The organism is Dehalobacter sp. (assembly GCF_030063005.1).
Classification (GTDB): domain Bacteria; phylum Bacillota; class Desulfitobacteriia; order Desulfitobacteriales; family Syntrophobotulaceae; genus Dehalobacter; species Dehalobacter restrictus.
Map to the genome: position 1 here is coordinate 1 of NZ_JAPDHR010000020.1, position 55,521 is coordinate 55,521.

Annotated in this window: 71 protein-coding genes (1 of these 71 only partly in view); 2 read left to right on the forward strand and 69 right to left on the reverse strand. The window is 48.1% G+C overall.

Going from position 1 to position 55,521, the window contains the following annotated elements; translation table 11 throughout:
• Window positions 1–426: 426 nt before the first annotated feature.
• From OKX56_RS06750 to OKX56_RS06770, 5 genes are all read right to left on the reverse strand, one after another.
• Entirely contained in the window at window positions 427–696 is a 270-nt protein-coding gene (locus OKX56_RS06750; RefSeq protein WP_015043303.1) for a helix-turn-helix domain-containing protein, read from the reverse strand.
• A gap of 4 nt (window positions 697–700) precedes the next feature.
• Window positions 701–2,521, reverse strand: a complete 1,821-nt coding sequence (locus tag OKX56_RS06755; RefSeq protein ID WP_015043304.1) for a type IV secretory system conjugative DNA transfer family protein — start codon at window positions 2,519–2,521, stop codon at window positions 701–703.
• Window positions 2,522–2,534: 13 nt separating this feature from the next.
• Entirely contained in the window at window positions 2,535–3,968 is a 1,434-nt protein-coding gene (locus tag OKX56_RS06760) for a DUF3991 domain-containing protein (RefSeq protein ID WP_015043305.1), read from the reverse strand.
• Window positions 3,969–4,130: 162 nt separating this feature from the next.
• A complete protein-coding gene (gene mobP3, locus OKX56_RS06765) occupies window positions 4,131–6,809 on the reverse strand; it encodes a MobP3 family relaxase (protein WP_287895976.1) in 2,679 nt (892 codons plus the stop codon).
• 2 nt (window positions 6,810–6,811) lie between these two features.
• Window positions 6,812–7,225: a hypothetical protein gene (locus OKX56_RS06770; protein ID WP_015043307.1), complete on the reverse strand. Its 414-nt coding sequence runs from the start codon at window positions 7,223–7,225 to the stop codon at window positions 6,812–6,814.
• Window positions 7,226–7,803: 578 nt separating this feature from the next.
• On the opposite strand from OKX56_RS06770, the gene OKX56_RS06775 reads away from it, so the two are divergent.
• Window positions 7,804–9,066: a HipA domain-containing protein gene (locus OKX56_RS06775; RefSeq protein ID WP_015043308.1), complete on the forward strand. Its 1,263-nt coding sequence runs from the start codon at window positions 7,804–7,806 to the stop codon at window positions 9,064–9,066.
• Between the two features lie 21 nt (window positions 9,067–9,087).
• Here OKX56_RS06775 and OKX56_RS06780 read toward each other — a convergent pair whose 3' ends face one another.
• Genes OKX56_RS06780 through OKX56_RS06815 form a run of 8 tightly spaced genes read right to left on the reverse strand, consistent with a single transcriptional unit; the run spans window position 9,088 to window position 15,119 of the window.
• A complete protein-coding gene (locus OKX56_RS06780; protein ID WP_015043309.1) occupies window positions 9,088–9,336 on the reverse strand; it encodes a DUF6103 family protein in 249 nt (82 codons plus the stop codon).
• A gap of 12 nt (window positions 9,337–9,348) precedes the next feature.
• The gene (locus tag OKX56_RS06785) at window positions 9,349–9,894 is read right to left on the reverse strand and encodes a hypothetical protein (protein ID WP_287895978.1); all 546 of its coding nucleotides are present in this window, start codon (window positions 9,892–9,894) and stop codon (window positions 9,349–9,351) included.
• An 11-nt stretch (window positions 9,895–9,905) separates the two neighbouring features.
• A complete protein-coding gene (locus tag OKX56_RS06790; RefSeq protein ID WP_287895980.1) occupies window positions 9,906–10,520 on the reverse strand; it encodes a hypothetical protein in 615 nt (204 codons plus the stop codon).
• Window positions 10,521–10,528: 8 nt separating this feature from the next.
• Window positions 10,529–10,954 carry a DUF6103 family protein gene (locus OKX56_RS06795; protein ID WP_287895982.1) on the reverse strand — a complete coding sequence of 142 codons (426 nt, stop codon included), beginning with the start codon at window positions 10,952–10,954 and terminating at the stop codon, window positions 10,529–10,531.
• Window positions 10,955–10,968: 14 nt separating this feature from the next.
• A complete protein-coding gene (locus tag OKX56_RS06800) occupies window positions 10,969–12,018 on the reverse strand; it encodes a DUF3846 domain-containing protein (protein ID WP_287895984.1) in 1,050 nt (349 codons plus the stop codon).
• A gap of 16 nt (window positions 12,019–12,034) precedes the next feature.
• On the reverse strand, window positions 12,035–13,108 hold the full coding sequence (locus tag OKX56_RS06805) for a M23 family metallopeptidase (protein ID WP_287895986.1): 1,074 nt from the start codon (window positions 13,106–13,108) through the stop codon (window positions 12,035–12,037).
• Window positions 13,101–13,250 carry a hypothetical protein gene (locus tag OKX56_RS06810; protein ID WP_287895988.1) on the reverse strand — a complete coding sequence of 50 codons (150 nt, stop codon included), beginning with the start codon at window positions 13,248–13,250 and terminating at the stop codon, window positions 13,101–13,103. Before OKX56_RS06810 ends, OKX56_RS06805 begins: the two co-directional genes overlap by 8 nt.
• Before the next feature lie 39 nt (window positions 13,251–13,289).
• Window positions 13,290–15,119 (reverse strand): VirB4 family type IV secretion system protein, encoded by a 1,830-nt coding sequence (locus tag OKX56_RS06815; RefSeq protein ID WP_287895990.1) that lies wholly within the window; start codon window positions 15,117–15,119, stop codon window positions 13,290–13,292.
• A gap of 189 nt (window positions 15,120–15,308) precedes the next feature.
• On the opposite strand from OKX56_RS06815, the gene OKX56_RS06820 reads away from it, so the two are divergent.
• Window positions 15,309–15,776: a VOC family protein gene (locus tag OKX56_RS06820; protein WP_287895991.1), complete on the forward strand. Its 468-nt coding sequence runs from the start codon at window positions 15,309–15,311 to the stop codon at window positions 15,774–15,776.
• Window positions 15,777–16,288: 512 nt separating this feature from the next.
• On the opposite strand, the gene OKX56_RS06825 is transcribed toward OKX56_RS06820, so the two are convergent.
• The 56 genes from OKX56_RS06825 to rlmD form a co-directional block, all read right to left on the reverse strand.
• On the reverse strand, window positions 16,289–16,480 hold the full coding sequence (locus OKX56_RS06825; protein WP_287895993.1) for a hypothetical protein: 192 nt from the start codon (window positions 16,478–16,480) through the stop codon (window positions 16,289–16,291).
• Between the two features lie 176 nt (window positions 16,481–16,656).
• Window positions 16,657–17,109, reverse strand: a complete 453-nt coding sequence (locus OKX56_RS06830) for a HEPN domain-containing protein (RefSeq protein ID WP_287895995.1) — start codon at window positions 17,107–17,109, stop codon at window positions 16,657–16,659.
• 460 nt (window positions 17,110–17,569) lie between these two features.
• Window positions 17,570–18,160: a hypothetical protein gene (locus OKX56_RS06835; RefSeq protein ID WP_045574754.1), complete on the reverse strand. Its 591-nt coding sequence runs from the start codon at window positions 18,158–18,160 to the stop codon at window positions 17,570–17,572.
• Entirely contained in the window at window positions 18,157–18,423 is a 267-nt protein-coding gene (locus tag OKX56_RS06840) for a hypothetical protein (protein WP_075365278.1), read from the reverse strand. Before OKX56_RS06840 ends, OKX56_RS06835 begins: the two co-directional genes overlap by 4 nt.
• A gap of 13 nt (window positions 18,424–18,436) precedes the next feature.
• Complete coding sequence (locus tag OKX56_RS06845) at window positions 18,437–19,006, reverse strand: DUF7768 domain-containing protein (protein WP_287896000.1); 570 nt, start codon at window positions 19,004–19,006, stop codon at window positions 18,437–18,439.
• Window positions 19,003–19,863 carry a conjugal transfer protein TrbL family protein gene (locus OKX56_RS06850; RefSeq protein WP_287896002.1) on the reverse strand — a complete coding sequence of 287 codons (861 nt, stop codon included), beginning with the start codon at window positions 19,861–19,863 and terminating at the stop codon, window positions 19,003–19,005. The genes OKX56_RS06845 and OKX56_RS06850 overlap by 4 nt, the downstream gene beginning before the upstream one ends.
• 310 nt (window positions 19,864–20,173) lie before the next feature.
• Entirely contained in the window at window positions 20,174–20,599 is a 426-nt protein-coding gene (locus tag OKX56_RS06855) for a HEPN domain-containing protein (protein WP_015043329.1), read from the reverse strand.
• Window positions 20,565–20,912: a nucleotidyltransferase domain-containing protein gene (locus OKX56_RS06860; RefSeq protein WP_015043330.1), complete on the reverse strand. Its 348-nt coding sequence runs from the start codon at window positions 20,910–20,912 to the stop codon at window positions 20,565–20,567. Before OKX56_RS06860 ends, OKX56_RS06855 begins: the two co-directional genes overlap by 35 nt.
• Window positions 20,913–21,018: 106 nt before the next feature.
• Complete coding sequence (locus tag OKX56_RS06865) at window positions 21,019–21,360, reverse strand: DUF3852 domain-containing protein (RefSeq protein WP_287896004.1); 342 nt, start codon at window positions 21,358–21,360, stop codon at window positions 21,019–21,021.
• Window positions 21,361–21,443: 83 nt separating this feature from the next.
• Entirely contained in the window at window positions 21,444–23,174 is a 1,731-nt protein-coding gene (locus OKX56_RS06870; RefSeq protein ID WP_287896006.1) for a DUF8193 domain-containing protein, read from the reverse strand.
• Window positions 23,175–23,246: 72 nt separating this feature from the next.
• Entirely contained in the window at window positions 23,247–23,789 is a 543-nt protein-coding gene (locus OKX56_RS06875) for a DUF6550 family protein (protein ID WP_287896007.1), read from the reverse strand.
• Window positions 23,790–23,880: 91 nt separating this feature from the next.
• Complete coding sequence (locus tag OKX56_RS06880; RefSeq protein ID WP_287896009.1) at window positions 23,881–24,372, reverse strand: hypothetical protein; 492 nt, start codon at window positions 24,370–24,372, stop codon at window positions 23,881–23,883.
• Between the two features lie 50 nt (window positions 24,373–24,422).
• Complete coding sequence (locus tag OKX56_RS06885; RefSeq protein WP_287896011.1) at window positions 24,423–24,818, reverse strand: DUF4320 family protein; 396 nt, start codon at window positions 24,816–24,818, stop codon at window positions 24,423–24,425.
• Complete coding sequence (locus OKX56_RS06890; RefSeq protein ID WP_287896012.1) at window positions 24,812–25,189, reverse strand: DUF3848 domain-containing protein; 378 nt, start codon at window positions 25,187–25,189, stop codon at window positions 24,812–24,814. Before OKX56_RS06890 ends, OKX56_RS06885 begins: the two co-directional genes overlap by 7 nt.
• Window positions 25,190–25,313: 124 nt before the next feature.
• Complete coding sequence (locus OKX56_RS06895; protein ID WP_287896013.1) at window positions 25,314–26,186, reverse strand: type II secretion system F family protein; 873 nt, start codon at window positions 26,184–26,186, stop codon at window positions 25,314–25,316.
• Window positions 26,187–26,193: 7 nt separating this feature from the next.
• On the reverse strand, window positions 26,194–27,123 hold the full coding sequence (locus tag OKX56_RS06900; RefSeq protein ID WP_287896014.1) for a type II secretion system F family protein: 930 nt from the start codon (window positions 27,121–27,123) through the stop codon (window positions 26,194–26,196).
• The gene (locus OKX56_RS06905; protein ID WP_287896015.1) at window positions 27,120–28,484 is read right to left on the reverse strand and encodes a type II/IV secretion system ATPase subunit; all 1,365 of its coding nucleotides are present in this window, start codon (window positions 28,482–28,484) and stop codon (window positions 27,120–27,122) included. The genes OKX56_RS06900 and OKX56_RS06905 overlap by 4 nt, the downstream gene beginning before the upstream one ends.
• Window positions 28,481–29,296 carry a CpaE/TadZ family protein gene (locus tag OKX56_RS06910; protein ID WP_287896016.1) on the reverse strand — a complete coding sequence of 272 codons (816 nt, stop codon included), beginning with the start codon at window positions 29,294–29,296 and terminating at the stop codon, window positions 28,481–28,483. The genes OKX56_RS06905 and OKX56_RS06910 overlap by 4 nt, the downstream gene beginning before the upstream one ends.
• Window positions 29,289–30,122, reverse strand: a complete 834-nt coding sequence (gene cpaB / locus OKX56_RS06915) for a Flp pilus assembly protein CpaB (RefSeq protein WP_287896017.1) — start codon at window positions 30,120–30,122, stop codon at window positions 29,289–29,291. The genes OKX56_RS06910 and cpaB (OKX56_RS06915) overlap by 8 nt, the downstream gene beginning before the upstream one ends.
• A complete protein-coding gene (locus OKX56_RS06920) occupies window positions 30,119–30,562 on the reverse strand; it encodes a prepilin peptidase (protein WP_287896019.1) in 444 nt (147 codons plus the stop codon). The genes cpaB (OKX56_RS06915) and OKX56_RS06920 overlap by 4 nt, the downstream gene beginning before the upstream one ends.
• Window positions 30,552–30,785 (reverse strand): DUF6133 family protein, encoded by a 234-nt coding sequence (locus OKX56_RS06925; protein ID WP_502850935.1) that lies wholly within the window; start codon window positions 30,783–30,785, stop codon window positions 30,552–30,554. Before OKX56_RS06925 ends, OKX56_RS06920 begins: the two co-directional genes overlap by 11 nt.
• Window positions 30,786–30,899: 114 nt before the next feature.
• Window positions 30,900–31,541 (reverse strand): SpoVG family protein, encoded by a 642-nt coding sequence (locus tag OKX56_RS14925; protein ID WP_353737765.1) that lies wholly within the window; start codon window positions 31,539–31,541, stop codon window positions 30,900–30,902.
• Window positions 31,542–31,606: 65 nt separating this feature from the next.
• Window positions 31,607–31,825, reverse strand: a complete 219-nt coding sequence (locus tag OKX56_RS06935; RefSeq protein ID WP_287896020.1) for a hypothetical protein — start codon at window positions 31,823–31,825, stop codon at window positions 31,607–31,609.
• Window positions 31,822–32,082 carry a hypothetical protein gene (locus OKX56_RS06940; RefSeq protein WP_287896021.1) on the reverse strand — a complete coding sequence of 87 codons (261 nt, stop codon included), beginning with the start codon at window positions 32,080–32,082 and terminating at the stop codon, window positions 31,822–31,824. The genes OKX56_RS06935 and OKX56_RS06940 overlap by 4 nt, the downstream gene beginning before the upstream one ends.
• 51 nt (window positions 32,083–32,133) lie before the next feature.
• Window positions 32,134–32,529 (reverse strand): SpoVG family protein, encoded by a 396-nt coding sequence (locus OKX56_RS06945; RefSeq protein ID WP_287896023.1) that lies wholly within the window; start codon window positions 32,527–32,529, stop codon window positions 32,134–32,136.
• Window positions 32,530–32,591: 62 nt separating this feature from the next.
• A complete protein-coding gene (locus tag OKX56_RS06950; protein ID WP_287896025.1) occupies window positions 32,592–33,152 on the reverse strand; it encodes a YodL domain-containing protein in 561 nt (186 codons plus the stop codon).
• Between the two features lie 13 nt (window positions 33,153–33,165).
• Complete coding sequence (locus OKX56_RS06955; RefSeq protein WP_287896026.1) at window positions 33,166–33,492, reverse strand: hypothetical protein; 327 nt, start codon at window positions 33,490–33,492, stop codon at window positions 33,166–33,168.
• Window positions 33,485–33,757 (reverse strand): hypothetical protein, encoded by a 273-nt coding sequence (locus OKX56_RS06960; RefSeq protein WP_287896027.1) that lies wholly within the window; start codon window positions 33,755–33,757, stop codon window positions 33,485–33,487. The genes OKX56_RS06955 and OKX56_RS06960 overlap by 8 nt, the downstream gene beginning before the upstream one ends.
• 13 nt (window positions 33,758–33,770) lie before the next feature.
• Window positions 33,771–34,103, reverse strand: coding sequence for a hypothetical protein (locus OKX56_RS06965; RefSeq protein WP_287896028.1), 333 nt, complete (start codon window positions 34,101–34,103; stop codon window positions 33,771–33,773).
• A gap of 12 nt (window positions 34,104–34,115) precedes the next feature.
• A complete protein-coding gene (locus tag OKX56_RS06970) occupies window positions 34,116–34,406 on the reverse strand; it encodes an AbrB/MazE/SpoVT family DNA-binding domain-containing protein (RefSeq protein WP_287896030.1) in 291 nt (96 codons plus the stop codon).
• Entirely contained in the window at window positions 34,396–34,824 is a 429-nt protein-coding gene (locus tag OKX56_RS06975; protein ID WP_287896032.1) for an AbrB/MazE/SpoVT family DNA-binding domain-containing protein, read from the reverse strand. Before OKX56_RS06975 ends, OKX56_RS06970 begins: the two co-directional genes overlap by 11 nt.
• Window positions 34,825–34,872: 48 nt before the next feature.
• Window positions 34,873–35,811, reverse strand: a complete 939-nt coding sequence (locus tag OKX56_RS06980) for a DNA adenine methylase (protein ID WP_287896033.1) — start codon at window positions 35,809–35,811, stop codon at window positions 34,873–34,875.
• Between the two features lie 7 nt (window positions 35,812–35,818).
• Entirely contained in the window at window positions 35,819–36,016 is a 198-nt protein-coding gene (locus OKX56_RS06985) for a hypothetical protein (RefSeq protein ID WP_287896035.1), read from the reverse strand.
• Between the two features lie 82 nt (window positions 36,017–36,098).
• Window positions 36,099–37,268: an antirestriction protein ArdA gene (locus tag OKX56_RS06990; protein WP_287896037.1), complete on the reverse strand. Its 1,170-nt coding sequence runs from the start codon at window positions 37,266–37,268 to the stop codon at window positions 36,099–36,101.
• Between the two features lie 2 nt (window positions 37,269–37,270).
• The gene (locus OKX56_RS06995; protein WP_287896038.1) at window positions 37,271–38,455 is read right to left on the reverse strand and encodes an antirestriction protein ArdA; all 1,185 of its coding nucleotides are present in this window, start codon (window positions 38,453–38,455) and stop codon (window positions 37,271–37,273) included.
• A gap of 57 nt (window positions 38,456–38,512) precedes the next feature.
• Window positions 38,513–38,944, reverse strand: a complete 432-nt coding sequence (locus OKX56_RS07000) for a DUF6075 family protein (protein ID WP_287896039.1) — start codon at window positions 38,942–38,944, stop codon at window positions 38,513–38,515.
• Between the two features lie 26 nt (window positions 38,945–38,970).
• A complete protein-coding gene (locus OKX56_RS07005) occupies window positions 38,971–39,393 on the reverse strand; it encodes a prepilin peptidase (RefSeq protein WP_287896040.1) in 423 nt (140 codons plus the stop codon).
• Window positions 39,390–42,545 carry a DUF8195 domain-containing protein gene (locus tag OKX56_RS07010; protein WP_287896041.1) on the reverse strand — a complete coding sequence of 1,052 codons (3,156 nt, stop codon included), beginning with the start codon at window positions 42,543–42,545 and terminating at the stop codon, window positions 39,390–39,392. Before OKX56_RS07010 ends, OKX56_RS07005 begins: the two co-directional genes overlap by 4 nt.
• Window positions 42,542–43,027 (reverse strand): hypothetical protein, encoded by a 486-nt coding sequence (locus tag OKX56_RS07015; RefSeq protein ID WP_287896043.1) that lies wholly within the window; start codon window positions 43,025–43,027, stop codon window positions 42,542–42,544. The genes OKX56_RS07010 and OKX56_RS07015 overlap by 4 nt, the downstream gene beginning before the upstream one ends.
• Before the next feature lie 26 nt (window positions 43,028–43,053).
• Entirely contained in the window at window positions 43,054–43,542 is a 489-nt protein-coding gene (locus tag OKX56_RS07020) for a DUF4320 family protein (RefSeq protein ID WP_287896045.1), read from the reverse strand.
• Between the two features lie 50 nt (window positions 43,543–43,592).
• Window positions 43,593–43,802 carry a hypothetical protein gene (locus OKX56_RS07025; protein ID WP_021315750.1) on the reverse strand — a complete coding sequence of 70 codons (210 nt, stop codon included), beginning with the start codon at window positions 43,800–43,802 and terminating at the stop codon, window positions 43,593–43,595.
• Between the two features lie 176 nt (window positions 43,803–43,978).
• Window positions 43,979–44,188, reverse strand: a complete 210-nt coding sequence (locus tag OKX56_RS07030) for a hypothetical protein (protein ID WP_287896046.1) — start codon at window positions 44,186–44,188, stop codon at window positions 43,979–43,981.
• 169 nt (window positions 44,189–44,357) lie between these two features.
• Complete coding sequence (locus tag OKX56_RS07035) at window positions 44,358–44,555, reverse strand: hypothetical protein (RefSeq protein WP_021315751.1); 198 nt, start codon at window positions 44,553–44,555, stop codon at window positions 44,358–44,360.
• A gap of 112 nt (window positions 44,556–44,667) precedes the next feature.
• Window positions 44,668–45,573: a type II secretion system F family protein gene (locus OKX56_RS07040; RefSeq protein WP_021315759.1), complete on the reverse strand. Its 906-nt coding sequence runs from the start codon at window positions 45,571–45,573 to the stop codon at window positions 44,668–44,670.
• Between the two features lie 38 nt (window positions 45,574–45,611).
• Window positions 45,612–46,526: a hypothetical protein gene (locus tag OKX56_RS07045; protein ID WP_021315761.1), complete on the reverse strand. Its 915-nt coding sequence runs from the start codon at window positions 46,524–46,526 to the stop codon at window positions 45,612–45,614.
• 13 nt (window positions 46,527–46,539) lie between these two features.
• Complete coding sequence (locus tag OKX56_RS07050; RefSeq protein WP_021315758.1) at window positions 46,540–47,934, reverse strand: ATPase, T2SS/T4P/T4SS family; 1,395 nt, start codon at window positions 47,932–47,934, stop codon at window positions 46,540–46,542.
• Window positions 47,931–48,668, reverse strand: coding sequence for a CpaE/TadZ family protein (locus tag OKX56_RS07055; protein WP_021315748.1), 738 nt, complete (start codon window positions 48,666–48,668; stop codon window positions 47,931–47,933). The genes OKX56_RS07050 and OKX56_RS07055 overlap by 4 nt, the downstream gene beginning before the upstream one ends.
• Entirely contained in the window at window positions 48,658–49,377 is a 720-nt protein-coding gene (cpaB, locus tag OKX56_RS07060; protein WP_021315749.1) for a Flp pilus assembly protein CpaB, read from the reverse strand. The genes OKX56_RS07055 and cpaB (OKX56_RS07060) overlap by 11 nt, the downstream gene beginning before the upstream one ends.
• A gap of 26 nt (window positions 49,378–49,403) precedes the next feature.
• On the reverse strand, window positions 49,404–50,270 hold the full coding sequence (locus OKX56_RS07065) for an antirestriction protein ArdA (RefSeq protein WP_021315757.1): 867 nt from the start codon (window positions 50,268–50,270) through the stop codon (window positions 49,404–49,406).
• 194 nt (window positions 50,271–50,464) lie between these two features.
• On the reverse strand, window positions 50,465–50,788 hold the full coding sequence (locus tag OKX56_RS07070) for a hypothetical protein (RefSeq protein WP_015043373.1): 324 nt from the start codon (window positions 50,786–50,788) through the stop codon (window positions 50,465–50,467).
• Window positions 50,789–51,967 (reverse strand): antirestriction protein ArdA, encoded by a 1,179-nt coding sequence (locus tag OKX56_RS07075; protein WP_015043374.1) that lies wholly within the window; start codon window positions 51,965–51,967, stop codon window positions 50,789–50,791.
• Window positions 51,968–53,140, reverse strand: coding sequence for an antirestriction protein ArdA (locus OKX56_RS07080; RefSeq protein ID WP_015043375.1), 1,173 nt, complete (start codon window positions 53,138–53,140; stop codon window positions 51,968–51,970).
• A 115-nt stretch (window positions 53,141–53,255) separates the two neighbouring features.
• Window positions 53,256–53,588, reverse strand: coding sequence for a hypothetical protein (locus OKX56_RS07085; protein ID WP_015043376.1), 333 nt, complete (start codon window positions 53,586–53,588; stop codon window positions 53,256–53,258).
• A gap of 38 nt (window positions 53,589–53,626) precedes the next feature.
• Window positions 53,627–54,022, reverse strand: coding sequence for a hypothetical protein (locus OKX56_RS07090; RefSeq protein WP_015043377.1), 396 nt, complete (start codon window positions 54,020–54,022; stop codon window positions 53,627–53,629).
• A 294-nt stretch (window positions 54,023–54,316) separates the two neighbouring features.
• On the reverse strand, window positions 54,317–54,847 hold the full coding sequence (locus OKX56_RS07095) for a hypothetical protein (protein ID WP_242824987.1): 531 nt from the start codon (window positions 54,845–54,847) through the stop codon (window positions 54,317–54,319).
• A gap of 318 nt (window positions 54,848–55,165) precedes the next feature.
• On the reverse strand, window positions 55,166–55,521 hold the 3' end of the coding sequence (gene rlmD / locus OKX56_RS07100) for a 23S rRNA (uracil(1939)-C(5))-methyltransferase RlmD (protein ID WP_287896048.1). It continues 988 nt past the right edge of the window; the window shows 356 of its 1,344 coding nt (coding positions 989–1,344); the start codon falls outside the window, past its right edge; it ends in the stop codon at window positions 55,166–55,168.

Here is a 55,521-nt window from a genome sequence, read left to right on the forward strand (position 1 = left end):
ACCCGATATGCGTAATACGACTTAATACTTTAATTCAATATTCATTTTTAAAGTCCGCATTTGGTGGGCTTATTTTGGTGTACCCTTCTTTTTACGCAGTCTCATGTCTGAACTCTTTCAAACTATGCTTCTCCGCCTATACAAACCTGATACTCCGAAAATTCCGATCTTAACCACAGAGGATGCACCTCTTTGTTTTGTGCCTTTCTTGGCCGATCGACACATCACTATTTTATTGCCTGGCGTCTCATTTTTCAAAGTTCAGATATTTCCCTTACAGAAATGCTCCTAAATTATTATTATTTCTCTGGTGTTAGATATTTCCTTAAAATGAGAAGTTCACTTTGACGGCTCACCATGAACCCTTCCATGGTTCATAGAAAGTACAGACCTTCCCCTTGGCGGGGAAGGTCATTTTTTAGTCGTTCAGCTTGAATCCAGCTGCTGAATATAGTACAAATTACTGCTCTTGCCACCGTTTTCCCGCCACCGCTGCTCCTTGCGCAGACGGCCACTTTGCTCAAGGTCGGCTATGGCGCGCTTGACAGTACTGCGAGACAGCTTCAGCTCTCTGGCGATGGTACCAATCGCAGGGTAGCATTTGCCGTCCTTGTCGGCACGGTCATGCAGGTACATATAGACAGCCCTCGCCCGATGCGGCAGTTCCGAGGTATAAACAGATGTAAAGTAACCCACAGCTTCATCTCCTTTCAGGTTCCTGCTTTTGCACAAACTGTTCAAAGGTTATACCCTGAACAGGCGTATGCACCGGGCCGCCCGACGCAGCTGCTTCTGTTTCAGCTTCCTCCGGCACCTCCACACAGGCGGAATGGCGCAGGATGATTTCTTCCTCCACCTTGTGCCTGTCGGCATACTCTACCTGTCTGGCCGATTGTTCGGCGATCTCATACGGCTTGCCGAAGGTAATACCCCATTCCTTGAACAGCTTCAGCCGGGTGCGAATCGGATAGGCGCCGGTCTTGGTGACGATAAACCGGCCTTTGGGCATGGACTTAAGCTCATCGGGTGTCATCAGCGGACGTTCGATCATCTGCAGACTCTGGGACGGATCGTTTTTACCCCGGCTGACCGAGCCGCTCATGACCGTCTTGCTTCCCATGGCTTTCGACAAAATCTGCGCCGACTCGCTGTTAGGAGCAAAGCCGCCGAACACCGTGTCCTGGCAGTTGTCGATGATGATGGCCGAACCCTCTCTGCCATAGTTTTTCTCCAACTGAGCGAAGGATTGTATGATCGCTACTATTGACACCCGCCTCGAACGACTGGCGCTGAACATCATCTCAGCAGACTCAATTTTGGGTATGGTCCCGATCTCGTCGAGGAACATCATCACCCGGTTGGGGAGCTTGCCGCCATGCTCGTCGGCCACCGACAGGATCTCGCGGTAGAGCTGCTGGACGATCAGGCTGATGATGAAATATTTTGTGTTATCTTCCTCCGGCATGACAAGGAAGATGGCGCTTTTTTTGGTGCAGAACCTCTCCGCGTCGATTGCCGTGTCAAAGCACAGGATCTGCTCCAGCTCGGAATCCAGAAAGGCATTGAGCCGGGAGAGCGCGGTTGAGAGGACGCTCTGCATGGCCTGCTCCGCCGAGTTGAGCGCCGCACCCGCAAACCACTTGGTCTTATGCTCGTCCGGCAGGTGGGCAAGGAGCAGTTGGAACAAAGTCCTGCCCTTGACGCCGCTGGGCACCAGCAGATCCTGTATGAGTTTGAACACCGATACGATGTGCCTCTGCTTCGGCTCACAGTATTCGGCGATAAGCAGTATTACGGAGGTCAGCAGACCTTCCGCCGCGTCGTAGAAGAAGGCATTTTGTCCGGCCATCGCCGTATCGAAGCCTCCGGAGGAGATGATGGTCTTGGCGGTGATCTTGGCATATTTCTCCGCTCTAGCCTTGTATGCCAGGTTCTGAGGGTTTTTCAGATAGGCGTCCATATACCTGTTGACCAGATGGAGCAGATTGTTGCCGTCCGAGCGGGTGGGGTTTCTCAGGTCGATGACCGCCACCTCATAGCCGTAGCAGTCCTTGGCGATCCCGGCGTAGTTGCGGTAGAGGTCGCCCTTGGTGTCGGTGCAGAGCCAGCTCATGCCGCAGGCACAGGCGTATTCCAGATTCGGATAGAGGAAGTTTGCGGTCTTGCCGACGCCGGCCGCGCCGATCATCAGGCAGTGGATATCGTCATCGTCTACCAGCGCATACCCGTGTGGAGCGGTATCGTCAAACAAAGGCGCTTTCCTCCAGCCGACGATAAGGCCCTGCTCTTTCGGGAGGCTTTCGCCCTTCCGCCATTTTTCAGGCTCATAGGGAACCTCGGTATATGTCTTTTTGATCTCCCGCTTGGTTGCCCAGCGCGCTGTGCCGTGCTGACCGTCGCCGACCGTTTTGGACTTGATGCCGTTCAGGGTATAGTAATGCGCTATGAGCGATAACAGCCCGATCACGCCGAACATGGTCAGTCCGGCTGCGGTCAGGATTACGATTTGGGATGTCTGCAATGCGACCCCTCCTTTACATGGTCATAGAAAAATTTACTGCCTGCTCCTGCGACGGGAGCATCGACGGAAGCTCTTGCTCAGCAAACATAATAGTTTTGACGCTGTCCAGCGCAAGGCGCTGATAGGAGGACAGGAGCTTTTCCTTATCCGCCAGTGTCCGGATGCCCGGGGCCTGAAGCTGGCGGCATATTTCCGTTACATCCTGGCGCAGCTGTTCCGCCTTAGCGCGAAGCCAGCCTCTATCCTCATGGGGACGGTAGCTTTCCTGCAGCTTTTGGATGAGCTGCTCCATTGTCGCAGGCTGTTCCATCTGGTTAAGCTGCCTTTGCATGGCAGCCAGCGAGCCGGCAGCCATACACTGCAGGCATTCCCGAACAGCGTCCGTGTTTAGATCTACTGTTTTGCCGGAAGCAAGAAACGGCTCCACCGCCTCGGCGCACTCTGCGAGGAAGGAGTCAATGTCCTTATGCGTTGAGAGGGCTTTGCACAAATCATGCAGTTCACCGACAACCTTCGGCAGAAGCTCCAGCTTCGGATGCACCTGTGCCGGGATGGGACTGACACCGTTATTGGCTTTCAGATCCTCATTCCAGTCCTTGTGCTGCGATTGCATTACGAAAACATCCGTATATCCCTTCTCCAACAGGATATCCTTCAGGCGTCCGCTGGCTTCGATGCCTGCTTCGTCATGGTCCAGGCACAGCACGACGCTTTTCAGATGAGGATTCAGCTCCAGCTGACGGAGCATGGCGTGTTCCGACACGCCGTCCAGCGTGACATAGCTGTGCCGCCGCCAGTCCTTCCGGTTCAGTGTGATGAAGGACAGCATATCCACCGGCGCCTCGAACACATGGAGGACACCGCTCTCTCCGATCCAGTGGAAGCTGTATTTCGGATCGCTGCCCTCCACGTTTCCTTTATAAGGTTCGCCCTGGGTGTAAGTGCCGCGCTTGTGAGCGTGGCGGGGGACGCTGTTTTCACCCAGCCCGATAAACACCGCGTTGTGATATTCCTTGTCCTCATAGATCAGCTTTTCATGGGCGAAGCGGGACAGCACCTCACGGTCAATGAACCGCCGCTTTATCAGATAGGCAAATACCCGGCGCATATCGTGATTGGCTTCCGGAAGAGTGAATTTCTTACGGGGAGCAGGCGCGCTCTTGACCGTCTGGTTCCACTCCACGCCGCAGTCCTCTCCAAGCAGATAATTTACCGCTTCGGGAAAGCTCATATCATAGAACTGCTGGACGAAGTCAATGGCGTGACCGCCTTCTTTGCGGGAGTGACGGAACCATTGATTACCGCGCACGGTCACGCTGTCATGACGCTTCCAGCGCCACTCCCGGCCGGAACGCACAAGCTGCTCTCCCTGACGCTGAAGGAAATCTACCAGGTCGACTGAGTTGGCCTGCTGCTTCTGTTCGTCTGTAAAATGAATGTATGCCAAAGTGCATTCCTCCTTTGTCAGCGCTTGCGCTTACCGCATCGGCGAAAAAAAGCCACCCGCCGATAAGCGGATGGCCTGCGTGACGCCAGGCTGATTTTTTCGGGAAACGGTTCTTTTTTCTGAATATCTTGATTGAGGCTTTTGCATGAAAACCCTCCCTTGTTAATAGGTTGTATGCCTTAGCTCATGATCGTCCGGAGCGTGACCCTGGGCAATCTTCTTCTCGCGTATCCTGCGCCGGAGCTTGCTGTCGGTCTGCATGCCGGGACCGCCGGAGAACCTTTTCTGCTCATCGCGGAATATCCTGCTTAAGTGATGCAGGAGCCTTGTCGCCGCCAGGAAGAGAGGAGGATCACGGAAGACGTCCGGACGGTCGAGGAAAAACTGCGCATAAATGTTGCCCTGTGCTGCAGACAGCGTGAGCCAGCGCATGGCGGCTTCATGGTCGCGGGGAACATCCCTGCCCATGAGATACAGCTTGCCGAGCGCGTACTGGCTATACTGATTGCCCAGCTCTGCAGACATGGTCAGCCATCTGACGGCGGCTTCCACATCCTTGGGCATATCCTCTCCCAGCAGATAGAGCTTGCCGAGCTGATACTGAGCGAATGAATTGTTCTGTTCCGCTGCTTTCGTGAACAGCTCCACCGCTTTAGCGATGTCTTTCTCCACATAGAGACCGTCACTGTAGAGCTTGCCCAGGGCAAACTGAGCCAGGCCGTTGCCGTTATCCGCAGCCTTGGTTAACCACAGGACAGCCTTTTCCGGATTTCTGTGTCCGCCGTCCTCGTCGAGATAAACCTTGCCCAGCATATACTGCGCATGGACGTTGCCGAGGCGGGCAGCCTTTTCAAAGTACGCGATTGCCGCTTCCACATCCTTATCCGTTCCGGTTCCGGTAAAGAGCATCTGCCCAAGGCGGTATTGGAGCTTATCGTCATGGCTTTGTTCCTCCAAACGCTTAAAGCCGTAAAAGGCTTCCTCAAAATTCAGCTCCGCTTCCTTGGCGTCCTTCTCTGTGCCGATACCGTCCCGGTACATTTTCGCCAGCTCGTAATTGGCGTAGGGAACATGCTGGGCGGCGGATTTACCGTAGAGCCGGAACGCTTTTTCGTAGTCCTGTTCCACGCCTTGCCCCCGGTAGTACAGACCGGCGAGAGAATATTGGGCATACTTGTGATTGCGGGAAGCCGCCATTTCAAACCATCCGGCCACTTCCTCATAGTCCCGCTCCGTGCCAAGTCCCGCCGCGTGCATTTTGCCGATGCGGTATTCCACATAGCGGCTATTCCTGTTCGCTTCGATGTCCATGAACGCGGAGAGCGCTTTTTCGTACCAGCCAAATGCGATATCGACGTCCATATCGACGCCAAGCCCGTCGGCGTACATCCTGCCGAGGTCGTGCATGGCGAGAGCGTTCCCGGCTTCAGCTTCCTCCAGAAACAAACAGAGAGCCTTCTCAAAGTCAGGCTCCAGTTCATCGCTGCCATAGAGAAAAACACGGGCTTCCTTGTAGCGGGCACTCCATTTGATATGCGGTCTGCCGAATTCACCTTCATTGGAATCCGGACGGGAGGAACCCTCGGGAGCAGAGCACGGTATATTTCCATTGTCCTCTGGCGCTTCATCTATGCCCGTTTGGTATTCATCCTCCGGCGACAGGGCTTCGGATTCTACCGCCGCTTCATGTATATCCTCCGCCGACTCATCGCCCTCCAAGGTGAAATGCTGACCGCCGATATTCACGGCTTCCGCAATCACCATATTTTTTATGTGTTTGAATTCCTTTTGCCGTGAGAGCGGAACGGGATCGGGGAGCTTATTCATATATGTCCGCAAAACTTCATTGCGAAGCTCTTGCCATTTCGCGTAGGCTTCCGCCACCCGAGTGTCCTTCGCCAGTTCATCCACAATCTGATCCACGACGGCTTTTAGAGGCGCCTTGAGATAGCCGCACTGCTTTTTGCCGGAGGTATGCTTCAGACGCTCCGCCAGATGAAAGAGCAGGGACTCAATAGTTTCGTTATCATAAACACTACCGCTCATTCTGCTGATGATTTCTCTTAGGACTTCGCGGCTGTGCTCGGCAAGCGTATTTCTCTGTTCGGTCTGTCCTGAATATATTTGAATGAGATCCTGCTGAAGGATTTCCCTTGCCAGGCTACTCCGCATCTTTTCGATGGCTGGTTTGGTGACATACCCCTCGCGGGGATTCACCGAATAAACCAGCATGTGACAGTGGGGATGATGCCCTTCGTTGTGAAAGGCGGCGTACCAGCGCAGGTTTTCCGGAGCGATCTTCATCTGCTCGGCGAAGATATTCCGCTGCTTGCGGATGAGCGCCATCCACGCGGCGGCATCGTCATACCCCAGCCGTGCAGCGTCCTCCCGCCGCAGAGATATGATGGGCGTCCATACATTGCCAGTGTGTTCACCGACCTCCCTCATCACCCTTGACAGCACCAGCAGATCATCCGTATCGGAGAACAGCCCATGTGTTCCCAGCTTTTCAGCACGGGGACGGGTAGCGATGTAGCTGACATAGGTTTCCTGATGTGACAACTGATCCATATTCTGATCCAACGCCGCGGTGATAAACTCCGAGGCGTTTTCTACGGTTGGCTGCTTGATATAGTCCTCATATTCAAACAAATCTGCTGTATCCGGAAACTGTGAGAGGATGTCTGCGATGAGCTGCTCCTGTTTTTCTGTGGCAGGGCGTTCGCGGAGGGCGGGAGAGATTATCTCCGCGCCATCCCGCGTCGCGACGTATTCCACAAGGTTTTCAAGATGTACCGCGGCGTTTTTAATGTATCTGCATTTAAAGACAATTCTCGGCATGGCTATTTCCTGTCTATAGATTTTGCGACATCTTCAAAGGTCACCGCGCCAATGGACTTCTTCACGTCCTCGACGCATTTGCCGCGCAGCGTGTGAAGGGAGGCGGGGTTGTAGTCCGCGTTGAACGCTATGACATTCATTATCATGGACATCTCCACCGCCAGCTTGAAGATGAGGCGCGCCATACGGTTTTCGAGGCTGTCCATCATGCCAGTCATGGCCGAGGTGATAGCCGCCGGCAGGAAGCGCATGCCCTCCTCCGCCGAGATATATCCGGTGTAAAACTTGATGGCCTTTTCAATGAATTCGCTCTGGCTCTGGCAGTTGTCTTTTTTGTACCAGTCCTTCACCAGCTTTCGGGTTTCCGGATAGATCCACAGGGCAAATTTATTCTTTAGCTTGTTTTCTTCTGTCATGCTGCTGCCTCCAATCGTAATAAAAGGAGCCGCAACCCCTGTCGCAGCCCCTATGTAAATCCTTTATTTACGGCGTTTTTCGAACTCACCTTCGTTTTACAACCCCGCAAGCGACTCCAAGGGGTAAAATCTGACCCCGGAGAAAAACGTCCTTCGACCCGCGTTGCGGGGCGATGTGAGCCGGAGCGGGGAAGCTCTGCGACCCCGCTCCTTTAACCCGCACCGTTTTCGACCCCATGGTTCCCCTCTGCAAATGGAAGGTGATTTCCATGCTCAAGCCTGTCTTTTTGCTCTCCCCCTCACAAAGCCCCAAAACGCGGCTTGAAACTGCCCATTGGTATTGGGGTGCCACCCTTGCCCGGAAAATCGCACACAGGGCGACATACCCTCCGACAAAGGGCCGTCCTTCCTCGTCCATAAGTATACGTCAAGCCGATATGGAAAGGTCAATATTTCTTTTGCATAGTCCCTTTCTCTGTGATGCTTTAGGTTCAAATTTTCAGGGCATCTCTTGTAACATAACGCAATAAATGGTAAATTAACGTATTAACAAAGTTGTTTTAAAGGTGGGGTGAACGATGATATGCACCTTAATGAACAAACGCACTCCTTTGGTGGAACTGGATATAGACGATGATACTGCCTCTATCCTGAAGGTCTTTGAGGTAATTCATCCGGAGCACCTTCCGGTTGGCATCACCATTACCAAGGGGCTTCCGGATAGAATAAGTCTGAACGATTGGTGGCTGGGACGTTCCATTCCTTCCAACCGTTCCGGTATCCGTGAGGCTCTTGACATCATGAATATATCTTACACGGAGCAGCTACTTACAAAATGTTATGGCCTGAGTCTTACCGATCAGTATTGGATCAGTTCAAAAGCTCATCCCCTTGATTGGGATCGCCTTAACTTTTTTCAGAACCAATTTTCAGATGATGTGGGCAATGCACTCTTTGGAAAGGCTTCCCCTCATGAGGAGCTTGACTTGATGTCTCCCTGCAATACTTGCGATGGGTGGCTCCGAAAAAAGTGGAAAATCATTGACGGAAAACGTTGCCTGATCAAGTCCGGAAGCAATCCATTCCAACAGGAACCGCTCAATGAGTTGCTGGCAACTTCTTTGCATCAGCGCTTAAGCCATGCCGCTTATGTACCATACAGCCTCATTTGGGAAAATGAAATCCCCTACAGCGTATGTGAAAATTTCATTACGCCTGAGACAGAACTGGTCAGTGCTTACAGCATTTTTAAGAGTGAAAAGAAGCACAATCATCACTCCTTGTACGAGCATTTTCTGCTTTGCTGTGAACACCTTGGCATCCCCGGCATGAAGGAATTTCTGAATTATCTGCTGGCTTTTGACTTTCTCATGGCCAACACAGACCGCCATTTTGGAAACTTTGGTGCTGTCCGGAATGTGGATACCCTTACATGGCTGGGAGCAGCGCCTGTCTTTGACAGCGGCACAAGCCTCTGGCATGATCAGGTCTCAAGGGTAATTCATCCGAATGGTGATGTGCCAAGCCATCCGTTTAAACCGATGCATGCCGAGCAGATCGTTTTGGCCGGCAGCCTTGACTGGATTGATTTTTCCGCGCTCCGGGATATCGACGAGGAGTTTCGAATCCTTCTTTCCGCTTCGCCGTATATTGATGAGCCGCGTACAGATAAGTTGTGCAATGGTTTGAAAGGGCGTGTGCGGCAACTCGAACAACTTGCTTTGGAGCAGAAACATCAAGTAACCGTCAGCCATCCGAAGGAGACAACAGAGGTTCATCCGGAATCACAGGACTTTGAAAAAAACTATAATGCATATTATGTGACTGCCCTAAAAGGATAGGACAGTCACTTTTTTCTGCGCTTATTGCTCGTCCTCTGCAGCATTTTTTTGTGCTGCAGCCAAGCTGGATGGTCTTGCTGGCTTCGGTTGATCGTCTGCCTCGCGGCTTTCGATGTACTCACGGACGGGAGCCGGAACATATTTTTCATAGAACTTCTGCATCACTTCGTCCAGTTCCGTTTCGATGGACGCTTCCTTTTTTGCCATGTATTGCTTTAAAGCTCCGAGCTTTTCGCTATCGAAGCTGATTTGTAGGGTTGCTTTCTTCATTGTACTTTCCTCCTATAAACTTATTTTTTGCACCTGTGGTGCTTCGCCATTTGCTTCCTCCTGGGGAGAAAGCTCTAGCTGCGCATCACACGTTTTTTCAATTTGCTTTGCAAAATCGTTTGTATTCACATAGCTCTGGTTGCTGTTTTTTTTGCGGAGCGATCCGGAGTAGGCATCAACAATAGCCGTGATCGGCAATGTGAGTCGAGCAGTTTCTCCATGATTGTCAGAGAGAAAACCAAGACTGCTTGTGTCGAAGTCTACTTCGATATGGGCATCTTGGCTTTCTCCGTCCTCAATTTTTTTAGCGGCTTCTGCAAATTCTCCGTCATCCAGAGCATGAAACAGATTATAGCTTTTGCCTTTGAGTGCTACAAAGTTATAGTCTTTATCCAATGCTTCAAGCACAGATGTCCTGCTTCCTTTCGGAAGGTTTCTCTTTACCTTCTCCAAGGTATGGAGAAGTTTTGCTGCCGAGAGCAGGCTATTGGTATTTTGGGCAATGTAATTGCGGTTTTGCCCATTCTCCGTAATGGTATAGATTCCATGCTGCAACATGTCGCCACCCCCTATAAACGTATATTCATGCCTTGATCTTCTTCCTCGCCTTCATCAGCTTCCTCGGAAAATCCCTCCGGCCATACATCAAAAAGTGATAGTTGTTCATTTTCCCTCGGTTTTAAGGATTTGACACGCTCTGCACATTCGAGGAAGGATTCAATATAGCCCTTCGGATTTTCATGTCGCCGCATGGCTATTAAATCATCCGAAGCGATTGCTTGCTCCAGCCCTTTCTCATAATTGATCACATTTCGAATGCTAGTCGTTTTGATATCCTTTGGATCAAGCCGTTCTACACGGGATAATAAGAATTGATAGTTCTCATCTTTTTTATAGAGCTGTACCGCCTTTTTTGCATTCGACCGGATTTCCTCGCTCCTTGCCATGTAATCCTGGGGGACTTCAGGCGGTGCCTCTCGATAGTAGATCGCCGGATAATTTTGCGGCTCATAGGTTTCCTCAATCTTTTGTTTGTAGTGGCTGATGTGATTGCGCACAAGGTTTAAATTGCAGCCGTCCGACCAGAAGGGATCATACCCTCCAAATTTATAGAGCGCATCCCATCGGTCGAACGCCTGCTGTAGTTCTGCTTCAAGATTCTGCGGATGCTTTTCCTTCTTCATTGGACTGCCTACATGCTCATACTCATGCCCTGGTTTTCTTCCTCGGCTTCTTCCGGCCCGGCAGTCTGTTCCTGTTGCGGTTCGAGCTGTGGGGCAGCAGCCAGCTCCTTTTCACGCTGGCGCTTGCTTTGTCTTGGCTGCTTTTCCGAGGATTTTTCCTCGTCAGCTTTGACTTCCTGCTCGGGAGCATTCCCCTCTGCTTTGATCTCCTGCTTGACAGCATCCGCTTCTACTTCGACCTCCTGTTTGGGAGCCTCGCTCCCGGACTGGCTTTCCACATACTCTCTTACTTGCACGGGAACCATTTTTTCATAGAGCTTGTCGAGGTGGGCCAGCAGTTCATCTTCTACGTTCAATTCTTTCTTTGCCATATAAAACCGCAGTGCATTGAGCTTGTCGGTATCAAAGGATACCTGTAAATTTGTTTTTTCCATGGGTTCATTCCTCCTTAAAATGATATAGAGATAAATCCAGTAGCTTCCTCGATTTGCTCTTTGGTGAAGCTCTCTGGAGTAAGATATTCTTGCGTATATTCTTCAATTTGTTCCTCAGTTAATGAGATAAACTCACCTTCATCGTTATAACCCGCAATAAAAAAGTTGCCGACGAGGATGTCATTGCCCAGGGAGCGGTTGCCCTCCATTTCCAACAGCTTGCCTTCCTCATTGCAGACAAGGGAAACATAGGACGCTAAATCTACAGCCTGAATGTTCCCGCCAACCGCTTTCTGCATGGAGGCAAGATCATTGCCGATCTCCGCAACATAAGGAGTCTCATGCGGTTCAACCATTACCACTTTCATTTTTTGATGTTCCGGTTGTGGTTCACTATTAGTTTCATCTAATGTTACTTCCGGCTTCTGAGTTACCCATTTTTCATAGTCCTGCACGGAGCAATATCCGGCAAGCATGTATGAAAAATCCGATAGCCTTTGAGGTTTTACACCGCTGACCTCAATTTGCAGGCCATATTCACCAGTAAATATCCGGTGCACATCAGCCTCCAGAATGTCAGCCCATTCCTTCTTACCGGCATCGGTCAGGGTATCATTTTCCAACTCGCATAGGGTAGCCAGATCTATATCCTCATCGCTGTGAATGAGATGGATGTCCTCCAAAGGCACCGACATTAAATCTTTCAGCTTAAGGCCGCGAACTACTGTTTTTTTCTCTGCTGATTGTTCCTGCTCCATAACTGCCGCTAAAAACAAAGAGGCATTCGGTAGGAATGCAGCATAACGGGCATACTCATAGCCCTCTCCCCGAACAAGGATACCGTCATCTCTTTCTTCTCCCACCACTAAAATGCAGTGGCATGTGCCACTCTCACCAAAATATTGCAGGTCTTTGTTATCCCTTATAAAGTCATAGTCAGCCAGCATATTTCTGGAAAATTCATCGTATTCGTGGGACGTAAGTACAACAACTTTTTCAATAACGCAGTTCTTAGGCTCAAAGTCATCCAACTTTCTATTAAAGACCGCTTTGGTTGTTAACATAGTTTCACCCTTTCTTTTATGGTAGATAGCTTCTTGGATTCTGTGGTGTGCCGTCAACAATAACTTCAAAATGCAAGTGATTTCCGGTCGATTTGCCTGTGGAACCCACTTGTGCAATAACCTCACCCTGCCTTACCGCCTGCCCCTCGGTCACAAGGATTTTAGAGCAGTGACCATATAAAGTAACGATGCCCCCACCGTGATCGATTGCCAGATGGTATCCATAGCCTGTGGTTTTATAGCGGACAAACAGGACAGTGCCTCCATTGGCAGCCTGGATATCGGTGCCTTTCGGCGCGCCCAGGTCAACTCCTGAGTGAAAATTTTCAGCCGTGGGATGAATAGGATCACGCCGATATCCGAATTCGGAGGTCACTATGCTGCGCCAGCTGCTGCCGAGGGGACTGATAAAGTTGCCGCCAATAAAGGGAACCTCAGCAGGGTTTGCAGTGATGGTGTTGATCCAATTCTGGAGTCCATCCCCTTCTGTGGGAATGTCGCCATAGAGGATGCGGTTGTAAATCTCTGAGGCATTTGCCTTGTCCTCGCTGGTGATTGTCCTGCCGAGTGTGCTTTCCAGGTTTGAGTAAATCTCCGGCAAGGAGGTTAGCGGGATGGCCACCTTAGAGCTGGTACCCGTTGCTTCATTGGACCGGATTTCGTACCGCACGAAACAATCTGCAAACGCACGGTAGTCATCGCTGTCCCTAGAGGGGCTGTCCGCGCCGAAAAACAGAGCATAAAAAATCGCCTTGACTCTTGTGCTGTCAAGACTTCCGCTTTCAAGCTCCGTACTTATATTTCCTATGGCAGTGTCAAGCTCCGAGAAGCTGTCCCGCATATTTCGGATGTAGTCGGCGTAGTCAGCAGGCATCTGCGAGGAGATAGCACCTCCGTGAAAGGTCAGATCAATGGCAGCATTGTTATGACTTGCTGTGGCAGAGAGCAGGCTCAAAATCACAACCACCATTAGAATAACGGGAGTCAGCAGAGCGGCGATGATGGCACCGATCACCTTCCACGTCCGTTTGTCGGTCGCGGCTGGGATGACAGCCCTGGCAATCAGGGCAAGGGTTGCGGGATCAGCCAAGGTTCATCCCTCCCAATTGTTCCGGGGCTTCTGCCTGTACATGGCTTTGCTTTAGATTGTGGGACTCACGCCACAGTTCCAGCTCGTTGTTTTCCTTTGCATACTCGATGGAGGGGTAGTACACAGGGATATTGGCAAACATGGTTATTGCCTCCTTTCCGTTAATTTTTAGCTGCGGCGGTTACCGTCCTCCCGCCGTGCCGAACAATTTTTCCTTATATTCCGGTGCGGAAACCATGAGGTTGTACCTCTCGTTGCCGCATTTATAGAGGCAGACACCCCGCTGCGGATAACGGATGAGGTTGTATTCACTCTGTTCAAGCTGCAGGGTATCCATGTAAAACTTGGCATCAATGTTTCCGGCGTTGAACAGGAAGGCGTGAGTCGGGATGCTGAACAGGGGCTTCGTGTATTCTCTGATTCCGTCCAGGTTGAAGTCTTCCAGGTTCTGCGAGGCAAGGATGACGGCGCTGTCTTTTTTCCTCACTCGCTTCATAAAATTGCGGATGTACTCAATGGCTGTAAGGTTGGAGAGGAAGAGGTACAGCTCGTCAATGCTGGCTACCGTGCTGCCTGCCGTCAGCAGCTGGTTGGACATGAAGGAGAGTACGTTGAAAAGCAGAGCGTTCTTGATGTTCTTGCTGGCCTGCAGCAATCCTTTTACACCAAAGGTGATAAATTGGCTGTCGGTGATATTCGTGTGTCCATCGAAGAATTTGCTCTCCGCACCCACGCAAAGCGAGTGAAGACCAAGGCAGATTTCCTGCAGGGTTTCTGCGGTATAGAGCTGCCTGTGGCTGCTGTCATAGCTTTGATACTCTGCTTCTACCAACTTATACAGGTCGGACAGGATGGGATAATCCTTGGGTGTCAGCCGGTCAAAGTTGGTATGGTCGGTGATCTTCCACTTGTCATAGAGCTTAGTCAGCATGATTTCAATGGTGTCAATCTGCCTGTCATTAAAGTCCTTGTAGCTCCTGAAGAAATCCTTCAGGAAAGAGATGTGCTGCGACAGCTTGGAGGCACAGCGGAAGGCTTGGGGTGCTTCCCTGTCTTCCGGCGATCCGTTTTCATCCCATGTCTTAGGCTCCAGTACATTAATGATGTACTCGCCGGACATCAAGTCGATAAAGCAGCCACCCAGGTTGAGGGTTAAATCCTCATACTCATGTTCAGGGTCCAGGACAATGACCTTCATACCGCTTTGCCTCATATTGCAAAGGACGAGCTTCATAAGGTAGCTTTTACCCTGACCGGAGTTTCCCAGGATCAGAATGTTGGCATTGGTTTTGTCGTCGGTCCTCTTGTTAAAATCGACAATGATATTGCTTCCAAATTTATCTCGTCCAAGGTAGAAACCATTGGCATCGGTTTTTCCTGAGTAATTGAAAGGATACAGGTTGGCCACGCTGGAAGCGGGGAGTACCCTTTCGAACTGGTCACCGAATATATTGTAGCCCGATGGCATCACCGCAATAAACCCTTGCTGCTGACGGAGCATGAGCCGATCCACATTGAGCTTGGAACGGATCAACTCGGTCAATACTTCGGTTTGAAGCTCCTTTAAGTGGTCAAGATCGGTGGCTGACAACTCAATATATACCGCCGAGTGTAGGAGCGGCTCCCGGTTCCGATGCATGGCGGCAACGATATTTGCAACGTCCTGCAGGTTGCTTTCGGCAGTGACGGTCTGCTGCAGATCATTGGTGTTGCTCTGCTTCAGCCTGTTCTTGTTGGCCGCATTACTGATGATTTTCTTTTCCTCAATCGGGGTCACGTGGCGGGTATAAATCTTTAAGGTGATGCCATCCTTTTCTCCAAGGTGGCGCAGGATGGCCTGCTCATCGGTGGCGGTGGGATATTCTCGTAACGCCCAGACGCAGCGGTAGGTGTTGCCGCAGATGAAGTGGTCGGTGTTAAACTTGATCACTGATGGTGCGATCATATCCAAAAACTCTTGGATACGAACATCGTCTTGCGGGGGGGATTGAGTTTTGATTTTTCTTGGCATAATTCTTTCCTTTCTGTTTTGAATTTGGATATTAAAAAGCCGCCACGATGTGTGACGGCTTGGAGGAAAATAATTTACTTTTACAGCGTTTCATGATAAATATTTTATTAAAGATTTATCACTACTGTGGTTATCATTTGACAGCCACATTCCGATTATTTATATAATCTGCATTGGAGGATAGTGAGAATGAAATATACTTGCACGTTAATTGCAGTAAAAAATATGGAAAAAGCAAAACAGTTTTATCACGACGTTTTAGGGTTAGAGGTTGTTGCTGACTTTGGGGAAAATGTTACTTTGACAGGCGGTATTGCATTGCAGACTGCTGATACTTGGAAAGGCTTTATTCATAAGCAAGCTGAAGAAATCGTTTTCGGGAACAATGCATGTGAGTTGTATTTTGAAGAAGATGACATGGACAGCTTTGCTACAAAATTAAACAGTATAAAAAGTATCGAATATGTTCATCCGCTCTTTGAACATTCGTGGGGCCAGCGAGTAGTTCGTTTCTATGATTTAGATAAGCACATTATTGAAGTCGGCGAAAACATGATTATGGTTGTTAAGAGATTTATAGACACCGGACTCTCGATTGAAGAAACGGCCACTCGTATGGAAGTACCAGTTGATTATGTGAGGTCGTGCTTAGCGTAAAAAACGAGCATAATGGGAAACAGAGAGTTCAACTCACTGCTTCCCATTATGCATACAATCCATCTACTTGCTATTTTCGTCGTCTATAACTAACAGGTCGGATATTCTCGTAACGCCCAGACGCATCTATAGGTGTTGCCACAAATGAAGTGGTCGGTGTTAAACTTGATCACTGATGGTGCGATCATATCAATGAATTCCTGGATGCGGACATCATCCTGCACAGGCGTTGGCGTGCCAAGTTTTCTTTTCACCATAGACTTTCACTTCTTTCTGCTTGAATTTGAATATAAAAAAGCCACTCGCTCTATTGATACAATAAAGCAAGCCGCTTCTTTGATCGGATGATATATGAAAATGGAGCAATAGCCTAAACTAATACCCCCTTGCCTCTTTATGGCAGTCATCCTTATTCTAAGTATTGATGATGATTTGAATTTATTCCATGAAAGTTGTTTATAAGCACATTTGACTAGAGGCAACAATATCTGTGATCCCACCCATAGCTGTAATCATAACGGTTGTTCATAGCTATAGCCCCTGACAGCCGTGTGCTTTTTTATGAGTTCAGCTATCGTTTCTTCAACCAGTTTATCATTACCTAGGCAATGTCTGATTCTATCTTTATCAGTCTGCGTAAGCGACATGCCTTCCATTGACATTGAGCCGTTAATCTCATCAATGAGCTTTTCCAAATCTCTCATATGAACACCACCTACCTATATATTATACTATATTTTGAGGCAACCGATCAGCGTGCGATGCCGGGTATTATCAGGCAGGTTCACGAAATAACGAAACACATTGATCCCGGCGTTGAGATCGCCTGCGGCGAAAAGAAATCGGATGGAGCAGTCTCCGCAGGCAGAAATGAGCGGATCTACAGGATTACGCTGACTGCATTTTCCTGCTGGTCTTTTTGTTCATCGTCCTTCTGGGCAATTTCCTCGGTAAGCTGAAGCCTTTGAAGTACGAATGCCATTACACGGTCGGCATCAGCAATGGCTGTTTTCATATCGTTGTTTGAAATTTGCATCTCGAAAGGATATATCGGCTCGCCATATCGCGTAAGTCTCTCCCAAGGCCCCATCAACCCCTCAAAAGCCTTGTCGAATTTCAGGCACATGCTGCATAACCTTCCTAAGTCTTGAGTCTGAGACGGTTCTATATTTTGATATAGGAGATATCCCTTTAACGCTTCTTCGGCGGCCTGTTCGCTGTGATAACAGACAATTTCCAAAGGAACCGGACGCATACCCAAGAGATGTTTTGCGCAACTGATATCTTTGTCTGCAAAATCAAGCCATCCTTTGACTCTGTTGATTCTCTCCACATGACATCATCCTTTCTCAGTCACTTGTTTTTTCATCGGGTCCTATAGTTTATTGTGCTGCAGTTGCATGCCCATGCCGCTGTCCGGTTTTGGAATTTGCATGCGCAAAAGCGGCATGATTTCATTTTGTGATTCCTGTACCCGCTCTGCAATAAACTGCTTAAAGGGTTTGCCGTCGCTGTGGGCTTTTTTAAGAATTCAGAAGTTTTCCACCAATGCTTATTTCATCTTCAACACTATCTTTATTTCGCTTTTGGTAAAGCATTTCCTTCATGGGCATTGGATGAGCAGGTGAATTCTATCCTGTAGTAGTCCCTGATTTGCAACAGCATATCGCCATCGTGGGGATGCCGCTCATCAATTTGCGGCTTTGTTCATGTCAATAACCTGGCATAGTTCAATCTGCTTCAGATCCCTTCTTTTGGCTGATTCTATCGAAAACCATCGCGTACCGGACGGTTTAGTCACCTAAAATCACCCACCTTTGTCCGTCAAAGTCCTCGAACCTTTCGGTGGTCACGTTCTGCTCGAAGTACACCGCCAGGATTCGTTTGATATCCTCACTTCCGGATCGCTTCACAGAGAAGCCCTGCTCCCGCAAGGTTTTTTCGATGCGGTTTAAGTACGGGAATATTTCTTTTTGCTTTTCATCCTTAAGCCGTATGATAATAAGAAACTCACGGGCGGTTGCCATCTGCACCTGTATTCTATCGAGGAAGCCCAGGTCAGCCTCCAGCAGCTTTCGGACGGTGGGGCTGCCCTCCTGTTCGATGCGTTCCCGGAGGAACCGCTTGTTGTCCTCGAAATTTTCACGGGAATTCAGGCAGCATATTTCGATCTCCGCCATGCCTTTCAGCACGGTCATGAGGGCATAGATTCTTGCGGAGATGCTGGCTTCCGACAGCACCGAGATATTGCTCGGCTTGATAATAAAATACACAAGTTCTCCGTGCCCATAGGTCTGCAGACTGTAATCGGTAATGTCTTTTGTGCCGATGAGCTGCCGTGTAGAAAGCTTTTGCTTAGCTGTCTTCTTTTCTTTTCTGCTCATTTTTCCGTGTACCTCCATTCATACATTTGCTGCTTAGTGATAAAAAAACCGCAGGCATTCTTGATAAAATCGAGGATAGAGGTGTCCTCAAACCGGATAGTCAGGAAACCGTAAAGAGCCGTCGCGACTATCGGCAACAGAAGGCCGAGCTGTGCAAGCGCAAAAACAGAGATAAGACACCCGATACCGATTATGCCGATATCCCGAAGCTGCCACAGCCACAGCACCGCTTTGGATTTTAAATTATCAGGGTAGATATACATGGCTCAGCCCTCCTTACAGCTTCATGCCCATGCCGGAAGATGGCTCTTCATCCAGCTCTAGCTCCAGCTCCATTTCCTTGGGGAAGTAGGAGACATTTACCGTTCTAATGTTATTCATCAGCACGTTTGCTTTCTCAGCAGCTTCCTCCCAAGTGTCAAAGGTCATGGGTTTCCCGTCTGATTTCAGCCAAGCCTCCGCAGCTCCACAGATGGAAGCAGCGTTGCGTTTTGCCCAAATACCCCATTGCTTCATATTCATCACCCCTTGGTTTTCAATAAATTTGATGTACCTTATTTTGATGCTGAGCCTTTGGGCCTCCGCAATCTCTCGTCCCATTCCCTCAGATATCCGGGCACCGAAGACCCACAGCTCATCGCAGGAGGCAAGGAGGCGCAAGCCCATATCAATTCCTTTTTTTCTTTCTTCCGTATTACTGTCTTGCAAAAATAAAGGAAATAAGAGGTGGGGAGCAATTGGAGCCACACCGCCACTTGCAGCATAGCGGCAGTACTCTATCGCCATCCTGTTGTTGTGCTCGATATTCCCAGCGTAGGGCGAGGCAATATATACGAGTTTCATCATTTCGCCACCGCCTGTACTACCGTTCTGGTAATGTTCACGGCAGACTGGGCAGCATAGATGGTGCTCATGAGGTTGGCCTTGGTGGAAGTATCCAAACCAAACTGTCCGGCGATCCTTGGTATCTCAGATGCTGCCAGCATCAGTCCGAGACCGAGGAGCATATTCTGATTCCACACCAGAAGTCCGGCGATTAGGATGGTTGCCTGCAAAAATGCGGTGAGGCACAAGCCTAGCACCTGTTTGCTCCAGGATACAAAGCCGTCGATGTATCCACGGGGTACCGAGAACATATATAGGCTCCCTACTGCGATTTGGATTAGCAGGATGCCGCCACGCTTCAGGTTGGCAAAAAACACTTTAATCACAGCGTAGCCCATGAGGATAACGCAAAAAATACCGAGGATTGGATTCAGTCCAAGCCCCCCTAAGTTGGTAAGGGCACCAATAGCCATGGTGCTGATGCCTCCGCTGGCTCCCATCAGGTTTGAGATTCCCGAAGTAAAGCTGCCCTGCAGCGTAACAGATAACTTGTATAGCTCCACCGGCACAATGGTGAACAGGTTCACAGCCATAAAACCCTTGATGGCGTTCAAGGCAGTATCTTTTATGCTTGCCCGACCCGACTGTGCTTCGATGGCACATTCAAACAGTGCTACCACCAGTCCGGTTCCATACAAAGCCCAGGCCAGATAACTAAATAATGTTACGATGGCCTGCACCCAAGTCATGCCGAACAGATCGGCTCCCATATTGCCCATCATGGAAAAGAAATCACCGAGGAAGCCGATCAGTTGCTGATATATCCAGTCCATAATCTGTCCAAGGACAAGATTTGCAGCAAAATCCCATATAAACATTGAGCGCCTCCTTTCATTAAAAATAAACGCCGCATCGTTTAACGATGTGCTTTTCGGAAGTTCCTTTTATTATTCAAAAAAAACCACGCTTAATTACTTTAGATTAGCGTGTTCTTCTATTTGATATACCTGGATTTTCTTGCTCTCTTCGTTGCAACACACAAAGAGCAGTGGCATTTTTATTAACGAAATCCCTTCAAATACCGGATAATCCTCTTCAAACTGCTGGATCGTCTCTGAAATATCATCCTCAATAAAGAAGCGCCAAATGACTTCTCATTTGACGCAAAGGTTTGAGTTTGAATTGTAGCTATTCCATTGTCATCCCCTGTTCCTGAGCTTCGTGCTGCTCCTCAGTCATAGCGTGAGTAATAAAATCCATGATGTGTTCCGCTGATTTTATTGCCTTATGCATATCCGCTTCTGTTACTTCGATTTCTTCAGGATAACGCACACGAACGCCGAAGGGAGTCAGCCTGCTACAATCCTCGGCAATTCCATCGAATCCCTTATCCTTTAAAGCACATAGGCGGCATAGCTCGCCTAAATCATGAATGCGCGGTGCTTCTTCATCGTGCATCAGCAAAAATGCTTTCAACATCTTTTCAGCAGACTGCTCGCAATGATAACAGATAATCTCCAACCGAAACGGATATAAGGATAACAGATGCTTTGCCGCAGTGAGATCATCGGCGGCAAATTCAAGCCATCGCCTGCACAGGCTGCTGATCTCCATATAAAATCACCCCGTTTCTAAATATCGTGCGCTCAATCGTGGGTAATGTTTTGCGCTGTTCAAAATTGCTTTGGGTGCCCACAAGGATATCCGCAGGCCGTTTCTTTACATGGTACAGGGCGTGCCCAATGGTTTGCATTGCCTCCAGCGGACGCATAGAGTCATCCGGGATGATTACATACAGGTCAAAATCGCTATCCCGATGCGGTTGGCCGTATGCGTAAGAACCAAACAGATAGATTGTATTGACCGACACCGTGTCTGCTATCGTTTTAGAAATCATATCCAGTTCGCGTCTTATTTGTAAATCCATAGAGCCCCCTCCTTTTCCGGCACTTTTACAATCAACATAGAATAGATTTTCCAATTATAGTATATCCAAAAGCCAAACGATAAGCAATCCATCGCCCATCCACGCTTTACATGCCAAGAATTGTCCAGATGTAGACCGGAGCCGTCAAGGTAAACACAAGGCAGGCGAAAAGGATGGCCGGAGCCGCCCACTCAAACTGCCCGTGCTTCCTATAGTCAAAATAAGCGGTACCCAATTTGGCGAAGAAAAACACGGCGAGAATGAGGTCTATTGCGGGGAATACGACCTTGTTAACCACGGTTTTGATTTGCGAGGATGCGTCATTCCACGTATTTTCGATTGCTCCAGCAACATCCCCTGTAGGTGCAGCATATGCGGCCATGCAAAACACCGTTACAAGTACAAGGGCTAGGCAGAAGATCACTAGGATTTTTTTATTTTTTTTCACTGCAAATTCCACCTTTCCTATAGAAAATTAAAAAGACCGCCGACACACACTTATCAAGGCGATCTTCTTCTTATTTCTGATTTTTATGGTTTGAGGGGCGAAATGTGCCAGTCATCCCATAAGCTTCCCAGTATCGTCACTGTGTCGGTAAGGTTCATAGAAAGCATCCCGGCAGGTGTCCAACAGTCGATTAAATACGTATAAGGTATATAGCTGCCGTTCGGGAACCACACAGGGGTAAAGTGAACACGCCGATCATAGGTCGAGTATTTGTTTTGCTTAAACTCAAATCTTGCACTGTATCCGCTGCTGGTTCTATCTAAAAGCCGCCAATAGTCCTTGTATTGAAACTCTGGAAAGTAGGTCACCGATGTCTGGGCGCCTGTCACAGCGGAGGATTGATTGGAGCTTACATTGGCAGTGACAATGATGTTGATGCCATAGCCGGACTTCATATTATTGCTTGATGCGGTGGGCACCTTATCGTCGGGCTTGATGTTTACAGAAGTGGTCAGGCTTGCAGAGTATGGGTTCCAGTCGAACTCCCACCAGCCGTGGTCCTCCCAGCTGCCGTTGTCGACCCAAATGCCTCCCCCATTTCCATCACTATACCAATTCCAATCCGATACCCAGACCCAATGCGCCTGCCACCACGCAGACCATACCCCCCATGAGGCCGAGGTTTTCTGCGGGTTGTTTGGAATACTCGGCGTTGTGTAGGAGTCGTTCCGGTCGTTGGCAGTGGGATTGGGAGGATCGTTTTGGGACAGGTCGACAATCTTGGCGGTGATGGTGCTTTTACTTGGGGAACCGCCTCCCGATACACTGACAGTGATGGTCATGGTCTGCGGGGTGGATGGTGTTGTCCAGCGCACCCACACGAGCTGGCTATCGCCATTTGGATAGTAGACATTGTTTACCCTATAGTTTCTGCCGCCAATGTTGAAGGTTACCGATACCGGATGATCGGGGTCAGCCTGCCCTCCCCGGACGGTGACTGCGGTGATGACCTCGGTGTTAACTCTGTATTCGTAGTCATAGGCACTTATCTCCGGCGGCGGATCAGCTTCACTGAACCGCACGATGCCAAGACCGAGGGAGGATATGATGTCCGTATTGGACACGGGGTCTGTTGTAGAACCAGACCATGCTAGATATCCAAGATCCGGTGTTTCGAGGAACATCCCAAGAGGAAGGTTCTTGTGAGTCAGCGATGCCATCTTGCTTTGAAGACCGCCATTAAGCTGCTGATCGTATAAAGCGGCTTCAGTAGCGGTCATTGCCATTTTTACGCCATTGAAGGTAAGGTATGCAATGGGTTCCAGGAGAATTTTGTAATCCCCATTGATCAGGGTATCATAGTTAAAGCCAGTAATTTCAGAAATGGTCATGATCATGTATTCGGAGCAAAAGTATCTTTTAATTTCTTCAATGCTTGAGCTGCCACTTGCAGAGCTTATTATTTTAGGAATTGCTACGTCTGGGTTGTTGTATGCGTATATCTGTTGACTTGGTGTTAATGACCTGCCATTATTGTATGTCACCTTTGACACCTTTCCAAAATGAGCTTGTATGTCGTTTGGTTCTTTATTTGTAAAATCAATTGGAACTGTTACAGAGGTTTTATCACTTACTTTGACGACGGTAACGCGAACGCCTTCATCGCCAGGATTCCAAAAACTTTCACCCGTACCGTTTCCTATATCGCCGCCACCATGATCAATGTTACCATCCCCATCGGCATACGCAGTTGTTGAAAAGTGAGTGGTCAACATCAAAACCAGCACAAGTAGAATGCCAATTAACCGTTTCATAATGCCTCCTTAAAAATCAAAAAGCACAGCATTGCTGTGCTCTTTGAGATGTTTTATTTTATTGCTTGATGGCTAATCCATTGACCCCACCTGTTTATTAATGTCACCATCTGAGCCTACCTTTGTACCTTGACCTCCCGTTTCTTTCTGCCAACCAAATCCCGGCACATATATCTGACCATCTTTCTTTTCACCAACCTTGGGTTCTGATGGCTTGCTTACGGTGGTATCCTCCGGCTTGTATTCGGGAGGCTTTACCGGATTGGTGACTACCCCCTGCGGTGTTGGTTTTTTGGGTGGTTCCGGTTTTACAGGCTCCGGCGTATTGGACTGTACGATTTCATTAGAATTCTGAGATGATATACCACCCTGCGGTGTGCCTGACTCTGTTGGGTTTACCACGATCTCGTCTTTTTTCCCAGCCGTTTCATTGGGCTTGGTTGAATCAGGGTTCGGGGTAATCTCGTTTGACACCGTATTAGATGAAGGTATTACATTCTCCTTGACAGACTCTATTTGAAATCTGGAAGATATTGCTGCTATAAGAACTACACAAACGAGGGCAAGGCATCCGGTTACAAGCAGTCGTTTGGTTTTGCTGTTCATACTTTTCATAGGTATTTAACCTCCTTGTAATCAGGTTAGCTCTATTAATTCACACCCTACCAGAAGAGTTTAGCAAAGTCCAGTGAAAGGATGTGAATACTTAAAATTTAGGGGTGTACCCGGCCTCCACCTTGAGGTTTATCCGCATAGGAGGCAATGACTTGCCGCCAAAAAATACCGGAACCTCCAGGGTAATAGCTGCATCTGCAAGGAATTTCTGCACTCCATCGGGGTTTATCGGGGCAAAGGGTGCATTAATGATGTTTACTGAGAGGTTGGAAAGCTTAAACTCTACCGTTTCTCCCGCATACTTAATATGAACCCCGCCGTTTTTTTGCAGTCCAAGAGTTCGGTCCAGGCGGTCATAAATGTCGCCATAGTCAAGGCTGTCCTCCCATGTAGAACCAGACAGTGCATAGCCTCCTGAATATCCCTCCCGGACTCCATTGTATACATCATCATAGTTGTCGTTGGCGGCTGCAATCACGGCGGACTGGACGGCATCCCGGACACCGGAAGCAATAATCATCAGCCGCATGTACTCCGAAATGCCGCACATGATGATGACAAGGGCAAGAGTGATGACCACCATAAGAGGAAATGCCGACCCCTTCCTTTCCCTTATTATGCCATATAGTTTTCTCATTTCCAATATACCTCGCTTTTTCCGGTGGCCTGTGCCGTCAGGGTGATGGGAAACGAGCCGAAGCCGCCAAAAAGTCCGATGTTGGTCTGCATGGACACTGTCACTGTGAATTCTTCATTGAGCTGTATCCAACCTGTCTTTGACCATGAGATGGTGGGATTAAGTCCTGTTTTTTCCCGGAGCACCTGTGCTCTTGTGCTGGTTTCACTGCCCACACGCCCTGCTATTTCAGCCTCCCTGCACAGCTCATTGGCGAAGGTATCCAGTTGATTTTTGGAAATGTAGACCGGAAAAACTTTAACGGCTAGGGCAAGTACCAGCATGGCACAGAGCACTAGCACGGCCACATCGATGTATCCCTCACCGCGCTTATTGTGCAGCTTTTTCAGCACAATCGCACCCCCTTGTACTGTTCGGGTTCGCAGAAGGCTTCGTCCAACTCGTAGTCCCGCTCGGCACCTCTTTTGTCGGCAAGACTCCAGAGGACATACTCCATATCCTCATTAAAGACTTTTCCTTGTTCATTCAGCCACTGATCCCGCACAACCTCCAGCGGGTTTTGAAAGCGCAGCAGGTATTCCAGATGGTCGGTATTGCAGCCACCGTCTTTCAATTCCTGATAGACCTGCTTGGTGGCGGCGATTTTCTCGGCTTGATCTATCAGCTCGGAACTTGTCATACCTTGAAGGTCGTTTATATATGCCATGTAGTTGGCATCGATCTTTTTCTGAAACAGTTTTTTCGTATTGTCATTTTTGTCCATGATATCCTCCTTCACTTATATAGATTTACATGGATTGTGCCTGCCCTATATCGACTTCGGCTCAACAAGGAGGAATTTTCAAAACACAGCGTCTGCATCTTTCCAGACATTTTGCAGTCCTCCTTTAAAACATCCCGCCGAGGGATTTGATGATCTCCAATGCGATGATAATAAGATAGGTCAACAAGAAGCACATCAGCATGAAAAAGGAGAAGATGCGGATTTTAGGCGGTATCTTCTGGGCCTGAGTTTTAAGACGCTGCAGCTCCAGCAATTTGAAGTCATGGGCGATCATCTGAAAATAGACCGCTCCATCGTCGCCACGAAGCACACTGATAAGCCCTCGAACCACATCGGAGAGTTGCGGGGAATTGAGCCTTGCCTCAAACCTTGTCAGTGCTGCTTCGTAGCTGGAGGAACGCATATCCGCACAGACAATGTCCAGTTCACCGGCGAAAGCAATGCCTGCATTCTTCTTGAAATTCTCCAGAATGGACAGCACATCACGGCTGCTTTTCAATCCTTGCTCTATGGTGGCTACAAATCTCGGCAGCTCGCTTTCAATTTGATCCCTCTTGGCTCTCAGGCACTCATCGGCTCTTTGGCTCTCTTTGAAATAGACTGCCACCGCAAGCAATACAAGTACCGGAGACAGCAGGGGTAAAAGCAAAAGACAGGGGATTATTCCAAGGAATATTGCTCCTGCCTTGACATAGGCGTAAGCCGTGTAGGTTTCGGGAGTCATTTGGATGCCTGCTGCTTTGAGGATGCTTTTCAGACGGCTTTTCTTGTATTCATCCATGCGGATCAGCCTGGAGAGTTTAACCGCCGCATCCAAGAGCAGCGCTTCCATGGTCCTGGACAACTTTTTGTCCTGCCGCCCTGTATTGATCATCGCTTTGGATGCTTTCACAGTTGGCAGCTTTAAGATATCCGCAAAGACAAAAAAGAGGCCAAGGGCAAGGAGGACCGCAAATAAAAATAGTAGATTGATCATTTTATTTTCACCTCCTATACTCGATGGGCTTGGTCAGCTTGATCACAAAAGCCGTTGAAACAAAAATCAAAACCGTCGTCACCGCAAGAACGATTTGTCCTATCGCCGTATGCATCAGCGTGTTGTACCAGGAATGATTCAGGGCATACATGAGGGGAATGTTGCCGATGACGAGGATCACCATGATGATGAATTCCTTTCTTGGCTCGAACATAAGGTATTCAAGCTCCGCATTGACGATTCGCATATCCGACAGCTTACTTACAATCGGCGGGAGGGTGGTTTTCATTCCCCGATCATACTGGCAGGCGCTGATGGCATCACACCATTCCTGAAACACTTCATTGTCAATCTTAGGTTTCATTGATCTCAGTGCTGCATGCACGTCAGGGTTGATCATCTTTATCTGCGTGAGAAACTCAGCGAATATATCACGGACGGGCGGATTTAAGTAGTCAAGGTTTTCCTCCACGGCAGTCAGGATGTCCTCACTCCGGAGGTATGCCGTTGTGATAATGGACAGAGCGGTTTCAAGCTCTGCAGCGATATCTTTCTTGTAATGGTTTGCCGTCAGCTTCACATACCAGATGGGCAGGAACATAAAGCCCACTGCAAGCACCGGCACAAGGAACATATTTCTCATCACGATGGCAATGGAGGCACCCAAGGCGAACAGTCCAAGGGAGCAGACGCAAATCAGAGAAAAGCGGCTGCTCCTGCCGGTCAGCTTGAGGATGTTCTGTACCTCCATGATTTCTCTTCGGAAAAAGGAAGGCTTTTTCCGCTGCGTCGCCTCGTTGATTTCGGCCTTGATGCTTTGGGGTCTTGCGGTCAGGAAACTGAACAGGCTATCAGTAAATTCTATAGGTGACAGCTTTAAAAGTATAAAGCTGCCGACAAAGATACCGATACAGGCGATAAGTTGAAGCAAGGTCATCGATCAGGGCCTCCTTTCAGTATTTTATTGAGAACCTCCTGAGGCATGCCGTTTTCTAAGAAACGCTTTTGCAGGCTCTGGGAAACTGTATTCTCTAGTTGATGGCTGCCGTTGATAATGAACCTGTCGCCGTCCATCCGGTTCTCGGTGATGTTGAAGCGGTACAGACTGCGGAAGTTTTTCTGTCCATCCGAGAGGATTTCACACTCCATCACTTCCATCATCTTGCGCTGCTTGTTTTCAAGCTGCTTGGTGAAGACCACAATCGGAAACGCCTCGGTGACAAGGGACATCAGGGTATCATCCGCAATATCGTATTTCCTCTTGCAGAGGGTGACCATCCTGCGCCATGTCGCTTCACAGGAGTTGCTGTGGATGGTGGTCAGCACGGTGTGCCCGGTTCTCGCTGCCTCCTGTGCGGTATAGGCTTCCGAGGAACGCATCTCCCCAACACACACGATTTCAGGATTAAACCGCAGCGCCATATCCAGCAGGCTATCCTGATCAATGTTCTGCTTCTCATTTTCGCTGGAGCGTGTGAGGGTATGGATGACACTGTTAACAATCTTGTCGTCCTTTTTACGCACCAGGGCAAGCTCACGACTGCCGTTCTCTATTGTAAAAATCCTTTTAGAGTCGGGGATGGTGGTCAGCAGCCACCCAGCCAGAGTCGTCTTGCCCGATGAGGTGGCTCCTGCCACACACACCGATATACCATAGCGCAGGCATTCCGAGAGGAAGTCCAGCATCTCTTCCGTGGCGGTGCCGCCTCTGACAAAGTCGGCCTTTCCCAAGTGCTGCGGATTGACAATTCGAATGGAAGCCGCCACACCCACGTCCTCGTCCACAAGGGGTGTTTTCAACACGGCAATACGGATGTTTTTCGACAGGTGTCCGAGGATGGCAGGGCTGGCATTGTCCAGCACCATGCCGGATACATGGAGCATCCTTCGAACCACATTGATGGCGTGTTCAGGGGAGTCAAAGTGTTCGTCCAGCTTGACAGTCTGCCCATTGGAATATTGAACCTCAATGTCGTTCCAGGCATTTACATCGATTTCTTCAATGCCGGTGCCGAAGATATATTTTGTCAAAAAGCTGAATTCAGCCATCTCGGTGTAGAGCGCATCAATGAGCTGCTCGGCGGTCATATCCTTTACGGCGATGCGGTAATCCATCAGGTATTTGCTGATGTACCGTTTGACCTGCTCTTTGACCTCGTCCTTGCCGCCATCCAGAATGAGGGTGGAGTATTTGCTTGATATATATTCCTGCACATCGCGAAGTACGGCTCCGAAATCCTTGGAGGTGTTGTCCGGGCTAAAAAAAAGGCTGTGGTTTGCCGCTGCAGTGATGCTCATATCCCGAACACCTCCTTGCTGATTTTTTCAAGTTCCTTGCGAAAGCCTTTGCTGTCTTTCAGTCCCAAATCCTTGAACAGATCCCCCGACAGGTACTGCTGCTCCACTTCCTCCGAGTGGGGGATGGTAAAGGTGACGCCGTTTAATATCTGCTCCATGTTCTCCTTGGCCTCATACTGCTTCACATTGGAAGCGATTTTATACTGCTTGTCGGCATCCCATTTCTGGTCCATCAGCAGAGGAAGCTGCGAGGACAGATAGGAAATGGACTTCAAATCACAGTTGACAAGGCGCAGCACCGCATCGGATTCCATCAGGGAAACCGCCGACAGGATATCGGTGGCAATGATGCTGCCGCAGTCGATAATGACATAGGGCGCAACGTTTCTTAAGTGTTCGATCAGCTCCACTGCCTGCTCTGCCGTATAGGGCGGATAAGTAAAGACGTTCTCACCTTTCAGCATGCCGATCAAGGTAATATAGCTTTGCTTTTTGTGCAGCACACAGTTTTGCTTGATGAGATTATCCGTTACATGGGTTGCCGCAAGGATGCTGCCCAGGGATTTTTCACATTCGATATCGGAGGGCGGGCAGATGCAAGGCAGCGGTGGTGCGGTCATATCACACAGCAGGAGTGCCACATTCTTTCGCTTGCTTGCGAGATGCTTGGCCAGCTTGACACTGACAAGGGTCTTGCCGGAGGAAGGACTGCCCCATACGGCCAGCACCCGGTTATCGGATTCCGGTTCAGGAGACTGTTGTTCACTGCCGGTTTTGCGGGAGAAAATGCTGCCGGTTTTAAAATTAAGCATGACTATTCGTCTCCTTTTGGGGTACGGTTTGCTTGGGCACGGCAGCATCCTCCTTTGTTACTGCTTCGTTTTTTACCTCTGTCTTTGGATAAAGCTTAGCAATTACTGCATCTTGTGATCCTATAAATTTTGCTGCATTATCTTTCGTACCCCTGTAAACAAGAGACAGATGGAGTTTGCCGTCCGAATCAAGCTCGGCAAGAATTTTAGACTGCTCCGGGGATGCGAGGAGGGTTACGGTAGAAGGCAGAGCCTTTTGATTATCGTTTTTCATGGTATCCGCTGCCTGTTTTCCACCGTTCGTGTCGTAGCCGGTATTGGCAGTGACTGCAATCACCTCAACATACTGAAGCTCTGCCGGAATGACTGTTGTGCCCTGCTTCCTGTAGTCGGGAGCGATGACCGAAACGATGTCGCCGGAGATCAGCTTGCCGGATAGGCCATTGGAAAAGTTCTTAATGGCGACAGAAATTGCCTGTTTCTCCCCGTTCAGGTTATATAAATAGGCATTCCCTTCGGTAGGTACGTCAGCGAGCTTGGCTTTTAAAATGTAATCACCTGCGAGCAGATCGGTGGTTGCATATTTGCCTACTGCGGTGTCCGCGCTTTTCACCACATCCTTGGGCAGATTGTAGCTGCCTACTTCAATGGTCTGCACCTTGTCTTTGGTAATCTGATCCCCTGCTTTGATGTCCTTGGTTACACGGATGATGCCGACCTTTTGGGATAGGCCGGAATTAAACAGCGGTGTTACTGCAAAACAAATGATCAGGGACAGCGCAATGCAGATTATACCGAGAACGGTCCTGTTTTTTAAAAAGTTCATAAAGCGATTCCTCCTATATTCATGAAGTATATGGCTATACAGCCGATGGCTAGAAAAGGTGCAAGAGGGAATGATTTTTGGTATTCCCGATTTCGCAGCCTTTGTACTGTAGAATAAGCGGCATAAAAAAGAAGCATTGCGGTCAGCGCAAGGACGGATGCCGCAATGCCTCCTGGGATGCCGAGGACAATTCCCGATGCAGCCATCAGCTTAATATCTCCCCCACCCATACCGCCGAAAAACAATGCGGCGAGGAGAAAGGGCAAGGCTGCCAGAATGCCCAACAGTTTCACTGGCTCAATGAGTATAAAGCCTGTCATAGCAATGAGGAGACAGATGGCATCGGGGATGATCCTTTTTCGGATGTCAAAGATGGTCGCCGCCAGCAGCAGGGCAATAAAAAGACCGCCCTGCAACAGGAGCGGCAGGTTAGCCTGCATAGTTGAACATATCTTTGATACGCTGGGTAAGTATCGGCAGGACGGTATTTCCAAACAGCGCATAGAGTCCTGCAAGCAGCAAAGCACCCAAAACGACCGAAATTAAAATCTTGATGGCACTGTCCACAAAATTTTCACCGCCTTGTGATCTTAGGATGGCTTTGGCCATCAATACCTTTCCTGCAATCTGATTCTTTACCTTAGTCACAATTTTTCTCATCATGTTTTTGCCTCCATAAATCTATTTTATTGATGATAATCCCTGTTTTTCAGTGAAATGCAGGGATTATCAATCGTGTCAATTTGTATGTGTTAGTGTTCTACACAAAATTGGACGCTACATACTGCCCATCTGCATGCGATCGACCTGCTCCGGTTCTTCAAAAGGTGAATCTTCCTGCATGGGTACTTGGTTCTGATTCATGTCCATTGCCTGCTGATAGGCGTTGATGACAGCATCATTAAACTGCTGCCTGAAAACTGCGGTCACCGGAAAACAGACGTCCTTATACTCTCCGTCGTCTGTCTTCCAGCTGGGCATGGCTACAAGCAAGCCCTTACTGCCGTCAATAATCTTTATATTGGGAATGGAAAAGCAGCCGTTCAGGTTGACTGTAGCTGTGGCCCGAACGCTTCCTGAAGGACGGATGGAATCGATCTTCACCTCCACTTTCATGGGCAATGACTGCACTACCGCGTTTTTCTTAAGGGATTTTGCTTTACCCTGATGATCTATGGGCCTTTTCCGCTGCTGCTTATAGGTAAAAGAGGGCTTAAGGTCTTCAAGGTCTTTGCGCCTCTTTACCCTATACTTTTCCGTGTCCTGCTTATATAGGTAGTACCATTCTTCATCAAAGCTGTAGACCCACGCCATGCCTGTGGCATTTCCGGCCTTGTAAATCAACTGATATTTAAAAATGGAATCCGGATAGGAGGCAACCCTGATCAGATCAAGCTCCAGTTTTTCCGTTACTACCACCTCCGGCCCAGGCAGTCAAAAACACCAGCTGTTGATTCTGGTGTTTGGATACTCCCTGTGGAATTTTATTTAGTTTTGTATTGTTCTATTTTTTCTACATGAAGAAAGCCCCGGACTGCGCTCTCAACAATCCCCGAAGTTAGAAGGGATACAGGCGTATCCCCTCTAAATAAGAACCCGTCATGCATCGTATAGTTTTCCGGCAGTTCTGGGGTGGAAGACTGTAGGTAAGCAGCTTGACCGACAATGCTCTGCTGCCTTTTCTTCTTAAAATTGCTTATCATGTTATCCCTTGTGTCTGATAATCAGTCAGCTTGCCTTCCGCACTGATCATATCCAGAATGGTGCTATAGCAGACATGAGCGTCATCAATTCCAACTTCCTCGGGTGTAATTTGCTTCCCATTCAGCTCAATTTCGCCATTCTCAAGTTTTTCAATAAGAATCCCCAGCAGCTCAAGCTGCCGCTGTCCATCCAGACAGTCAAACATATCCACCATCATTAATACTTCCTGAGAGATTATGTTTTTTTCTTCATCCATTAATTTCGCTGCCTCCCTTCATCTATAGTTTGAGTTGCGGACTTGCTTTACTTATCCCATCTGAATGCCGTTGGTCTGCTCCGGTGAATCAGAAAGGAGATCATCTTGGGTAGGTGCCTGGCTCTGGTTTATGTTCAGAGCCTGATGAAAGGCGTTGAGCACAGCATTATTGAGCTGCTGCCTGAAGGCTGCGGTTACCGGGAAGCAAATGTCCTTGTACTCTCCATTGCCAGCCTTGTAGCTGGGCATAGCTACAAACAGTCCCTTGCTGCTGTCGATAATTTTCACATTGCGGATGGCAAAGCAGTCGTTCAAGTTGACCGATGCGGTGGCGCGGATGCTTCCGGTCGGACGGATAGAGCCGATCTTCACATCCACTTTCATGGGGAGGGTCTGTGTTGCTGTGTTTTCCTTGCCTGCGGCCTGTGCGTTTTCATTTTTCTTCATGGTCTTTTCCTCCTGCTATTGATTTTGGGTACAAAAAAAGACAGCCTCTGCTGTCGGGTGGGTCATAGGTTCATGGATTGACTTCCTTGCTGCTCCTGTGCAGACTCATGAAAGTCTATCTGCTTGAAGCCGAAGCGGTCGACATAATGGAATTCGCTGCCGTCTTTGTCGTATAGCTCAATCACATCGGACATGGACAGGGAGTGCCCTTGGAAATCGGGCGGGTGATGCAGATTGAATTTCTCGAAGATGGCATCCAAATCGTTGGTTTCAATCTGACCGTCATACACCACCTGATAATTTTCGGGGTCCGGTTTTCCGAAGCCTCCCTGGAGGAGTTCATCATACCCAATGAATTTGATCATTGGATCAACCTCCGGCTTGAGCTGGTGGATGCGGCAGAATTTGAGGATTGGTTGCTCATCGAAGTCTTGCTGCCCGTTTGCCAGCCGGTCGTACACACCATTTACCCATTCCACGGTCAGCCCTTGCTTTGCCGTGAGGAAATCATTCAGTTCCCCACAGTGAAACATGGTATCGACTACAACCTTGCCATCGTCTATGTAGCCCGCGGTATTGCCATAGAAGATGATGCGGTCTTTTTTGATAAAGATTCCAGGCATATCGGCACCTCCTTTACTGATTCATCCGCATAGAATTACCGGATTGCTCCTGCTCTGACAGGAATGCTTCCAGGTCTTCCTTGGAAGGATGAATCATCTCGCCTTTGATGACCTCTAAGACATTAAAGTCATCCCTGTCACAGATCATGATTCTGTGCTGATAAGGTTTTTGCAGCTCCACATATTCCATAACCTCTTTTTCACTGTAGAGCCCTACACCTGCCTTGTATCTGCCGTTTTCAAGGAAGCTGTACCCGCTGTACTTTGGTGTTTGCTCACGTTCATTAGCAGAGGAGTGGGGCTTCATTTGCGATAGCTTCAGCCTTGCCCAATCAGGCAAAACCTCCTTGCTTGATGGTGCCAAGAAAGTTTTCACGCCGCCACTCTGCATGTTCGTTGTCATAGAGACAGGTGGCAAATACCGCCCGGCCTCTAAGAGACGGGTCGCAGCCAAAGCCGGACCCGCCAAGCCACAGTTGGAAACGTTCATCGCGGTACTGATCCTTTAGGGCTTCGGGACGCATGACGATGATTTTCCCTTCATAATCCTCTTTGTAATCGCTGTCCTTGATGCAGTCCTCTATGGTAAACAGCTTTTTATCCATCGTTCCATCCCCTTTACAGATTTATCTGCGGGGAACTGCCGGACTGTATCTGCTCCAACGTATCCTTTGCCCAATCGGGCAGCAGCTCCGGTTTTAGCACCCCCACCACATCACTGCGGTTCCAACGCATCTTCACTCCATCGTAGAGAGAGGTCGCAAAAATAGAACGGCCCATCGGGTTTGGTCTGCTGCCATTGCCGCCATCGCAGTAATAGAGTTGATTTTCTCTGTTGTGATACTGTTCCGGCAGTGCCGCTAAGGATATAACAATCACTTTGCCCTCGATAGACATGGCATACCCTGTTTCAATGCAGTCCTCATGGGTGAAAGGCTTTGTGTTTTCCATCCTTGCTCCTCCTTACTTTTTCACTTCAGTATTTTCATCTATCAGTGCAATCAGCTTTGCTGCAAGGGAAAGCAGGGTTTGCTTTTCCATGGTCTTGACCGCGGAGAAAACATACGCATCTACCGCCAACGGGGACTGATCGCCGACCTCAATGAGGTTGACCTTTTGGACAGTCACCCGGCCTTTGTCCATGCCCAATTTCACAATGTCACCGTGGTTTATCTCAGCGGCACAGCGAAGCTCCTTGGGGATCAGCACCCGCCCTTTGTCATCCACCACCTTGTAAATGGCTTTACTGTCCATCCAAAGCACCACCACTCCTTATGACACTGCGAACAGCTTCCGGGCTGATATTCAGCTCGGCAAACAGCTGGCACAGTTCATCGGGAATCATATCCAACAGGTCTGCCGCCGTAATGATAATGGCACCCTCTGTGCAGACAATTTCAATGTCACTGCCCCGGGGGATGTTTGCTGCTTCCAATAGCTCATTGGGTAGAGAAATTTCCCCTTCTTCCGCTTCCATTTCTTCAAAGCCAACAATGCCGTTCGACGCAATTAAAATTTCACCGAAGGTATTGAGGGGATCGCCAGGAGACTTGCTGACGCAGGTAAGTCTCACTGTATCACCGGGCACAAGCCCTAGGTCTTCCATGAGACGAGCGGGGATTGTGAGCTTCCCTTGTGGGTCCACCGTTCTTTCGATTTCAATCATTTTCATGGTCAATTTCCTCCTTAAACTCTATTGTTGGAGCATGTTTTTTCCTCGTCACTCTGTGTTGTAAAAGTCGTTGAGCCTATCAAAGAGACCCATCTGCAGGGGCATATCCCGCCTGCGTTCCGAGGTATCATAGTTAGAGATGAGTACCTCCAGATACTCGCAGCCGCCATCATATCGCTGGGCCAGATTGTTCAGGCGGGTGACAGACTCAATTTGATATCCTTCATACAGCCCACGGATGTATTCGCAATCATTGTAGGATACGAGGAATCTCCCTTCGATCTGTGAGAGGGTATCCCGGAGTCGCACATGGTCCTCCTTGCGGAATTCCACCTCATAGTGCCCCTCGGTTTGGTAGTAGGGCGGATCGCAATAAAAAAAGGCGTTATCCCTGTCGTACTGACGGATCAACGCCTCAAAGTCTTTATTTTCAACTACCGTATTGGCAAGCCTGCAGGATGCCTCCCATATCAGGTGAAAGGCCCTCCGCACATCAATGGGCTGGCAGCTGTAGGAGGTACATCCGCTGCCATAGCTGTACCGTATGAGCTTGAAAAAAGCCGCCGCCCGTTTGACATCGGTCACTTCCGCATTCTCCAGCAGGATGGCTTTGATCTCTTCAAACTCCAGTTCTTCCAAATAGCGCTGTGCAAGGTCCAGTTCTTCCTGTAAGTAATCTTTTGTGAATTCTTCTTTGCTTAGAAATTTTCGGAGGACCAGGAATTCATCTCTGGAATTCAACGGCAGGAATCCAAGCTCCACAAGAAAAGCTGCTGTACGCTCCTTGACACAGAAGAACAGGTTGGCAAGGTTGGAGTTGAAATCATTGTAGACTTCCATGCACCTGCTGTCCGGACTTTTACCGAAGAGAACCCAACCACCCCCGCCAAACACCTCAATGTATCGTCCGTATTCTTTGGGCAGGCGTTCATAAATCAGTTCCCGAAGGGCCTTCTTTCCGCCTATCCAACTGATGATACTGTTCAATAAGTCATCACCTCCTTGACCTTAACTTGTCGTAGATTTTCTCCACATCGGTTTTCATGCAGCTTCCGTCCTGATCCCAGCAGATAAAGCCCACTCCGGCATAGGGACAACCTCTGCACTTTTCTGTGTCCTGCGGCTCGGCTACGCTGTAGACCTTTCTTTGATCGTTTGCCTCTTTATCCGACGTATTTTTGCGTATGTTCATCTTTTCCAACTCCTTCTGAAGCACAAAAAAAGACGTTGCCTCATCGGTGACGTCTTATAGGTCGATTTAGATTAGAATCCACCTATAGCTGTTGCTGCTGAATGGTTTCTTCATTTTCGCCAACGTCAAAATATTCGTTTGCATTGCGGCAGATGTATCCATAATCGGTGAACCTGCCCTTTTCAGCAGAGATCTTCTCTGCTCCTAAAGCGGTATAATTGATAAATCGCTGTGCCATGTCGGGTATCTTGGTACCGGCTGTTTCCATGCACCTTCGTCCATATTCGGCTTGCGTCCTCACTTCAGGAAAGTGGTCATAGCATTTTAGATTCAGTCCGCAGTTATAGTAATCGCCCACATGGATGGAGCCGGGATTCACGCCCTGGGTTTCATATTGAATAACAGCCTCCAAGGTCAGCCAATCCCTTTGATCGATTTTTTGAATGGTTTTGGCAAGAGTGTCCAATTCAACCAAACACGCCTCTTTCAAAACTTCTCGGTCGAACCCTTGTATGAGACAGCTCACATCTGCTATTTGGGCATCCTCTATATCCTCCACCCCCAGCTTGCTGCAGGCCAGTTCTTCTTCCCTTTTTGTCAGCGGCTGCCGTAACCAGATCCCATCATCCCCGGAGTTCATAGGTTTGAGTTTCACCTTGATCGGTATCGCTGCCCCCTGCATCACGTCCGGGAATGTTTGGCCATCGTAGGGTTCTGTGAGCTTGTAATCTCTTATGACCACATAGGCATGATCGAGGTATTGGCTTTTATCCTGAATCCTTTGGTGGAGCCCCACTTTTCGATGGTCAATAAACTCGATGAGATTGTCCGGCACTTCAATCCTTCCGGTTGTGACGCAATAGGAGCCAAGCTGTTCGTCATTGGTGATGCCCTGCAGCGTAAAATGGTCAAGATGATAGGTTAAATTGATCAAGCTTCTCATTTCCGAAGCAGTTCCGGTTTTGAGGATATAGGCCATGAATTCCTGCTGATGGTCCGTGAGATAGGTGAGCCTTTCCGCGAGGAAGTTAATCTCTGCGGGTTCATACCGATTGCCTGAGCTGCAGTTTATGTATTCCTCCAGCTCCGAGATAGGCAAATCGCATTGGGTGACGAGGCAGTGAAAGTCTTGCCTGTCATAGGGATTGATGACTTTCATCGCCTCCTTGATCTCTTTTTCCGTCGCAGGAAGATAAAGATTTGTTGAAATTTCCTGTGCAGAAGGATGCTCTGCCTGTAGTTCTACCCACACTCCTACATCCCCCCCATCTGCTGCCCTTGCGGTCTGGTGCAAAACTCAAACACAAATTCTTTTCCGTTGCGGCAAATCAATCCGTAATCCGTGGATTTCACACCATCCTCTTTCATTTTGGCTTCCCCATATCTCCTAAAATCAAGGAGCTTGAAGGCCATATCATCGGGCGGGAACCCGGAGGCTTTGAGCAGTACCTGCCGTCCATAGTCCTCCGGCGAGGACAGGGAAGGACAAAAACTGTAGCAGTCCAGGTTTTGTGCAATGTCAATGGCCAAGTCCAGATCGGTGCAGTATTCATATTGAAGGGCAGCTTTGTACTTGGTGACCATATTGCTATCTATGATTCTTGAAATAGCATTGCTTAAGATATTCAGCATTTCTAGGTCCTCACTTTCAGAGAACACATCCTCGAAGCAGGGCATGCTGCTTTCGCAGTGGGTAAAAACGCAATCAAATAAAGAAGACACCCCGATCTCCGACAGAGCAGATGCAATTTCAGCCTCCAATGCAGGAAGCTTCAGCCAAACTCCTTTTGCTTTTTCCGGTTCAAAACATCCTTCTATAAGATACAGCTTGAAAACATAACCGCTGTCGTCATCGAGCTTGGGAATGTTGGTGCTGTCATAGACAACCTTTATATCCGGCTCTGATTGCACTACATAACCGGTTTTCGTGAACACACCCTTTTCTGCCTCTCTGTGGATACGTCCCACCTTTTTATAGTCGATGTATTGCAGCACTTTTTCAGGCACTTCCTCCAGCTCCGTTATGAAGCCATTGTCCACATAGAATTTGCCGAGCTGCTCGTCATTGCGCGCTTCGAATACCACATGGCAGTGGGCAAGGCTGTAGGTGAGGTTGATGAGCTTTGGAAGGTTAGGCGCTTTCTCTATTTTTGCAACACCCTCAAAGGCTGCTTTTTCAACCTTATTCAATCCGGACAGCCGTCTTGCGAGGTAGTCAAGCTCATAAAGCGAAGCCTTTTTCGGCAGAAGCTCGTTTAAGTAATCCTGCCCACACGCATAATCCACTACCGTAAAATCTGGATGCTCATCATCGATCCTTGCTTTTTCAAGGGCATCCTGTATTTCGGCATTCGTTGCAGGCAGACAGAGGTGTGCACCGATATAGGCGGAGTTATCGTAGAGATCATCTCTTAAAATCGTTATTTTTATTTCACTCAATTTTAATCCTCCCATCCATCAGAATTCAGTTTATCTGCAGCGTGGAGGTCAATCTATTTACAGCTTCAGATCATACTGCGGCTCCGGTTCAGGAACTTCCTTTGCAGCGGGGAGCAGTTCCTTGACATGGCAGCTGGTGCGTTTGAGAAAAATGGCCTGCAGCGCCTGAGTAAAGTTTTCATCATCCAGCGTGTCGATCAACTCCGATGGGGAAACCTCCATGGAGCCGTTGAAAAGGTTAGCCGCCAGCTTGATGAGCTTTCTTTCACTGCTGGGAAAGTCCTGTTTGGACAGCATTTTTTCAAAGTCGATGCCATCACTGTCGATATACCTGCCAATCTTTTTATACAGATCGTTTTTTGTAGAGAGAAGCAGATACAGGGCAGGCAGATAATAGCTGTCAGCCCTGCTATCGGGATATACCCGGTTATCTTTCTGCAGATAGTGTACGACCTTCTGCCGGTGGGCTTCATCGTGGAAATGTATCACACAATATTCCTCCTCATCTCAATCAATTATCCTTTAGAAAAAATGGAAAGGCAGGCATATACAAAGAAGCCGATGCACAAAAATACTGCCAAAGGCACGCTCCTTTGCTTTGTCGCTCTGGCATAAATGCAGGCAGGGATGACAGCAAAAAAGAGGATGGCTGCAAGCCCGTAAAGCCCGAAACAAAAGCCCAGGGCCGCCGTCAGCTTAATATCTCCCCCACCGACACCGCCCCATTTGAAAGCAATCATAAGGAGACTGACTGCCGGAAACAAAAGTCCCACAAGCCTTTCAGGCAGTGGAATATACAAGATGCCTTTACCATTGATGACCGCAGAAGCAAGTCCCACCATAAGAATGGCAATCCATGTCCAATCGGGAATAATCCGTTTTTTCCAGTCCGTGACGGCAGCACAAAGCATGGGGATGGCACAAAACAGCAGCATCATGGACTCCCCGTGGTGACATCATCGGAGTACATGCTGTCAACCACCTTCATTTGCAGATTTCCTCCGGTGATCCATTTAGATAGGGTGCCTCCGGGAGTGTGCACATCGGTGACAAGGAGCTGCACGATATATTCCCTGTCATCGGGGAACCATACCGGGACATACTGCTTCTTGTATCGAAAGGGTGAGGCGGGATTTTCCTTAAATGTAAAATGGTTGCCCTCTTTCATGAGTGGGATGGCTGTTTCATAGCGGTTCTGGGGCAGATAGACCTCGGCAGTCTGCGGCGCGGTAATCAGCTCCGGTCTGTCGTAGTTGGTATTTATGGAGGGTGTGACATTGATGGAGAAGCCGTATCCCGATTTGATATAGTCTTTTGCCTTTGTGTCATAGTCAAGGACGGCATCTACTTTTAGCTCGGCGTAGAAGTCTTTCCAAACAAACCGATTGTTTTCAAACCGCTGCTCCTTCCAGGTAACCCTGGGCTGCTCACTTCTTTGCGGTGGTGCGGGAATGGTTGTACTCTCTGTCGGCTGATCATACACCACATTCTTAATGACGGCCTTTTGGGTATAGGTGTTATTGGCGACGGATGTTTCATTGTCCAGGACTTGGTCGGGATTGATGACCGCAATCATGGTGATGTTTTTATCGGCCTGCACATTGGGGGTATCCCATTTGACCGACACAATGTTATAGGTGTCTTTTTCCATGACCACAGCGTTTACACGCTTCGACAGTGATAACTCCGGGATTTCAAACAGGACGCTGACCTTCTGTCCGGGCGTAAAGTCCAAGCTTCCCCGGTTTGACACCTTGATGGTGCTGATGACCGTCTGGTTCTCCTTGTACCGATCGGGAGTGATCCGCTGCACATCCAAGTCATAGGGACGCTCCACTACGGAAAGCTCTGCCGCAGCCCGGTTGTTGCTTGTGTTGGCATCCCTGTACTCCGCAGGCTGCGACACCTGAGCCGACAGTCGGATGGTTATGCCTTTTTCTCCTGCATTGCCTTTGATAAGGAAGGCTTTGGTTTCATGGGCTTTAAAATCTGCCGCGGACGGCACTGCCGAAGCTGCCCCGCCGTCGATGGAAGCGTTCAAGCTCACCCCTGATAATGCCTGATCGGTGTCATTGGTAAAGTATACGGTAAAGCTGTATTCCTCCTGTTCATAAACTGTGGGCGGGTAGGACAGGTTTACCCATACATCGCACAGCTTCTCCGGCGGCACCACCGGGTCGACGGGCGGATGTCCGGGATCAGGAGGGTTATCTGGATTTGTTGGCGGGTTATTCGGATTTTCAGATGGATTGTCTGGGTTTGTCGGCGGATTATCTGGATTGTTGGGTAGATTATTCGAGTTTCCGGGTGGATTGCCCGAGGGTTTTGCCACAACAGTAATTCTAGAAGCGGCGGTGTTATCGACCGGATTTTCATCCCGAAAACCCTCGGGCACTCCGATATTCGCCCACAGGTTATATACCTCGCCCACATGCCCCGCCTGTCCGGTGAGGGTATAGGTCTTGGCTTCCAAGGGATTGAAGGCAAGCGCTTTGGGAATTGAGTCTAAAACGGCATCATTGTTCTTGCCCTGTACCGATGCATCCTTCAGCATCCTGTCGGAATGGTTGGTAAAGCTCACCGTAAAGCGGTAAGGCTCCCCTTCGTAAACGGTGGACGACGCTGCAATGCTTGCCGATAGATCGCACAGCTTTTCCGGGTCGGGGTTTTCCGCCGGTGGCGGATTTTCTTTGTCCGGTTCGGGATTCTTCCCCTGGCTTGGGGTCGGCTCCGGTTTTTCCACCACCCGGATGACCGATGTCGCGGTATTGTTCTCCGTGTTCTTATCCATAAATCCCTCGGGCACTTCGATCTGCGCCCACAGCGTTATGACCTCCCCTGCTTTGTCAGTATTCCGTGTGAGGGTGAAGGTTTTGCTTTCGTTGGGCGAAAAATCCTGCTTGGCGGGGATTTCTTTCATCTGCTCCCGGTCTACGGTACCGATCAAGGGCACATTATAGGCCGGTGCTGCACCATGGTTGGTAAAAACCACCTCGAAGGAATAGCTATCCCCCCGGTAGACGGTTTCAGGGGCGTGGATGCTCACGGAAAGGTCGTTGCCATCCTGTTTTTTGAACTTGAAGTAAAAGTCTGCCGCAGGAATTTGGGTGTTGATCTTTTGGGTAATTGCCGTTTGAGTCTGACTTTCCCCATCGGTGAATCCGGCAGTTTCCGGTGTGTAATCCCATTCCAGACCTTTATAGATATAGTTGCGCGATAGGGGGATATCATCCTTTGAGAAGGTGACGCTGGTAGTCTGGTAGGGATAGAGGTATTCCGGCACACCCCTGTCCTGTGCCGTAGCTTTGCCGTATACCTCTTGCTTGTCTTCACTGCACCATGTGGCCTGAACGTCAATTTTTACAGGGGCTTGATAGGTGATTGCCGCGTTCCGCATGGTTCCAAAGGCAATCAGGCTCATGGGTGTCCACTGAAAACCTGTAGTCAGGGCATCAAAATCCTGATTGGCATCATAGGTCCCGATGACCTTCCCGGTGGAATAGTCGTAAACCTCCACCACCAGACTGCCCTTCAACGTGTAGGTCCTGCCGTCGCTCCTGCCGATCAGCCCGGCAATGCGTTTCTGCTCGTATCCGGCGATAGTGTTGGCCTGCACCAGGTCAATGCGCTGGGGTGTGGGAAAGGTCTTTAGCTTGTCTGCTCCATCATAGGCTTCCTTCAAATTCATCCCTACCGTGCGGTAGCGGATATTGTAGGTGGCCTTTTCCTGGAATACCACATTTGCGCTTATAGTGAGGACTGCGCCCTCATCTGTTTTCGCTGTCAGGGTATACACTCCGCAGACTTCTTTATTCGGAATGGCCAGAATGTGGTCTGCCGAAATCTCCTGGATCTGACCGTTATGGCTTAATTGTATTCCTGCCAAATTGCCCGCCTTTGCCGCAGCGCCGATGGCAATTTCTGCCGGAAACTGCTCCACTGCGATCACGCCGCTTTCACTGGTCAGGCTGTTTACGGGAGAGCGTATTTTCAGCGTAATGTCGCTGCCGGACATGGCAAAGACTTGCGTTGAAAACAGCAGGCAGCATAAAATTGCCAAGAGAATGGCAATGATTACTTTTCGCTTCATGGGGAACCTCCTTCATCAATTCTGTTGTTGCTGCTGGAGAGAGTAAAGGGCAGCCGCACCTCGCCGGTCAGGAAACTAAAAACGCTCCGGGTTTTCAACTGCCCTTTCAAGATGAGCCGGGGCGGATCATCGGTCGCGGTGAGGCTCTGAATTTCAAGGGTGTACACCCATTGCTCCCCGGAATACTTGTTCAGATCCCGGTCCAGCTGCATGCTATCATGAAGATAGCCGTAGAGCTGTTCTTCCGCAAGGGCGCTGTCCATTCGGGCATAGCCGTCTTTGCGGTATTCGTCCAGCATGGCGTACTCCACGGAGGAATTTACTCCCCGCTGGAGCACATATTCCAACTGCTGGTACAGGCTGTCCATACGGAAATATTCAATGACGATGGCTGCAAGGGTCATAATAAAAAAGATGAGGATCAAGATAAACACCAGCCCATCGCCTTTTTTGCTTCTTAAAATGGATCCGGTTTTGCCCACAAAATTATCCCTCCCTTCCGGCGCTTTCACTCTAAAAGCTTCCAATATTTTTCCGACATGCCCGTGATGCGCACCTCCATGGGAATGATGATTTGCACCGGCGGAGAGGAGGAAGGCCGAAACACGGTAAAGGCATAGTTGTATTTCATCTTTACGGTAAAAGTATCTCTTAGCTGAATTTTTTGGTTTTGTTCATCGCAATAATTGACATCTTCGATGGTCATTTCCGGAGACAGCCTGGTCTGTTCCTTGAGCCGGTAAAAAACATCATATGCGTTATTCGATACCTGCCCCTCCAGCTCAATGACCCGGACCACCCGGCGGCAGACTTGGTTAAGACTCAAATAGGTGGTGAAGATGCTTAAGAAGGACATCACCGTCGCCATCAGCGTAATGACCACCAGGGTTTTGATAATCAGTTCATAATAGGCGCTGCCTTTTCGATTAACCAGCACCTTTTTCAAAGAGAAAGGGGGAGAACATCTCCCCCATAAGCTCCGGCACTGCCAGTTCATCCCTTTACACCCCCTGTTCCGACGGTGTTGTTTCGCAGCCGCCGCATAGTTTAACTCAAAAGGCCGGTAATTTTGCTGACAATACTGTTCCAAATCTGCGTAATGGAACCCTGGTACAGCGTCATAAATACTGCACCGACGACCACTACGATCAGTACAACGATCAGCCAGCCTGTCATTTGATCGCCGGATTGATTGGTCAATACTTTCCTGGCCTTTAAGCCTGCCACCATCATTTTGTTTCTCAAAGTTCTCATCATAATTAAAGTACCTCCGTATCATTTATTTTTTTGGGATTTTGGTTTCATCTGCATTCAATGTGCAATTATGCCTTAGTTAAAGTTCATAGTTTCAGTTGCAATACCGCTCTACTAATAAGAAAAGGGAGATATTCTCTCCCTTTTCCTCAGTGGTGTTTTCAGTTGCCGGTGTTTTTTTAGCTCAAAAGGCCGGTGATTTTGGTTACAATACTGTTCCAAATCTGCGTAATGGAACCCTGGTAAAGCGTCATAAATACCGCACCGACAACGACTACGATCAGTACAACGATCAGCCATCCTGTCATCTGATCACCGGATTGATTGGTCAATACTTTCCTGGTCTTTAAGCCAGCCACCATCATTTTGTTTCTCAAAGTTCTCATCATAATTAAAGTACCTCCGTATCATTTATTTCTTTAAGATTTTGGTTTCATCTGCATTGCAATTATGCCTTAGTTAGAGTCCATAGTTTCAGTTGTAATAGTGCCCTACTAAGAGGAAAAGGGAGATAATCTCTCCCTTTTCCTCAGTGGTGTTTTCAGTTGCTGGTGTTTTTTAATTCAAAAGACCGGTGATTTTGGTTACAATGCTGTTCCAAATCTCGGTAATAGAACCCTGGTACAGCGTCATAAACACTGCGCCAACTACCACTACGACTAGTACGACAATGAGCCAGCCGGTCATCTGGTCACCGGACTTGTTGACCATAAGTCCTCTTGCCTTTGAAAAGGCGTTTGCCATTTTCCTTCTCATGGGGTTTAACCTCCTTTCTTCTACGGTTTGGATTGTGTTTGTCTTGATTCTCAAGCTTACCTCCCTCCTGAAAAATATAGTTTTATTTGAAAAGGGTTGCCCCGTTTTCACATTAAAAAAGGCCCCCCATGGATCGGACTAAGTGGGAGCCTATGACATATAAAAGGCTTGCCAGGGTCACTACCACAAGAGGTATGGATGCCATCTTTATTTTACCGGGCAGCTTGTTAAGATTTTTACGCAGGGCTTCTTTCGCCTTGATGTCCATATCCTTGGCAAGATACATTAGAGCCTCGCCCTGATGCTCTCCACGGTATAGACCGATGAGGGCATTGACCAGAAAGGATACCTCAAGCAGTCCGACACGCTCACTGAAGTTTCGAAGCGCTGTTTCTATGTCCTTGGCTTTCATCTCCATGATCAGAACCGCAATGTCATAGTAGAAAACCTCACTCGCTACCTTTAGATAGTCCTCAAATATCTGGATCAGGTCCACCTGGACAACCGTATTTTCGTTGCTGCCTCGCACATCTTCAAGCTTATAGAGGATGGAGCGGACAAAGCTTGGAAGTTCTATTTCGATTAATTCCTTTTTCTCTTTCAGCTTGTCTTTGAGGTCGGTCATGAAGTGGAAATATATTACCACCGAAAAGATAAGGATGGCAGGAGCAATGTTTGTTGCTCCGATTGCCAAAAGCAGAATCAAGAGCGGCAGAGTGAAAGCCGCACAGATGAGAGCACGTGCATGATATTCCTTTGGTGTTAGCGCAAGTCCTCCACGCCTTAGCATTGACGCCATTTTTGCTTCTTTCTCCGGTTCAATTCTGATCAATCGGGATACCGGCTTTACAAGGGGCATCACAAAAAGGTTGAGCAACCTTGCTCCCGTTTTTTCTTTTTCTGCCTGTAAGTTTTTGATGTTTTTTTTCATGCTCAGCTTGGGTATTTTGAGTATTTGCCTGCAAATTAAAAATCCTGCCGCAGTCAGCAGGACAAAGACGATGATTTGATAGAACAAATTTAAACCTCCCTGAAAAATTGATTTTGGTGAGTTTTCTATCGGTTGGCAGGTCTGGTCATCTTCATCACGAAGAACGAAGTTGCCAGAGCGGTTACAAGCATGACGACAATCAGTAATTTTCCTAGGGTGGTTCCGGTCAGAATGGCAAACCATTCGGCATTTGAAAAACGCATCAAGGGAATAATACTGAACATCATGCCCACCGTCATCAGATAATCTCGCCATACCCTGCCCATCATGCTGTCACTTTCAATCTGCATGGCCTTGGCATCATTCATCGACTTTATCACGGGAAACAGGGCAAATTTCAGTCGCCTGTCGTGATAGCAGAGAATCAGCATTTTTATCCACTCGGCAAAGTAGCGGTTCTTAATTTTAGCCGACAGGCGGTACAGCCCATGTTCTATGTTGGGATTGATAAGCTTTATTTCTGAGATAAATTCATCGAAGGGTGTTGGCTTCCTTAATTCCACAGGGTTATAGCGGTTCTTCTCTTCGACATAGGTTTCCACCGCCTTGATAAGGTCATCACATCCAGCGTAGGCGTTGGTGATGATGGACATGGTATTTTCCAATCCTTCGATTTCTTCCCTCGCTGCCCTAGAACTTTTCACGGTCAGGTAAAAGTAAGGAGCCGGGATAAGGCAGACTGCTGTAACCGCTGCCAAGCCAGCGTTGTTAAAAAGTAAAACCCCCGCCAAAAAACCCGACACAAATGCTGCGGCAACCATCAGGATAAATTTTTTGAAGGTGTATCTGGTTTGCCGGAACAGGGTTGTAAACCGGAGGCTCACTCTCTCGCTGATTTTCAGCTTTGTCCTCGATAGGTGCAACCGACGCTGTTTCAAGGTGTTTTTCCCCACTGCAAAAGGGTTTAGCTTCAGCAGGAGGAGAAAAGCTAGGCTGATCAGGACAAAGACAATGGCAAGGGAACCCTGGATGTTATTCATAGTCATCCCCCCTTCAATTTTTAAACTCGTTTCCTGCGAAACGACGAATTTCCTTTCGTTCAACCCCATTGATCAAGAGCCTCTCGGCAAGGGCCTGAGACATATACCCCATGTGTTTGTGATTTCCTACGACCGTTTTGATTCTTCCGGCTTCATCTTTCTCGTAGTGGTCTACATCATATTTGAAAAGGGTATTGCCTGTGACCTCACCGCATTTTACCCCTGTGGCTTCGAATATTTCGATATACTTGCGGGATTTGTCGGGAAGCTGCATCTTAAAAAGCATGATGGGAAAAGCTTCTACGATATTTTTCAGCAACCTTTCTTCCGACAGGGAGGTTCCGGCTTCCAGACACATGGTGAGGATTCTTTCATAGGCTGTCCTGGCACTATTGGCATGCAGAGTGCTGACGATGGTGTGCCCTGTACGTCCTGCTTCCTGCACCGTCAGGGCTTCCTTCCCCCTCATCTCAGCCGGGACAAGGATGGCAGGGTGGAGCCTCAAAGACAGCTTCAACAGATCCAGCATGGTAATGGGGTTGGGTTCTTCTTTGGTAAGAAGATGAATGACATCATTGACCATCACGCCGTTTTCATCTAGTTGAACCAGGGTCAGTTCACGGGTGTCCTCTATGGTTACGATTCTTTTATCACTTGAAATACAGCTTAGAATATATCCCATATCGGAGGTCTTTCCGCTGCCGGTTGCCCCAGCGATGGCCACCGATATGCCGTTATTGACGCAAAGGGTGAGAAAGTCCAGCTCATCTTCTGTAGCTGTCCCCCAATAAATCAGGTTATCTCTTGTAATATAGGACGGCTTTTGCTTTCTGATGGAAGCAATGGCACCGGCATCGAAATCAACGCAGGGTACAATGGCACCGGACATGCGGATGCCTCGTGAAATAAAGCTGTCGCCTATAGGCTTTGAGCCATCCAGGATGACATTTCCAAAGCGACTCATTTTCTTGGCGATGTTGGAGCAAGCATCCGGGCTGCTGAAGGTTATCGGGAGCCTAACCTTTTTATCCTTGTATAAAACCCATACTCCGTTGTACCCATTGACGTTGATCTCTTCAACCTCGCTGTCCTTCAGGTATTCCGATAAAATCCCCATGCCTGCCATATCGTTGTATACCCTGTCGACCAGCTCGGAAATATTTTGAATTCCCTTTGCCACCATCCGTTCACTATTCAAATACTGCATGATGAGGTTTTTCAGTTTTCCCTCCGCTTCTTCCGAATACAGCACCTGTGCCAATTCGGTGGAGTGGTTTTTGGAGATAATCCGCTGCAATTTATCCAAGATGTCGCCGTAGTCCTGAGCTTCCAGGCTGTTCTCCCCGCTGTCGGAGCGCTGCTTGTTGGCTTTGTAGATCAGTTCATTGACTGAAAATCCGTCATTCATTTGTCCTTTCCTCCGCATATTTCATCTGAGATTTTTCCCAGGACTTTGCTGTACTGTCTGCACCCTCGATCCTCATAAAAAAACACCGGAGTTCCGGCGTTTTCAAGCTCACTTGCCTGCTTTACAAAGGGAAGTTCATATTTAAAGGAAAGCTCTATAAGACTCTTAAAGGTTTTGTCATCGAACTCACCATTCGGTGTCTGCATTACATTGATTTGCTTGTCGGCGATATGAAGTTCCTGGACAAAATCCTCAACTCCTTTATGCCACATAGGGGCAGAAGCAGATGGTCTGTACAGGGTGTACACCTTTTCCGCCAGCCAGAGTCCTACTCCGGATACGGGATTGGTCAGATCCGCCGAGCCGTCAATCAGTAAGATGTCGAACAGGAGGGAGGATGCCGTTATGAGTCTTTCCACACTTTGGAGAGATACGCTGTCACATAAAAGCCCTGTGTAATGGTTGGGTACGGACAGAAAAAAGAGATTTTTACTTTCCCCGGCCTCCATAAACTTCTCCCCCACATTGGGATTGTCTTCATGGAGCGCACGGAACAGTCCCTTTTCCGGTGGTATGCTCTGCCCGAAATACACCTGCAGGTCGCCATAGATCAAGTTGGAGGAAATGAGTCCCACAAGGCGGTTACGGTTTGCCAAAGCGCAGGCCAGGTTGACCGCAAAGGTGGTTTTTCCGCTGTTGTCTTTGCCCCAGACGGTGATGATTCTACTGCTCATGGCTTACCCCCCTTTTTTCAAAGATCAGATGCAGCTTGCCCGTGTATTCGGTTTCGATGAGTTTCGCTGCCTGCGCTTCGCTAGCTATCAGGGTAACCGCCTTGGGGATGGGATCGCTGGAAGACTGCTGATTTTCCGCTTGCTGCTTTCGGACCTGGGCGGTGCTCTGTGTGCGGGCATTCTCCACACTGTAAGCCTCCAGTCCTTTCAGTTCAGGATAGAGGATAACCTGGGCGGAAGTACTTTGACTTGCGTCCCCCTCTTTTCTTTGATTTGAAAAGACGGCTACTGTCACAATGTCGCCGCTTTCTAAATGGGAGGATAGCCCTGCGGCAATGCTTGGCACACTGATGGTAACCAGCCGTTTATTGTCCCTGGCAATACTGTCCAGCTTTTCATCGGCGACAAAGTCACCGATCTTTTGGGGAAACAGGTAGTCCCCCTTCGCAATGTCAGTCTGCGCGATCTTCCCTTCAGCCAAAGCCTTATCCTTGATGACGGCATCAAGCAAACCGAATTTCCCCACCTCTACTGAAGCAAGATACTTACTCTGTATCTTTGTGCCTGCCGGGATGTCCTCCGCAGCCCGAAGCACCATCACTGTCGCGCTCTTGTCTGCATAAAACTTTGGCAGGAGCAAAAAAGAAATGGCTCCTGCCAGGACAATGCAGAGGACGCTTAAAAATATCCGGTTCTTGAGTATCTTCAACTTATATCATCACTCCTTCAAGGAATTTAGTTTATCTGCATGCCGCTCTGCTGCACCGTACCCTCCATGACGGTTTGAACCTCCATATCAAACTGTTCAAGCCATCGCTCATCAAGGCTCCAAAAACGGATCAGTTCAGCTACCGTTTTACGAAGTTCACCGATATCCTCTGTTGCTTCCACTCCAAGAACACAAGCTTTTTCTACAGCGGTAGCAGTCAGGCCATCGATAGTTGCTTTAATCATTACATCCTCTTTACTCAAAGAGCCGTCTTTACGTTTCAACGATTTTTGCTTCTCCCGTTCTTTGGCAATCAGTTCAATGAGGTTAGTGCCATCGTATACCTCGTCCACTACCTCATTGGAGTTGCGAATATATCCAGCATTAGTAAACTCGCCATGGTCATTGGACTGCACATCGTAGCCTACATCCTCATAGTCAATGTTTTCGAAGATTTCTTCCGGCAGATCCGGCGCTTTTTCCTCTACAAAACGGTGTCCAAGCTCATCTAAATCCGTGACGCCATGCCATATTTCATAGGAGTCGTCTTCAAGATAGTACGCCTTGTTGATGAGGTCTTTAACCGTAATATCCCCGCAGTCTGTGAGCAGGGACATGAAATCCTCAGCCTGTTCTTCAGTAAATCCTTTGAACTTATGGGCAAGGAGATTGAGTTCATTGATGTTGGCTCCCCCTGGGATGTTGTTCTGCAGGTCCTCATATTTTCCGAAGGAGTGACTAATGATCTCATAGCCGCCGTTGTCGAAATCGCTCAATCCGATTTCTCCGGCAGCTTTTTGAAGCGTTTCATCTGCCGCGGGAAGCTCAACGTGCACCGCAAGCTGCTGCCCATGTTCATCTTTTTGGGTGTTGCTGATAATTAATTTAAGCATTTTTTTCCTCCTGTTTTTTAAAATAAAAAAGTGCCTTTCAGTTTTTAAAAACCAAAAGGCACTATATCAATTGCTGCTGTGTAGACGGCGGGGTGGACGCCGGAAGTTCAAGGCCATCCCCGAGGTAGATATAGTTATCGTTTTGACCATCCCTTACCGACATCACTCTGATTTCATACATGACGCCAGCCTCCTTAATAGTTCATTTCCTGAACCTGTTCGGGATAAATGGTGAAGCTGTCGCTTTGCAGCCAGTCAACTTCATCCCGGTCGGTGAAGTCTTTTTGCGAGCGGATATATTCCAGGTCCTCATCGTCTGCAGGCTCGCTCCCCCCCTCACCGTAGGTGTAGGAATTCACAGTGACCTTTATAGATTCGGTACCGCCGCAGTCCTCCAAAAGCTCTTGGTAGAGGTCGGAGTTTTCTACGTCCTCCCGGTCGGACATCCCGCTCATATAACCGCTGTAGGTGATCCCTGTGTTTGCTTCAAGTTCTACCAGTGAAAATATTTTACTCATTTACATACCTCCCATCTTTTGTGTGAAGCCTTGCTCCTGTTCTTGGAACGGCTCATCAATTCTTCGGATCATTCCAAATGCAGTCTGCTTTACACCATCTTCTATCATTTTGTAATTGCCATATTTCTCGTAGTCGACAAAGCTATTAATCTCATCGTCAACGAATATATCATATCTGCCGGACTCAAAGAGCACATGGTGAGCGTAGTCCGTTGCATTGATAACAGAGGCAGGGATAAGTTCATACCTATCGAGGTCTTCTGCGATATCCAGTGTATTGCACAAATCCTCCGGCATTTCTGCTTCAAGGGCAGCGAGAAGCTTTGTGATCATTCCCTCGTTTGGCAGCATGTCTTTAATTTTCTGCGCCAGCTTGTTGAGAGAATAGATGTCCCCATCCATATGAAGCCTGTCTGATAGGTTTGCGATTGGACGGTCAAAATCCGCAATTTCACACTCGTCAAAATGTTTTACCCGCAGCTGATCTCTTGCCTGACGCAATGCAATATCCGATGTTGGCAGTTTGAGGGTGTAGGGGTCTTCCAACCTATCAAAGCTGTACTGAGATATGAGCTTGAGCTTGAAAATATAATCCTTATCGGCATTCACATCGGGCAGCGTGATCCCATCATAGATGCGCTCCATGCTGCCGCCGGTCTTTGCCACATATCCTGCTGAGGTATAGGTGCCGGAGTTTTTTGCCTCATATTCTGTTGCGACCCTTTCATAATCCACATATGGCAGGGCGCTTTCATGGATTTGCACCTCACCGCTTTCCACCAGATATTGCCCAAGCTCTTTGGCAGTGGTGACATCGGGGTACAACTCGTATCCTTCCAAACTGTAGGTCAAGTTGATGATGTCTGCCAGTGTGTTGATGGATTCAATATCAAGAGCGCCGGAGAAAAGGACTGCTTCCGTTTCAGTAAAGCCATCTATACGCCGAGCGATGAAGTCAAGCTCTTTTATGGTATTGGGGTCATCGGTACTTTTTCCTATTAAGTATTGCCGTAGATTCCGGATAGAAGATTCCACCCCGGTGAGGCGTGTATCAAGGTTCTCAGTGCCATTGATATTATCCAGTGTTACATAAGCTACCCCTATGTCTGCAGGAGTAGTGGGCAACGAGAGCCATACACCATTTTCTTTCTCTACTCTTGTTAAAAAGACTTTCAGCATTTACATCCCTCCCATCCTTTGGGTGTTTTCTTCCTGCTGTTCATACAGTTCACAGACTTCTTCCATTGAATCAGTACGGCAGATATATCCGTATGAGGTGAAGCACCCCTGCTCATGTTTGAGGCGATCCTGACCGTACTTTTCAAAGTCGATGTAGCTTTCCAGCTCGCTGTCATATTCAAAATGGCCGGACTCTATAATCATGTGCCTTCCGTATTGCTCAACATTTGAGATACCTTCAATAAAAACGAAACTGTCAAGGTTTTTTGCAAGTTCTATCATTTCATCAGTGGTTTTGGCTTGCGTATAATCAATGACCGCCTCCAGTTTCTTGATTTCCTCCGGATCAAGCTCATGGATGATTTTACTCAATTCATTGATTTCACCAATGTTGTCCATCAGGGAAAGATGATCCATAAAGCTCTCCGACAAGCTCATGCTGTCTACACATTGAAAGGCCAAGTCGTTATATGTGTCTGCGCCGAGATGGAGGAGCGCTTTCAAAATACAGGCTTTTGATGTGGGAAGATACAGCCATACCTTTTCCGGGCTTGTTGATTGGGAACCCTTTCTCATCATCTCCAGCTTCAATACATAGTCACTGGTGTAATCATAATCGGGAAACATTTTTCCATTGTATACTTCTTCCATGGGAAGGCTGTTGCAAAATACTACACCATAAGGTGTTACCTTACCATCACCGCTGCTTAAAAGATTTCTGCCCATTGTTTCAAAGTCGAGCCGTTCCATTTCACTTGCAGGGCATCCGATGTTCTTATCAAGGTAATGATTACTTCCGATGTTTTTCAGGTTCAAGAAATCAGTGACGACCGTATAATTGTGAAGGTTGAAGGTTAGGTTGATGAGGTCTTTCATGGTGCAGATACCCTCTCTTGCAATAGCTCCTTGAAACTTGGCAAGCTCATAGTAGTCAAAGCTGTCTATCCGTCTCGCGAGATAGTTCATCTCATCCACATTGATGCGGTTGTTTTCAAGTACGCAAAGAGCAGGTATATCTCCGCTTATCTTCGCAACATGACAATCTGCTATGTTGCTGTCGCTGATGTTTATCACACTGAGCTGTTCCATCATGCTTTCCTCATCAACGGGGAAGGTGATGTCGATGCTATAGTTATCGCGATATACACCGTTTTTGAGTTCGGCAATAATCATCTTGTACCAATCCTTTCCTTAATAGAGTTGGAGAAATAAAAAAAGCGGCTGCATCTTTTGAAAATGCAACCGCTTTTTACTACTATACTGTTTTAAGTAAGAGCTTCCTGCAAATTTAAAATTCGAGGGAATCCAATCCTTCCTCATCCATCGAATTCATTTCATTTTCAGGAACCAACTCTACTTCTGGGGGTTCTGTGTCGCCCATCTGCATTGGAATCAGCACGGGAAGCAACTCATTCCTTAGAAATTCCTGATCGGCGCAATAGTCGATAAATCCTGCTCTGGTGGATATGAAGGCAGTATCCAGCGGGGTAGTAATTTGAATGACATCTAGCGGCGAATTTTTTACAATGAAAGAGGCAATGTTTGTCGGAGTAGCTTTCAAAAAATGTTCGCTTCTTCCTTCCTCCGAATAGACATAGCCAATTAAATATGGGTAATCCATTGCTTTCCCTCCCTAACTAATGCCTGCGATCAAAGCTTTCAGCATTGACATTCTCCCATCGTTTGTGATTGTTGTGCCTGAGTGAATTGCTCAACCACAGCCATCAGCTCTCTTGCACATCCCGCATCGCTGGCTGCTAGGCGTTCTGCCATATCGTCATAGCCATATAAGCAAGTTCGTTCTATTGCTTGGCAGAGTGCGTTGATATCCTCAAGACTGTCGCTACCGGCTACCTTGCCGACAATGGCCTTACCGACTTCATTTAGCCCGGTTAGTCTAACAGACACATTTTCTGTGTTGTCCACGGTCACCTTGCTGGCAGGAAGCCGGATTCCAATGCTCCCGAGATGGTCAGGCATATCATGAATATTTAGGGGGAAATCTACCGCCAGGCTGTTCCTCTGATGCTGGATAAAGGCGTAAACGGTTTTCAATTTTATATACCTCCCATGTTTATTTCACCCGGCTGCATGCCATCCTGCATGGATGCCACAAGGGTTTCTTGAATCAGTTCAGTCGTTGTGGAGATTTCCTTTTCCTTGCAGGAAGTCCGGAACTTTTATTCCCTGCTGTGCAGCTCTGCGGGTGACCTCGGCAAAAAATCTGTTGCTGTCCATATTTGAATCCTCCTAAAGTTTTTCGGAAAAATTAAAAAGGCTGTATCTCATTTCATAAAATACAGCCCTAAACTTACTCTAATTAAATTTAAGTATCGTGGAATGGTATCATTAAATTTCCGGTCCGTTCATCTGCAGATCATTTTCGCTAGGTCTGCAGTAATTCAGCATTTCGCAAATTTCCTCGGGGACATTTTCAAAGTCCACATGGTGATCCCGCTCAATGTCTATGGTATACCAGTAATCATATGGTATAAAGTTCGTATCTATATATTCTCTTTCTGCTTTCGTAAAGCTTTCATTCTGATCATCAATCAGCCCTTTGTCTGTAAAGAAAATTGTGCCCCAATGTTCACTGGAGGATCCGATATCCAATGTAACGATACCGATTGAGACATCTCCTGTCTTCTGTGCTTTAATAACGGCAGGCACAAGTACAAATTCAAATTCTCTATCTGTTAAATAATCCGTTTGATATACCTGTATAAAGGCATCGTGTAGACTTTTCAACACCTCTTTTGCGTATTGCTTATCTGAACTATTATAGGATTCATGAAGCTTTTTAAAATCAAGCTTTGGCAGAATATCCTTGTTGAGCTTTTCAATATATACGGTTTGTAATTCATTATTGTCCATTTTCATATTCCTTTCTTCTTTATTTCTAAAGATATATTGGCAAGTGGTCATTTGATACTGTACCAGCCGTGAGAACCTCGCGATCTGAGCTTTATATAGACTCATTAAAGAAATCATTCAGGGTTCATTGTTTTTTTTACCTCCTTATTTTTTCTCATTTTGAGGTCTGGGAAATACTGTGGAAATAATAAGCGGCTTCATCCTTTTTTGAATGAAACCGCCTCAATTTTATTAAAATTTAGTTTAAAATCTATTTTTTATCAGTGGTTTTTTCTTTTTTTAGGTCGTTAATCAAAGTGCCTGAAACCCTTGCTACAAGCGGCTTTAAGCACGATTTATCCGAGTTATCGTTTCAACGTGTTGTGTCCACGGGAACATATCCACTGGTTGTACACGCTTGATTCGATAAGTATTCCGGCAAAGCACCTTTAAATCCCTGGCCAGGGTGGCAGGATTGCAGGACACATAGATGATTCTTTCCGGCCCGATATCAAGCAGGCCTTCAAGAACTTCCGGCTCCATTCCGGCCCGGGGCGGGTCGCATACTATGAGGTCCGGGGTTTCGGAAAGTGCGGCCAGTTTCTCCTCGACTTTTCCTTCCACAAAACGGACATTGATGATGTTATTGTCCTCGGCATTTTCTTGTGCGTCGGCGATCGCATACGGATTTTCCTCGATGC

Excerpts from the sequence above, each read along its gene's own strand:
- OKX56_RS07045 (WP_021315761.1), bottom strand. The coding sequence starts at position 46,526 with ATGAATAACATCCAGGGTTCCCTTGCCATTGTCTTTGTCCTGATCAGC.
- OKX56_RS06785 (WP_287895978.1), bottom strand. The coding sequence starts at position 9,894 with ATGTTGCAGCATGGAATCTATACCATTACGGAGAATGGGCAAAACCGC.
- OKX56_RS06940 (WP_287896021.1), bottom strand. The coding sequence starts at position 32,082 with ATGGATGAAGAAAAAAACATAATCTCTCAGGAAGTATTAATGATGGTG.
- OKX56_RS07005 (WP_287896040.1), bottom strand. The coding sequence starts at position 39,393 with ATGATGCTGCTGTTTTGTGCCATCCCCATGCTTTGTGCTGCCGTCACG.
- OKX56_RS06925 (WP_502850935.1), bottom strand. The coding sequence starts at position 30,785 with ATGATGAGAAAAATTGTGACTAAGGTAAAGAATCAGATTGCAGGAAAG.
- OKX56_RS06775 (WP_015043308.1), top strand. The coding sequence starts at position 7,804 with ATGATATGCACCTTAATGAACAAACGCACTCCTTTGGTGGAACTGGAT.
- OKX56_RS06880 (WP_287896009.1), bottom strand. The coding sequence starts at position 24,372 with ATGGTGGTCATCACTCTTGCCCTTGTCATCATCATGTGCGGCATTTCG.
- OKX56_RS06850 (WP_287896002.1), bottom strand. The coding sequence starts at position 19,863 with ATGTTTATATGGGATTTTGCTGCAAATCTTGTCCTTGGACAGATTATG.
- OKX56_RS06795 (WP_287895982.1), bottom strand. The coding sequence starts at position 10,954 with ATGGAAAAAACAAATTTACAGGTATCCTTTGATACCGACAAGCTCAAT.
- OKX56_RS07030 (WP_287896046.1), bottom strand. The coding sequence starts at position 44,188 with ATGATGAGAACTTTGAGAAACAAAATGATGGTGGCTGGCTTAAAGACC.
- OKX56_RS06950 (WP_287896025.1), bottom strand. The coding sequence starts at position 33,152 with ATGCCTGGAATCTTTATCAAAAAAGACCGCATCATCTTCTATGGCAAT.
- OKX56_RS07080 (WP_015043375.1), bottom strand. The coding sequence starts at position 53,140 with ATGATTATTGCCGAACTCAAAAACGGTGTATATCGCGATAACTATAGC.
- OKX56_RS06870 (WP_287896006.1), bottom strand. The coding sequence starts at position 23,174 with ATGAAACGGTTAATTGGCATTCTACTTGTGCTGGTTTTGATGTTGACC.
- OKX56_RS07050 (WP_021315758.1), bottom strand. The coding sequence starts at position 47,934 with ATGAATGACGGATTTTCAGTCAATGAACTGATCTACAAAGCCAACAAG.
- OKX56_RS06905 (WP_287896015.1), bottom strand. The coding sequence starts at position 28,484 with ATGAGCATCACTGCAGCGGCAAACCACAGCCTTTTTTTTAGCCCGGAC.
- OKX56_RS06855 (WP_015043329.1), bottom strand. The coding sequence starts at position 20,599 with ATGGAGATCAGCAGCCTGTGCAGGCGATGGCTTGAATTTGCCGCCGAT.
- OKX56_RS06965 (WP_287896028.1), bottom strand. The coding sequence starts at position 34,103 with ATGGAAAACACAAAGCCTTTCACCCATGAGGACTGCATTGAAACAGGG.
- mobP3 (WP_287895976.1), bottom strand. The coding sequence starts at position 6,809 with ATGCCGAGAATTGTCTTTAAATGCAGATACATTAAAAACGCCGCGGTA.
- OKX56_RS07055 (WP_021315748.1), bottom strand. The coding sequence starts at position 48,668 with ATGAGCAGTAGAATCATCACCGTCTGGGGCAAAGACAACAGCGGAAAA.
- OKX56_RS06845 (WP_287896000.1), bottom strand. The coding sequence starts at position 19,006 with ATGATGAAACTCGTATATATTGCCTCGCCCTACGCTGGGAATATCGAG.
- cpaB (WP_287896017.1), bottom strand. The coding sequence starts at position 30,122 with ATGAACTTTTTAAAAAACAGGACCGTTCTCGGTATAATCTGCATTGCG.
- OKX56_RS06815 (WP_287895990.1), bottom strand. The coding sequence starts at position 15,119 with ATGCCAAGAAAAATCAAAACTCAATCCCCCCCGCAAGACGATGTTCGT.
- OKX56_RS06840 (WP_075365278.1), bottom strand. The coding sequence starts at position 18,423 with ATGTATATCTACCCTGATAATTTAAAATCCAAAGCGGTGCTGTGGCTG.
- OKX56_RS06945 (WP_287896023.1), bottom strand. The coding sequence starts at position 32,529 with ATGAAGAAAAATGAAAACGCACAGGCCGCAGGCAAGGAAAACACAGCA.
- OKX56_RS06825 (WP_287895993.1), bottom strand. The coding sequence starts at position 16,480 with ATGAGAGATTTGGAAAAGCTCATTGATGAGATTAACGGCTCAATGTCA.
- OKX56_RS06975 (WP_287896032.1), bottom strand. The coding sequence starts at position 34,824 with ATGAAAATGATTGAAATCGAAAGAACGGTGGACCCACAAGGGAAGCTC.
- OKX56_RS06895 (WP_287896013.1), bottom strand. The coding sequence starts at position 26,186 with ATGATCAATCTACTATTTTTATTTGCGGTCCTCCTTGCCCTTGGCCTC.
- OKX56_RS06835 (WP_045574754.1), bottom strand. The coding sequence starts at position 18,160 with ATGAGCAGAAAAGAAAAGAAGACAGCTAAGCAAAAGCTTTCTACACGG.
- OKX56_RS06985 (WP_287896035.1), bottom strand. The coding sequence starts at position 36,016 with ATGAACATACGCAAAAATACGTCGGATAAAGAGGCAAACGATCAAAGA.
- OKX56_RS06820 (WP_287895991.1), top strand. The coding sequence starts at position 15,309 with ATGAAATATACTTGCACGTTAATTGCAGTAAAAAATATGGAAAAAGCA.
- OKX56_RS06935 (WP_287896020.1), bottom strand. The coding sequence starts at position 31,825 with ATGATAAGCAATTTTAAGAAGAAAAGGCAGCAGAGCATTGTCGGTCAA.
- OKX56_RS06900 (WP_287896014.1), bottom strand. The coding sequence starts at position 27,123 with ATGACCTTGCTTCAACTTATCGCCTGTATCGGTATCTTTGTCGGCAGC.
- OKX56_RS06780 (WP_015043309.1), bottom strand. The coding sequence starts at position 9,336 with ATGAAGAAAGCAACCCTACAAATCAGCTTCGATAGCGAAAAGCTCGGA.
- OKX56_RS07020 (WP_287896045.1), bottom strand. The coding sequence starts at position 43,542 with ATGAACTGGCAGTGCCGGAGCTTATGGGGGAGATGTTCTCCCCCTTTC.
- OKX56_RS06810 (WP_287895988.1), bottom strand. The coding sequence starts at position 13,250 with ATGTTTGCCAATATCCCTGTGTACTACCCCTCCATCGAGTATGCAAAG.
- OKX56_RS06860 (WP_015043330.1), bottom strand. The coding sequence starts at position 20,912 with ATGGATTTACAAATAAGACGCGAACTGGATATGATTTCTAAAACGATA.
- OKX56_RS07025 (WP_021315750.1), bottom strand. The coding sequence starts at position 43,802 with ATGATGAGAACTTTGAGAAACAAAATGATGGTGGCAGGCTTAAAGGCC.
- OKX56_RS06920 (WP_287896019.1), bottom strand. The coding sequence starts at position 30,562 with ATGCAGGCTAACCTGCCGCTCCTGTTGCAGGGCGGTCTTTTTATTGCC.
- OKX56_RS07070 (WP_015043373.1), bottom strand. The coding sequence starts at position 50,788 with ATGAGTAAAATATTTTCACTGGTAGAACTTGAAGCAAACACAGGGATC.
- OKX56_RS07095 (WP_242824987.1), bottom strand. The coding sequence starts at position 54,847 with ATGAAAATGGACAATAATGAATTACAAACCGTATATATTGAAAAGCTC.
- OKX56_RS06800 (WP_287895984.1), bottom strand. The coding sequence starts at position 12,018 with ATGTTAACAACCAAAGCGGTCTTTAATAGAAAGTTGGATGACTTTGAG.
- OKX56_RS06875 (WP_287896007.1), bottom strand. The coding sequence starts at position 23,789 with ATGAAAAGTATGAACAGCAAAACCAAACGACTGCTTGTAACCGGATGC.
- OKX56_RS07035 (WP_021315751.1), bottom strand. The coding sequence starts at position 44,555 with ATGAGAAGGAAAATGGCAAACGCCTTTTCAAAGGCAAGAGGACTTATG.
- OKX56_RS06890 (WP_287896012.1), bottom strand. The coding sequence starts at position 25,189 with ATGGACAAAAATGACAATACGAAAAAACTGTTTCAGAAAAAGATCGAT.
- OKX56_RS07065 (WP_021315757.1), bottom strand. The coding sequence starts at position 50,270 with ATGCTTAAATTAATTATCAGCAACACCCAAAAAGATGAACATGGGCAG.
- OKX56_RS06790 (WP_287895980.1), bottom strand. The coding sequence starts at position 10,520 with ATGAAGAAGGAAAAGCATCCGCAGAATCTTGAAGCAGAACTACAGCAG.
- OKX56_RS06960 (WP_287896027.1), bottom strand. The coding sequence starts at position 33,757 with ATGGATAAAAAGCTGTTTACCATAGAGGACTGCATCAAGGACAGCGAT.
- OKX56_RS06970 (WP_287896030.1), bottom strand. The coding sequence starts at position 34,406 with ATGGACAGTAAAGCCATTTACAAGGTGGTGGATGACAAAGGGCGGGTG.
- OKX56_RS07075 (WP_015043374.1), bottom strand. The coding sequence starts at position 51,967 with ATGCTGAAAGTCTTTTTAACAAGAGTAGAGAAAGAAAATGGTGTATGG.
- OKX56_RS06910 (WP_287896016.1), bottom strand. The coding sequence starts at position 29,296 with ATGCTTAATTTTAAAACCGGCAGCATTTTCTCCCGCAAAACCGGCAGT.
- OKX56_RS07085 (WP_015043376.1), bottom strand. The coding sequence starts at position 53,588 with ATGGATTACCCATATTTAATTGGCTATGTCTATTCGGAGGAAGGAAGA.
- OKX56_RS06770 (WP_015043307.1), bottom strand. The coding sequence starts at position 7,225 with ATGACAGAAGAAAACAAGCTAAAGAATAAATTTGCCCTGTGGATCTAT.
- OKX56_RS07010 (WP_287896041.1), bottom strand. The coding sequence starts at position 42,545 with ATGAAGCGAAAAGTAATCATTGCCATTCTCTTGGCAATTTTATGCTGC.